We start from the raw sequence: 40,604 nt of genomic DNA, 5'->3' as shown, positions 1-40,604 counted from the left end.
AAATCGGCTCAAACATGAAGAAATGAAATGACTGAGTCAGCCGAGAAGAATTTCCCCGCTTATTCGCACCTTCCCTAAAGATCCTGTACATGAATCGAACCTACATGCAGGCGGGTTCCGACAGACAAAAACCTCAGGATCCCGCCTGTCTGGCTCACCTCGGCTGAAACGCCTTGACGATAAATTCGATAAAGAGCCGCACGTTGCGGGACTGCTCCTTGTGGAAGGGGTAGACGGCGAAGAGGGCGTGGGGGTCGGGTTGCCAGTCGGGGAGCAGTCTGACCAGGGTGCCGTCCGACAGGTCGTTCGACACGAACTCATCCGGTACCAGGATCACCCCGAGCCCCTGCACCGCCGCCTGTTTCAGGGCGATGCCGTTGTTGGCGCAGAAGCTGGCGGGGGGCAGCTCCACCGCCACGCTCTCCGCGTCCCGGGTGAAGAACCACTTGTTGGGGGAGGAGGAGAGGCTGTAGCGCAGGCAGTTGTGGGCCTTGAGATCCGCCGGGTGGGCGGGCTGGCCCGCCTCCTTCAGGTAGTCGGGGGCGGCGCAGAGCACCCGCTGCACCTCGCACAGGGGTTTGGCGCGCAGGGTGGAGTCCTCCAGGGTGCCTGCCCCCCGGATCACCACGTCCAGCCCCTGATCCACCAGATCCATGTAGGCGTCGCTCAGGATCACCTCGATGCCGATTTCCGGATAGCGGCGCTGGAATTCGCAGACGAGGGGGTTGAGGCGGATCAGCCCGTAGGACATGGGCATGCCGATCCTCAGCCTGCCCCTGGGGGTGAAGGAGGCGGCCATGATGGACTGGTCGGCGGCCTCCAGGCTGTCCAGCACGGCGCATATCTGGCCGTAATAGGCCATGCCGGCTTCGGTGACGCTCAGCCGCCGGGTGGTGCGGTTGATCAGCGCAATGCCGAGAAAGGCTTCCAGCTCGTTGATGTTCTTGCTGACCGCCGCCTGGGAGAGGCGCAGGTCGTCCGCCGCCGCCCTGAAGGTGCCCATTTCCACTACCCGGCGAAAGACGTTCAGCGCCGTGATCTTGTTCATCCTGCCCCCGTTAATTCACTACTGGTAAATGATGGCGCCATCATTGCGCACTTTTATCACAATAGTGCGGATCCCCGGGGTGTCCACCCCCCATCCCCCGCCAGACAGAGAGTTGCCCGTGGCAGATCGGCCCGGATCATGGCCCTCCGGGCGTGGCAGAGACGCAGACGAAAGAGAGGCGATGAGCCCCGGGCACCCCGGCCCGTGACGGCAGGCATAGAAGCAGGCGGTAGGGCCCGGGCCCCGCCGCCAGATGGCACGCACCGGCTTACTGCACCTTGCCGGGGGCGGGGGGCAGGGTGATGCCGACATCGGCCCAGGGGTTGGTGCCAAGCAGCTGGGCGTGGGGCACGTCGGCCTGGTAGCGCATGGTGAATGCCCTGGGGCCGTGGGCGAAGGCTACCAACAGCCCCTGTTTTGCGTCCATCAACCCGGCGTGCATGCCGAGCCCGTGATAGCTGATCCGCACCGCCTTGTCCTCCAGGCCCACCTTGTCTATCTGGAAGCGGGCGATGCTGCCGTCTTTGAGGGTAAAGCCCCAGCGGAACGGCCCGCCGCTGACCACCGTCATCACCTCGTCGATGTCGGTGCCGTCCTCGGCGGAGTTGACGTGCATGCGACCATATTTGCCGAGCACGGCGCTGCGGGTGCGCTCGTCCAGCGCCATCAGGTCATAGACCTTGGGGTAGGGGCCGACGCCGGTCTCCTCGGTGGCGACGCCGCCCCCTTGCACCGCGGGCGCGCGGCCTGCGAGCCTGGCCTGCTCCAGCAGCTCCCCCTGACTCAGGTTGAAGGCCGCAATCAGGGCGCCGTGCTCCGCTTTGGTCAGGGCGCGGCGGTGGGAGGCTTCAAGCAGCGGCCTGGCGGCCTCGGGGATGTCGACGGTGACCACGTTGACGCCGATGGGGTTGAGCGCTTTGTTGACCGCTTCGACGCCGGTCACGGCGGGGCGGCCATCGCTGAACTGCACCGAGACGATGTCACCGGCGAAGGTGTTGAAAGAGAAGGCCGAGGCGAGGGTGCCGGCCAGCAACGGGATAGGGGTGAGTTTCATACAAGACTCCTCGTTAAGGTTCGAGAAGCAGTCTAGGGCGGCGATGTGTTCACTGAAATGACACTCGGATGATATGAAAATTCACTGAAAGTAATGAATCGTGGGGGTCAGGGTCGTCGGCCCGCCCTGGGGGAGCGTGCCCTCTGCCAGAGGGTGTGAGCCCGGTTGACGCAACGGGGTCCTGCTTGTGGTATGACTCTGGACGTTACTCATCATAACCTGTCGGAGGACGAGACAATGCTGGCGTTGATCACCACGGCGCACCACACCTGCTACCCCAATCCCATCGCCTTTCGGGCCGGAGAGCGGGTGCGCATCGGCCACGAGGACGACGAGTTCCCGGGCTGGGTGCGCACCTTTACCGCAGACGGCAACGAGGGGTGGGCGCCCCTGTCCCTGCTGACCCTGATCGGCACGGAGGAGGCGCAGGCGCGTCAGGACTATACCGCCCGGGAGCTGGACGTGGCGGCGGGGGAGCGGGTTCGAGTGGAACGGGAGCTGGCAGGCTGGCTCTGGGTACATAACGAAGCGGGGCAATCAGGCTGGATCCCGGCAAGCTGCATCGCCTCGCCCTCATAAGGTGCAGCGGCTCGGAGAAGGAGTAGAGAGGGGAGAGAGAAACCCGGCCAGCGACATGGCGTGCGGCCGGGTGAATTGTTAGGACCAGGGTGGCGGAGCCGGTTTGCGGCTGCCTGGTTGACGGATGGCTAGTCGGACGTTTCCTGCTCGGCTGCGTTTTCGGGCTGTAGCGCCTCTTTCTGCTCCGCCCATTTCAGCAGGGCGTCCAGCGCCGGGCACAGAGCCTGTCCCCAGTCGGTCAGGCGATACTCCACCTTGGGCGGCACCTGCGGGTAGACCTTGCGCACGACGATGCCGTCTGCTTCCAGCTGTCGCAACTGCTGGGCAAGCATCTTCTGGGAAATGGCCGGGATCAGCCGCTCAAAGTCCGAATAACGCTGCACCTTGCCATCAAACAGGTGGAACAGGATGACCAGCTTCCAGCGCCCTTCCAGCAATTTGAGCACCTCTTCGACACCGGTGGCCGCCGTGGACGGGGTATAGATCTTGTTCATGGGTGAGTCACTTACTTTTTTGTGCGTACTTGATTAAACGTAAGCCTATGTGGAAAGTGGCGGTACAGCAATTGTCTTTTAGCGAGGATGACGATGACGACCTTACTCTTTCCATCCATTGCCACCTATTTCGAGGTCAGCAACGGGGGGGATCCTGCCCGCCTGGCCGGATGTTTCACCGAAGATGCGTTTGTGCGGGACGAACGCCATACCCATCAGGGACATAGCGCCATCCAGTCCTGGATGGCGGGTACCCGGGCCGCCTTCGACTACTGCGTGACACCCATGAAGGTGACGCAGGACGGGGCGCGGGTGACCGTGGTTGCCAAGGTGGCGGGCAACTTCCCCGGCAGTCCTGTGATGCTTGATCACCTGTTCCTGATGTCGGGCGACGACATTCACTCTCTGGAGATACGATGATGACAATGGATTTGGCACTGCAAGGCCGGCGTGTATTGATCACCGCGGGGACCAAGGGGGTGGGCAAGGCCGTATTCACCCTGTTTCGTGACAATGGCGCCCGGGTGCTGACCACGGCGCGCAGCCGCCCGGCGGAGGTGCCGGAAGCGCAATTCGTCGCCGCCGATCTGACCAGTGTGGAAGGCTGCAATACGGTGGTGGATGCCGTCAACGCCAGGCTGGGCGGTGTGGACATCATTGTCCACGTGCTGGGGGGCTCATCGGCGCCGGGTGGCGGTTTCGCAGCGCTGGGGGAGGAGGAATGGCAGCGGGAGCTCTGCCTGAATCTGATGCCGGCGGTGCGCCTGGATCGCGCCTTGCTGCCCGCCATGCTGGTACAGGGGGAGGGGGTGATCATCCATGTCACCTCCATCCAGCGTGAGTTGCCCCTGCCTGAGTCGACCACGGCCTATGCCGCCGCCAAGGCTGCATTGTCAACCTACAGCAAGAGCCTGTCGAAAGAGGTGACGCCAAAAGGGGTGCGGGTGGTACGGGTCTCTCCCGGCTGGATAGAGACGGAGGCATCCGTTGCGCTGGCCGAGCGGCTGGCAACCCAGGCTGGCACGGACTACGAGGGAGGTAAGCAGATCATCATGGATTCCCTGGGAGGGATCCCCCTCGGTCGCCCTGCCAAACCGCAGGAGGTTGCGAATCTCATCGCCTTTCTGGCATCTCCCCTGGCCGCCTCCATCAGCGGTACCGAATATGTGATCGACGGAGGCACAGTGCCCACCGCGTAGGCGAGCATCATCTTTTCAAGCAAGTCGCAGCGATGTTGGCAGTCGCTATCAAAACGTGTTGGCGAACACCTGGACAAGGCGTTCGCCGCCCTTCCAGCCAATGGCAAGAACAAGCCCACTGCCCGCGCTGGAATCATATGCAGGCATTCACGCCGCCCTAACCGAAGCCATTGGCGATGGCGTGCTTGATCCCCATGTCACGGGCCGTGACCGGTACCCCGAGCGGCCCTTTGACGCCGAAGCAGATGGAGACATGGCTAGCTGCCATCGAGCATCAATGGGACTAGGGCAATGAGAGATGATGGAGAAACGGGGGACCAGAAACCCGGCCAGCGACGGGCGTGCGGCCGGGTGAATTGTAAAGAGTAGGGTGACGGGAAACGGGATCAGCCTAGTCTAATCAACTCGATGGGGGCGTACTGCTCCCGGGAGTTGGCCAGCAGCACGCACTTTTCATGCTCGGCCTGATAGGGGGTCAGGTTATCGGTGTGAGCCTCTTTCAGAAAGTCGACGGCGCCGGTGGCGGCGATCATCACGCGCTGACCCGCTGTGAGCGCATTGCGGTTTCGGTCATAGATTTTCATGGCACTCTCCTTTTATGGGGCCCGGCGGTATGCCCGGGCTGCGCGAATCAGCCTACGCTCCTGTCAAAGCGTGATGCATGTCACAGATCAATAAAAGGGGAAAGAGGGACTCGGTGCGGCGACGGGGCGCGGCGCTCTGGTCTCGCTGCCCGCCGGTGATCGCCACCGCCTGTCGCAGGGCAGGGAGGACGCCCCCGCTTTTCATCCCCTCGGGCTCGAACTGCAAGGGGGATGCGCTATAGTGGAGCCGCTCGTTTTACTGCCTTCAACCAACCGAGAGTGCATTATGAATCGTGAAATTGCCGCCCAGTTCATCAAGATGCTGACCAACCTGGACCAGTGCCTGGCCAAGGCCGAGGCCCACGCCGAGGCGAAGAAGTTCAACGTGGAGAACTTCTTCAATGAGCGCCTCATCGTCGACATGCTGCCCCTGAGCAAGCAGGTGCTGATCTGCTGTGACAGCGCCCGCGCCGTGGTGGCCACCGCCAGCCTGAGCGAGCCGCCGGTGCTGGGGGATGATCCCAAGACCATGGCGGATCTGCGCGCCCACGTGGCCAAGACCATCGCCTACCTGCAAGGCAAGCTGGACGCCGATTTCAGCCAGTACGCGAGCGGCCACTACTATCCCTACTGGGCCGGTGGCAAGGGGATGGACGGCCACAGCTGCGTCCACGAGTACGGCATCCCGAACTTCTACTTCCACCTCACCATGACCTATGCCCTGCTGCGCCAGGCCGGGGTGGATCTGGGCAAGCGGGATTACCTGGGCGGTCTGAACCTGCAATAAACCGCGCTTCAGCGACAACAAAGCCTGCCCCCTGGCAGGCTTTGTCGTTTTCGGCCCGGCTCAGCGCCCCAGGTTGTCGGCCAGCTGTTTGGCGCGACTTGCGGCCCACTGATCGATCATCTTCTCCATCTCCTCGGCGGTGATGGGGGAATCCTTGTGGGTGGTGTCCGGGCTCTCGCGAGCGTCCATCACCCGCACCAGCAGCTTGCCGCTCTGGGCGTCGAGCAACTGTGCCATGCTGCCCACCTTGAGCAGATAGGGCTCCTTGCCTATTACCTCGCGGGTGACGTTGATGGCGATCTTGGCGGGCAGCAGATCCCGCAGCTTGGGGTCGGGCCGGGTCAGGTCGAAGTTGGTGATGGCCGCCTGCACCCGCATCACGCCGGGACCGGGTTCGGTAGCCATCTTGACGCCCTGGCTCATCAGTTCGCGCTGGAAGGTGGCGTGGTAGTAGCGGCCGATCTCGTTCTGCTCGTTGGCGGTCAGCAGATACCACTGGCCGTTCTCCTGGCGGATGAACTGCAAGGGGTCGAGCAGCACCTGATGGTACTGGCGCAAATCCACGCCGGGTTCCTTGTAGATGCGCTGGTTGGGGTTGCTCTCGCTTTGCTGGAAGGCGGTGAGCGGGATCGCCTGCAGGCTGTGGGTGACCTGGTTCTTCACGGCGCACCCGCCCAGCAGGGCGGCGGCCATGGTCATCATCAAGACTCGTTTCATGGGGGCTCCTGGCGGTGGATGGTCGCTGCAAGAACACAGCCCGCCCTGCCCACAGAGATACCTGATCAGGCCCCTCTCTCACAAGGGGTATCTGTGCGGGGGCCACCGGGGGAGCCCCCGTGTCGGGTCACTCGGCGGGGATCTCGGGCTCCACCAGGGTGGCGAGCTGCATCAGGGACTCCTGCCAGCCGAGGTAGCACATCTCCACCGGGATGACCGCCGGAATACCCGCCTGTTCGATGGCGAGATCGGTGCCGCACAGCACCTGGGTGAGGGTGATGGTGACCTGCATCTCCCCCGGCAGGTTGGGGTCGTCGAAGCGGTCGGTGTAGCGGATGCGCTTGCCCGGCTCCAGCGCGAGATACTCGCCGCCGAAGGCGTGGGTGTGGCCGCTGGCGAAGTGGGTGAACGACATCCTGAACTGGCCGCCGACCCTGGCATCCAGCGCCGCCACCTTGCAGGTGAAGCCATGGGGGGGCAGCCATTTGGCCAGGGCGTCCGGCTCGATAAAGGCCTGGTATACCCGCTGTGGCGGGGCCTTGAGTACGCGATGCAGAGTGACTGTGTTCATGGGGGACTCCTCTTGGTGGCAACAGGGACGGGTCGCAGCAAGGATAGCCGTCATCCCCGTGGCCTGCGGGGGTGCGTCGCTTCCTTTCGCCTGCAGAGAGGATTTTTCGTTTTCTCTTCAAGGAGTTGATCAAGATAGAGGTTATTGTCACCGTTCGCTCATATAATCGCCGCCATGCAAGCGACTCGGAAGGATTCGATGACACAGCTGATGGCGGCCCTGCTGGGGTTGTTTTACGCCAGCCTGATCTGGGCGGCGCCCGTCCCCTTCGTGACGGCCCCCGGCCCCCATGCCACGCAGGGGAGGCTGGAGCCCCTGCTCTCCTGGTTCTCGGGGGAGTTTTCCAGCCAGGAGCAGGCCACCTTCGATGCCCGCTTCACCAGTGCCGAGCTGCGGCTGGTGGAGATCTGGCCCGGGGAGGGCCCCTTTCGCTGGGTCTATGCGGAGCAGTTTCTGACCGAGCGGGCGCAGCGGCCGTTTCGCCAGCGCATCTACCGCTTCTCCTCCCTGCCCGATGGCCGCATCCTGATGGCCGAACTGACCATGCCGAGGGCCACGGATTTTGCCGGCGCCTGGCGTCGGCCCGAGCTGCTTGACTCCCTCACCCCGCAGCAACTCTCCCTGCGCGAAGGGTGCGAGATCTGGCTGACCCGCCAGCCGAGCGGGGAGTACAAGGGACAGACCCGGGTCGGGCATTGCACCACCGATTTTGGCGGTGCCACCACCCTGGTGCAGTACCTCTGGATCGGCCCGGACAGTGTCCGGCTGCTGGACAGGGCCTATGACAACGGCGCCCATCAGCGCTGGGGCAGCCCGGGGGAGGGTTACGTCTACCTGCGCAAGGGGATGCGGCGCGGGGAGTAGTCGCGCCGTCCGTCAAGGCCCCTCCCTGCTTGCCGCCAACAAGGACGTGCCGGTCAGGCCGCTGGCCAGTGCCCCTGCAGATCCACCAGGATGGAGAGGCTGACCGCGCCAAACAGCAGGCCCGTCATCAGGTTGAGCGGGCGCTGGATGCGGCCGAGCAGGTGCTGGGCGCGGGGGGTGGAGAGGCTCCAGGCCAGGGCGCTGAACCAGACGAGGGAGAGCAGGAACAGCTCCAGGATCAGCAATCCCCGGGTCAGGCCATCCACCTGGGGCGTCACCATGGCGGCCAGCAGTCCCATGAAGAACAGCATCGCCTTGGGGTTGAGCAGATTGGTGGCCAGCCCGCTCTTCACCCCCTTGCGCCAGCCCGGCCGCTCGCCTCCGGCGCGCAGCGCCAGATCCCCGCTTCCCTGCCAGGCCGCTTTCAGCGCCCCCCAGCCCAGCCAGCCCAGATAGAGGGCACCCACCAGTTTCACGGCGAGAAAGAGCCAGGGCTGGCTTGCGATCAGCAGGCTGATGCCGGTCAGGCTCAGGGTGGCGTGGAGCAGGATGGCGAGGGCGATGCCAAGGGCCGCTCCGAGGGCGGTGGGCCTGTGCAGGCTGGTGCGCAGGATGAGTGCGAAATCCGGGCCCGGGCTCGCCAGGGCGACGAGGTGGACGAGACCCAGGGTCAGAAACAGGCTGGTGAACATAAAAGACCTCCGACAGCGGTATGGAGGTGACAGCATGGGGCAGGACGGGGGACGGGAGATTGTAAAAGATTGCAGCGGCGACGATTCAGGCGGGCAGCATCTGCTGGCGATACTCCGCCGGGGTGAGCCCGAAGGCCTGACGAAAACCGTGGTGGAAGTGGCTCTGATCGAAGAAGCCCACCGCCAGTGCCACTTCGCTCACCGGCAGACCGCTGCCGAGCAGGCGCTTGCCCTGTTCGAGGCGCAGCCGCTTGAGCCAGGCATAGGGGGTCATGCCGGTCTTCTTCTTGAACTGACGGAGGAAGGCGAAGCGATCCAGCCCGAACAGGGCGGCCAGGTCCTCCAGGGTGTGGCGCTCGTCCAGCCGGGCCAGCAGATGGTCGCGCAGGAACCTGAGCTGGGGATCCGCCAGGGCGTGGCGCTCGGGGGCGAGCCGGAACAGTTCGCCCAGCAGGGCCAGCAACTGGCTCTCCGCCAGCAGGCCGTCGGGGGAAGGGCCGTCCAGGTGCATGTGCAGGCGGGCAAAGCCCTGATAGAGGTCGGGGCGGCTCTGCAATCCCTGGTGGAAAAAGGGCTCGGGGTGCTCCGGCAGCCAGCGGGCCAGCTGCTCGGGGGCGATGGAGAAGACCCGCACCTCGTACCCTTCCGGCAGCAGGCTGAGGCCGTCGTGCATCTCGTCCGGGTTGACGGTGGAGAGTTCGCCGCGCACCAGGTTGTGGCTGTTCCCCTTGTGGATGAACTTCTGGCCGCCCCGCTGCACCAGACCGATGTGGTAGTCCAGATGCACGTGGCGGCCATAGCTGAACTCCCTGTGGTGGGAGTGGGAGAGCTCAACCCCCGGCAGCAGCCGGGATTGCCAGTAGTGGATGCGGGATTGGGGTGCGTTCATCCCCTATTGATACCCCGAAAGCGGCCCCGTGGCTTGTAGATTATTGCGCTGGCGCCTCAGCCGGCCTCCTGGCGCCGCTTGCCGCTGCGCAGGCCATCCAGGCTGAACAGCACCAGGGCGCTCCAGATGCAGCCAAAGGTGATCATCTTGTCCAGCGCCAGCGCCTCGCCATACAGGGTCACCGCCAGGATGAACATCAGGCTGGGGCCTATGTACTGGAAGAAGCCCAGGGTGGAGAGCTTGAGCCGGGTGGCCGCCGCGGTGAAGCAGAGCAGGGGGGCCGTGGTGACGGCGCCCGCGGCGATGAGCAGCAGGTTCAGGTGCCAGTCATTCTGGGTGAGGTGGCTGGTGGGGCTGTCGGCGATGCCCCACAGATAGAAGGCGGCCGGCGGCAGCATGATCAGGGTCTCGATGAGCAGGCCGGTGAGGGCGTCCAGGGCCAGTTTCTTGCGAATGAGGCCGTAAATGGCGAAGCTCGAGGCCAGCACCAGGGCTATCCAGGGCAGGGAGCCGAACGCGATGAGCTGGACGGCGACACCGACAAAGGCGAGCCCTACCGCCCACCACTGCAGGCGGCGCAGCTTCTCGCTCAGAAACACCATGCCGAGCAGCACGTTGAACAGGGGGTTGATGTAGTAGCCCAGGCTCGCATCCAGCATGTGGCCATTGTTGATGGCCCAGATGAACAGCAGCCAGTTGCCGCCGACGGTGACGGAGGTGAAGGCCAGGGTGAGCAGCACCTTGGGCTGGCGCAGCACCGCCTGCACCTTGTGCCACTGGCGTCCGAGCAGCACCAGCACCATCAGCAGGGCGCAGGACCAGATCATGCGGTGGGTCAGGATCTCGGCGGCCGGCACGGCGGAGAGGGACTTGAAGTAGATGGGTGCCAGGCCCCAAAGGGTGTAGGCGCCGAGGGCATAGAGGACGCCCTGGCGCTGGATCTGTTGTTGCATGCGGATAACCTTCACTGGAGTGCGGATGTCGGGAAACATCGCAAAAAGTCAGTGTAGCGATCCTTTTGCAGGGAAAGAAGACAATAAATGGGTCTGACGGGATTTTAACAGCAGGAGCGACTTCAGCGACCGCCCCCGCGGCGGATCTTCTCCACGTCCATCAGCAGCCACAGCATGAGGGCGATGGCGGAGATCCAGGGGCCCCAGGTGACATAGGCTTCCCCCTGACCCAGCACGAAGAACAACAGCGGCAGTCCCACCACCAGAAACAGTACACTTCCCAGAAAAAACAGCATTTTTATCTTTAAATTTAATGGCTTGCTATTTGACGATTATATCGATTGAGCGAGGGGATAAAAGAGTAAAAATGAGAAAGGGGGATTTCTCCCCCTGTTTTGTTGATAAGCGTCATTTATGGCGTTATTCGAGCTGGATCCAGGTGCTTTTCAGCTCGGTGTACTTCTCCAGGGCGTGCAGGGACTTGTCGCGCCCGTTGCCGGACTGCTTGAAGCCGCCAAACGGCATGGTCATGTCGCCGCCATCCCAGTTGTTGACGAAGACGGTGCCGGCGCGCAGGGCGCGCGACCCTTTCACCGCCTGGTTGAGATCCGCCGTCCAGATCGCCGCGGCCAGGCCGTAGTCGGTGTCGTTGCCAAGGGTGATGGCCTCTTCCAGGGTGTCGAAGCCGGTCACCGCCAGCACGGGGCCGAAGATCTCCTCGCGGAAGATGCGCATCTCGGGAGTTACGTCGTCGAAGATGGTGGGTTCGATGTAGTAGCCGCCCTCCTCGGGCTGGGTGCGCTTGCCCCCCAGCAGCAGCTTGGCGCCCTCCTGCTGGCCGATGGCGATGTAGTTGAGCACCTGCTCCATCTGGATGTGGTCCACCATGGCGCCGATGCGGGTGGTGGGGTCGAGCGGGTTGGCCGAGATCCATTCGCGGGCGTGGGCCAGCAGCCGCTCCATGAACTGGGGCTTGATGCTGTTTTGCACCAGCAGGCGGGAGGCGGCGGTGCACACTTCCCCCTGGTTGTAGAAGATGGCGCCGACGGCGCTTCTGGCGGCGGCGTCCAGATCCGGCGCATCCGCCAGCACGATGTTGGGGCTCTTGCCGCCGCACTCCATGAAGGCGCGCTTGAGGTTGGACTTGCCGGAGCACTGTACCAGATGCTTGCCGATTTTGGTGGAGCCGGTGAAGGTGATGCAGTCGACGTCCATGTGCATGGCCAGCGCCTCGCCCACGGTATGGCCGAAGCCTGGCAGCACGTTGAAGACGCCGTCGGGGATGCCCGCCTCCTTCGCCAGACCCGCGATGCGCAGGGCGGTGAGGGGGGATTTCTCGGAGGGTTTGAGGATCACCGAGTTGCCGGTGGCGAGCGCCGGCCCCAGCTTCCAGCATGCCATCACCAGGGGGAAGTTCCAGGGCACGATGGCAGCCACGACACCGAGGGGCTCACGGGTCACCAGGGCCAGGGCGGACTCTTCCACCGGGGCGACCTGATCGTAGATCTTGTCTATCGCCTCGGCGTTCCAGGCGATGCAGTTGGCGGCGGCGGGGGCGTCATACCCCATGGCGTCGCCGATGGGCTTGCCCATATCCAGCGACTCCAGCAGTGCCAGCTCCACCAGGTTCAGGCGCATCAGCTCGGCGAAGCGCTGCATGATGAGCTTGCGCTGCTTGGGGGAGAGGCCGCACCAGCGCTTGTCGTCGAAGGCGGCACGGGCCGCCTTGACCGCCAGCTCGGCATCGGCGGCGTCGCAGGAGGCGACCCTGGTCAGCAGTTGGCCGTTGGCCGGATTGATGCAATCGAAGGTGGCGCCGTTGACGGCATCCCGGTAGGTGCCGTCGATAAAGGCTTGCGAGGGCAGGGTCAGATGGGCGGCCTTGTGTTGCCACTGGGCCAGGGTCAGGTCACTCATGTTCACTCCTTGAACCGGCAGAAAGTCAGTCTCCGCGTATCAATATGCTAAACATCCTGCCGCTTGTAAATCCATCTTGTAACAATTCATTAAACACTGACCCCGAACAACCCGGGCCAACGGCGGGGCAAACTGGGCGCCCTGGCCTGTGGTGTCGGGGGTCGCGCGGCGGGGCGGGAGCCCGTGTCGCTGGCCTGATCCCTGGGCTGGGCAGGGGGGATCCCGGCGGGCTGTTACGGGAGAAGGCCCGTCAGAAGCTGGCGGGCGTGTTGGCCGAGATCAGCACGCACTCCTGATCCCCCACGTTGCGAAAACGGTGGGGAGTGCGGCTGTCGAAGTAGTAGCCATCCCCCGGTGCCAGCAGGTGAACCTGCTCGCCTACCGTGACTTCCACCTGACCCCGGATGACGATGCCGCACTCTTCCCCTTCGTGACTCAGCATGTCGTCACCGGTGTCGGCGCCCGGGGGCAGTATCTCCTGCATCATGCCGATGGCGCGGTTGGCGCGGCTGTGACCCACCAGACGGTAGCTGATGGGGTGGGTGCCGAGATCCGGCATGTCGTCCGCACGGAAGATCACCTCGGAATCCATCTCCGTCTCGTCGGTGAAGAAGCTGGCCAATGACATGGGGATGCCTTCCAGCACCTTGCGCAGGGAGGCCACCGAGGGGCTCACCTGATTTTTCTCGATCTGGGAGATAAAGCCGTTGGTCACACCGGAGCGTTTTGCCAGCTCGCGCTGGGAGAGGGCCGCCTTGGTGCGAACCGCCTTGAGGCGGTGACCGATATCCATCGATAGACACTCCTTGACTGTTTACTATTATTAAAATTGTGTTAAATATCTTATACCACCCCTGAGGGGTGACACCAAGCCGGGCGATAAAAGCCCTTTTTTATGGATTCAGGTGTTTAATTTAATAGGCATGAGCCGGGTGTTACTAAACGCCTTAAGGATGAGGTGACCATGAAACCTGTCAGCGACATCAATACCCCCGACATGTCCGCATTCTGGATGCCGTTCACCGCCAACCAGCAGTTCAAGGCGGCGCCGCGCATCCTGAAGTCGGCAGAGGGGATGTATTATCACTCAGAGGATGGCCGCAAGATACTGGATGGCACTGCCGGACTCTGGTGTTGCAACGCAGGCCATGGTCGGCGCGAGATCGCCGAGGCGGTCTCCCAGCAGATCTCCCACCTCGATTTTGCCCCCACCTTCCAGATGGGCCACCCCCTGCCGTTCGAGCTGGCCAACCAGCTGGTGGAGATCGCCCCCAAGGGATTCGGTCACGTCTTCTATACCAACTCCGGATCGGAGTCCGTGGACACCGCGCTCAAGATTGCGCTGGCCTGGCAGCGGGCTCGCGGCCAGGGGACCCGTACCCGGCTCATCGGCCGCGAGCGCGGCTACCACGGGGTGGGTTTTGGCGGCATCTCGGTGGGGGGCATTCCCGGCAACCGCAAGTGGTTCGGCTCCCTGCTGACCGGGGTGGATCATCTGCCCCACACCCTCAACATAGGGAAAAATGCGTTCACCAAGGGATTGCCAGCAGAAGACCTCACCCTGGCCGATGAACTGGAGAAGATTGTTTTCCTGCACGACGCCAGCAACATCGCGGCGGTCATCGTCGAGCCCATCGCCGGCAGCACCGGGGTCATCATGCCCCCCAAGGGCTATCTCAAGCGGCTGCGGGAGATCTGTACCAAACACGGCATCCTGCTGATTTTTGACGAGGTGATCACCGGTTTCGGCCGCCTCGGCTCCCCCTTCGCCGCCCAGGAGTTCGACGTCATCCCCGACATGATCACCTGCGCCAAGGGGCTCACCAACGGTGCCATCCCCATGGGGGCCGTGCTGGTGCAAAACCATATCTATGACGACATGATGGCGGCGGGCAAGGGGGCCATCGAGCTGTTCCACGGCTACACCTACTCCGGCCACCCGGTGGCGGCGGCGGCGGGTCTGGCCACCCTCGAGATCTACCGGAGCGAAAATCTGCTGACCCGGGCAGCCGAGCTGGCGGGCTACTGGGAGGAGGCTGCCCATTCCCTCAAGGGCTGCAAGCACGTGAAGGACGTGCGCAACTACGGCCTGGTGGCGGGCATCGAACTCGAATCCATGCCGGATGCACCGGGCAAGCGGGCCTACGAGGTGTTCGTGCGCTGTTTCGAGAAGGGGGCGCTTATCCGGGTGACCGGCGACATCATCGCCCTGTCGCCTCCCCTCATCATCGAGCGCAGCCAGATCGACGATCTCTTCACCCTGCTGCAGGACGCCCTGCAGGCCCAGGACTGACCCCCACATCACACAGGATGGCGCTCGTCCCGGGCGTCATCCCCCTGTGCTGCCCCGGCGCGGCGAGGGGAGGACGGATGACCCATCACGGAGGATTTATGAGTTACAGGATCGACAACTTCATCGACGGCGAGACGACCGAGAGTCGCAGCGAGCGTTTCGGTGCCATCTTCAATCCGGCCACCGGCCAGCAGCAGGGCTCCGTCGTTCTCAGCACGGCCGATGAGTGTGCCGAGGCGATTGCCTGCGCCGAGCGCGCCTTTGGGGAGTGGTCCCAGACCCCGCCGCTGGTGCGGGCCCGGGTGCTGTTTCGCTTCAAGGAGCTGATGGAGCAGCACAGGGACGAGCTGGCCCAGCTCATCAGCCGCGAGCACGGCAAGGTCTTCTCCGACGCCCAGGGGGAGCTGACCCGGGGGCTGGAGGTGGTGGAGTTTGCCTGCGGCATTCCCCACCTGCTCAAGGGGGAGCACTCTCTCAACGTGGGCCGCGGGGTGGACAGTCACTCCATGATGCAGCCGGTGGGAGTCTGCGCCGGCATCACCCCGTTCAACTTCCCTGCCATGGTGCCGCTCTGGATGTTCCCGGTGGCCCTGGCCTGCGGCAACACCTTCATCCTCAAGCCCTCGGAGAAGGATCCGTCCCTCTCTCTGCGCATGGCCGAACTGCTCAAGCAGGCGGGCCTGCCGGACGGGGTGCTCAATGTGGTCAACGGCGACAAGGAGGTGGTGGACGTGCTGCTGACCGACCCGAGGGTCGGTGCCGTGTCGTTTGTCGGCTCCACCCCCATCGCCCAGTACATCTATGCCACCGCTTCGGCCCACGGCAAGCGGGTGCAGGCCCTGGGCGGCGCCAAGAACCACATGGTGGTCATGCCGGATGCCAATCTGGATCAGGCGGTTTCCGCCCTGATGGGGGCCGCCTATGGCGCGGCGGGCGAGCGTTGCATGGCGATCTCGGTGGCCGTGGTGGTGGGTGACGAGACCGCCGATGCCCTGGTGGCGAAGCTCTCGCCCCTGGTGGCGGCCCTGCGGGTCGGCCCCGGCCTTGGTCAGAGTCCGGAGAACGAGATGGGGCCCCTCATCAGCCGGGAACACCTGGCCAAGGTGCGCGGCTACGTGGATCAGGGGGTGGCCGAGGGGGCCGAGCTGGTGGTGGATGGCCGGGGCCTGAGCCATGGCGAGGGCTACTTCATCGGGGGCAGCCTGTTCGATCGGGTCGGCCCCGAGATGCGCATCTACCGGGAGGAGATCTTCGGCCCCGTGCTCGCCATCGTGCGGGCCCCGGACTACGAGACGGCCCTGCGCCTCATCAACGAACACGAGTACGGCAACGGCACCGCCATCTTCACCGGTGACGGAGATACCGCAAGGGACTTCACCACGCGGGTTCAGGTCGGTATGGTAGGGGTGAACGTTCCCATTCCGGTGCCCATGGCGTTTCACAGCTTTGGTGGCTGGAAACGGTCCATCTTCGGGCCGCTCAACATGCACGGGCCGGATGGGGTGCGCTTCTACACCCGGATGAAGACGGTGACCGCCCGCTGGCCCCAGAGCCTGCGCTCCGGCGCCGAGTTCTCCATGCCGACCATGAAGTGAGCCACCGGCTCGCTGCCATGGCTTTAATCTCTTGCCCCCGCAGGCCGCCGGTCTGCGGGGGCGCTTCTGTCAAGGAGTAACAGATGCGACTGGGTATTCTCGATTGTGACCGGCTGGACCCCGATTTGGTGGGGGATTTTGGTCCCGTTTACTCCGAGATGTTTATCAAGGGTTTCCGGGCGTTGGCCCCCGAGCTGGAATTTCGGGTCTGGTCCGCCCTCGACGGCGATCTGCCCCTGGATCTGACCGAATGCGATGCCTGGCTCATCACCGGCTCGCGTCACGATGCCTACAGCGACATCCCCTGGATCCTGGCGCTGCGCGACTGGATCCGCCGGGCCCACGATGCCAACGTCAAGCTGGCCGGGGTCTGCTTCGGCCATCAGGTGATCGCCCAGGCGCTGGGAGGGGAGGTGATGAAGTCCACCAAGGGGTGGGGTCTGGGGGTGTCGGTCCATGCCATGCAGACGACAAAACCCTGGATGGCGCCGGGTCTGGACACCATCCGCATCCTGGCAAGCCACCAGGATCAGGTGGAGCAGCTTCCGCCGGGGGCGACCCTGCTCGCGGGCAACGACTTCTGCCCCAACTTCATGTTCCTGCAGGGGGATCACATCGTCGCCATCCAGGGGCACCCGGAATTCTCGGTGGCGTACAACCGGGCCCTGATCGAGCGGCGACGGGACAGGCTGCCCGATGCACATTACCAGAGCAGTCTCTCTTCCCTGGAAGGGGAGGTGGATTCCGCCACCATGATGCAGTGGCTGCTGCAGTTCCTCGGCATCCTGCCGATCGGGGCCGACGCGCGCTGAACCCCGTTTGTCATATCCACCGCGCTGATGCTAGATTTTGTAGCAAAATGAAGGATCAAGCGGCGATATGCCCAGTCCGGATGATACACTGGCCGCCATTTTTGGCGGCCTGGTCCATCGACGAGCGCCGCGTCAGTCTGTGAGGGGGCAACCTTGAAACTACAGCAGTTGAAGTATCTGATCGCGGTGCGGGACCACAATCTCAACGTCTCCGTTGCCTCCGATGCGCTCTATACCAGCCAGCCTGGGGTGAGCAAGCAGATCGGCTTGCTGGAGAGCGAGCTGGGGGTGCGCATCTTCGAGCGCCGCGGCAAGCACCTGCACCGGATCACCCCGGTGGGGGAGGAGATCATCAAGTGTGCCGAGGCCATGCTCAATATCGAGAGCAAGATCAAGGCCATCTCCCGGGAGTACCTGGATCCGACCGTGGGCACCCTCAACATCCACACCACCCACACCATCGCCCGCTACCTGCTGCCGAAAAGCGTCACCTACTTCACCAAAAAGTACCCCAAGATCTCGTTCCACCTGCATCCTGTGATGTCCGCCACCAAGGAACAGATCAGCAAGGGATACTCGGATTTTTCCATCGTGGCCCACGAGATAGGCTTCGACAAGGAGCTGATCGCGCTGCCCGCCTACCTCTGGACCCTCTCCCTGGTGGTGCCCCAGGAGCACCCCCTGGCCAAGGTGAAGAAGCCGACCCTGGAGCAGCTCTGCCAGTATCCCATCCTGAGCTACGAGAGCGGTGCCACCGGGCGTCAGGTGCAGGACAGGGTGTTCCAGGCGGCTGGCCTCACTCCCAACTACTACATGACGGTGATGGATGCCGGCGTCATCAAGCGCTACGTGGAGCTGGGCTTTGGCATCGGCATCATCTCCTCCCTGGTAGCCAACGATAGCGATGCCCCCGGCCTCGTGGCCATCAATCTGGAGCACCTGTTCGAGCCCTGCCCGGCCCAGATCTGCTTCAGCAAGAGCATCCTCTTGCAGAACTACATGTATGACTTCATCAGCTCTTTCTCCCCCCATCTCACCAAGGAGATGATCCAGAACGTGATGCAGCAGCCGACCCAGGCTCGCATCGACGAGCTGCTGTCAGGGGTGGAGCTGCCCGTCTACTGATCCCGCTTCCGTTTCTGTGCCGGCACCCCGGGGTGTCGGCCTCCTCCCGCCGAGGTTTCCATGTCCCGCATCCTGCTGCTCGCCAATCTCAACTGTGATCATGTGCTCTCCCTGGCCGAACCCCTGGTGGCGGGGGCGCGGCTGCAATACGTGGATCAGGGGCGCAGGCTCGGCGGCGGCGCCGCCAATACCGGCATCGGATTGGTGTGGGCGGGGCACGAGGTGATCATCGCCTCCCGGGTCGGGCTGGACGACACCGGTGACTGGCTGCTGGAGCAGGCTGCCTCATATGGCCTGGATTGCAGCCATGTGGAACGCTTTGGTGGCGAGACCGGCGAGCTGCTGGTGCTGGTGGACGCCACCGGTGAGCGCACCATCCTCAGGCGCCCACGTCGTCCGGATCTGCCGGGGGATCTGCCGACCGAAGGGGTGGACTGCCTCTATGTGAACTATCCGGGCACCGCCATCGTGGGCTACATGCGCCAGATGCTCGCCAAGAGTTTCGTGGTGGCCCAGTATCCCAAGGGGGGGCAGGCCCGCCGCCCCTGCCACGTGCTGGTGGCCTCCCGCTCCGATCTCGGCGAGGTGAGCGACCCCTGGCAGCATGCCCGCCAGCTCGCGGGGGAGCAGCTTGAATGGCTGGTGCTGACCGAGGGCAAGGCGGGCGCCGTGGCCATTCACGGGGAGGAGCAGGTCAGGGTGGCGGCGCGACCGGTCTCCGTGGTGGATACCACGGGGGCGGGGGATGCCTTCGCGGGCGGTCTCATCCACGGTCTTGCGCGGGGCATGGCCATGGCCGATGCGCTGCAGTGCGCCGTGGACTGGGGCGCCTTCGCGGTGGCCTCCGAGAGCTCCATCCCCTCCCAGGCGCTGCGCAACTGGCTGAAGCAGCCCCACTGAACTCGCCGGATAACGGCTCCGGCGATGGCAGAGGAGGTGGGGGTTTGTCGACGTAAACCGCCAAAACCCCTCGCTGAGGCGGCAAGTTTGCGATCAATCAAAGAAAGTGTCGATTTATGTACATCTTCGTCGACACCCGCCCGGGCTGCTCTTACCCTTGTGACTTCACGACTCGGTCGAAGAAGCCCATCCCGTGCGCACGCATGTGCAGACCCCCTCTTTGGCCACCGGCTGTCGTCCTGATTTCTGGCTTGTAGTAAGAGGCAAGTGCGACCATGCAACTGACACGATTTACCGACTACGCCCTGCGTACCCTGACCTTCCTGGCCATCCAGCCCGGTGATCGCCTGTCGACCATCACGGAAGTGGCCGACACCTTCGCCATCTCCCGCAATCACGTGGTCAAGATAGTGCATCAGCTCGGCATCAAGGGTTACATCGAGACGGTGCGTGGCAAGCATGGGGGCATCCGCCTCGGCCGTGCCGCCGTCTCCATCAACCTGCGCGATGTGGTGATGGACATGGAGCACGTGCTCTGCCCGGTGGACTGCAAGCGCGAAAACTGCCGTCTCTCCGGGGGCTGCCGCATCCAGGGCATTCTGCGCCGCGCCATGCACGCCTTCCTGGAGGTGCTGGGTGAGTACACTTTGGCGGATGCGGTGCGGGATCCCACTCGTCTGTGCCACCTTCTCGGTATAGAGCAGGATAATATTCTGACCATGGCATGATGCCACGGTGAATGACAGAGGGGCCTGCGGGCCCCTCTGTCATTGCAAGCGGTCAGAGCTGGGGCACAAGGGTGATGGCACCGTGCAGACAGGCGAGGCCGCAAGCGCCGCAGCCATCGCAGGCGGCCATGTTGACGGTTACTCCCTCGTTGCCGACCTTGATCGCCTGCTGGGGGCAGGCATCTTCACACAGCAGGCAGTAGTAGCCCTGACGGGCCTGGCAGCTCGCCTCTATCCTGACCCGGGTCTGCACCTGGCGGCCGAGGCAGAGATCCAGTGCGCCCGTGGGGCAGGCTCTGGCGCAGCTGCCGCAATAGCTGCACTGGCCACAGGCGAGATCCAGCACTGGGGTACCGGCGATGGGGCTGCCGTCATATTCGGGGCGATCGGCGGGCTTGATGAGGCCGTTGGGACATGCCTTGAAGCAGTCGCCACAACGGGTGCAGAGGGTGAGGAACTGGGACTCGTCGATGGCCCAGGGCGGGCGTGCCTCATGGCAGACCACCTCGGGTCTGCGGGGGCTCCCCCATGCGTGTGCCAGCCAGCGACAGAAAAAATGCGTCATGCCCACCCCTATACCTATTAGGGGTTAACTTTATCCAGTTTTAGGCCGGCAAGCCAGAGAATAGCGGCGGGCAGGATCGCAAGCCGGGTTGCCCTTGTGTAAGCTAGGCGGGTCTTTTTGCGGGATTGAATGAACTCATGTGGCTATTTCTGTGGCGTGCTTCTCTGCTCTATGTCTTCCCCCTGCTGATGTGGGTCTACTGCCATCTCAAGGGTATCGAGTTCAGTGAACTGGATACCGGGGTCAACAGCCACAAGTGGGTGGTGCTGGCGGCCTACCTGCTCTATGTGCTGATCTGGTTGCTGCTCAACCGCTATCTCGAACTCTTCCTGCGCCAGCGGGGGCGCCGATGACCCCGCTGCTGACCTGGTGGCCTGCCATGCTGGCTGGCGGGCTGGCGCTGCTGTTCGGCTGGTGGTGGGGGCGGCGCAGCGGCCGTGAAGAGGCGCTGCTGCTGGAGGAGCGTTATCAGGGGTTGCAGGATCGCTGGGACGCGCTGCAGGACGAGAAGATGCTGGCTCAGCAGAAGCTGGATCAGCAGCAGACCCTATTGCTCAAGCTCACCGCCCGTCTCAAGGAAGCCGAGGCGACCCTGCGCAGCGAACGCATCGCCAGCGCCGAGAAGCTGCAGTTGCAGCAAGAGGCTGAGCAGCGCCTCGGCCAACAGTTCGAGAACCTCGCCAATCGTATCTTTGAACAAAATGCTGGAAACTTCCGCGAACTGAATCAGAACAGCATGGATCTCCTGCTGACTCCACTCAAAGAGCAGTTGGAGGGCTTTCGCCGCCAGGTGGGAGAGACCCACGCCCAGGAGACGGCCCAGCGCCACAACCTCAAGTTCGAGCTGGAGCGCCTTGCCGAGCTCAACGCCCGCATGACCGAAGAGGCGGCGGCGCTGACCCGGGCCCTCAAGGGCGACAGCAAGCAGCAGGGCAACTGGGGGGAGGTGGTGCTGGCGCGGATCCTCTCCGAGTGCGGCCTGCGCGAGGGGCATGAGTACCACACCCAGGTCAACATCGAGGTGGACAAGGGCAAGCGCTACCAACCCGACGTCATCGTCCACCTGCCCCAGGACAAAGACATCATCATCGACGCCAAGGTGTCGCTGACCGCCTATGAGCGCTGGTACAACGCCGCTGATGATCTGGAGAAGGCGGTGGCGCTCAAGGAGCACATCGCCTCGGTGCGCAACCATATCCGCGAGCTGGGCCGCAAGGATTACCAGCAGTTGCCCGGGGTGCGCACCCTGGACTATGTGCTGATGTTCGTGGCGGTGGAGCCTGCCTTTCTCGCTGCCCTGGAAGCGGACCCTTCCCTGGTGCGCTACGGGCTGGAACACAACATCCTGCTGGTGAGCCCTACCAACCTGATGGTGGCGCTGCGCACCATAGAGAACCTGTGGCGCTACGAGCGGCAGAACCAGAACTCGCGCCAGATAGCGGAGCGGGCCTGCCGCCTCTACGAGAAGCTGCGGCTGTTCGTGGAGGAGATGCAGCAGATGGGGGGCAGCTTGCACAAGGCGCAGGAGAGCTACGACAAGGCGATGGGCCGGCTGGTCAACGGTCGTGGCAACCTGATCGCCCAGGCCGAGCGCTTTCGCGAGCTGGGGGTCGAGGTGACCAAGCCCTTGCCGGACGCGCTGGTGGACAGGGCGCTGGAGCGGGAGGAGTCGGCGGACTGAGGGGAGTCGTCATTCGCCGGGACAACGAAAAGGGCAGCCATTGGCTGCCCTTTTCGTTTCATGCAACAACCTGGACGGCTGTCTATTGCTTCCAGAAGGAGGGGAAGAAGAGCACCGCCACCGTCAGGATCTCGAGGCGTCCCAGCAGCATGCCGAACGACAGTATCCACTTGGCCGCATCCGGCAGACTGGCGAAGTTGGTGCTGGGACCGATGACAGGCCCCATGCCCGGACCCACGTTGGCCACGGCGGTGATGGAGCCCGAGATGGCGGTCAGGGGGTCCAGCCCGATGGCGGCGAGCAGAGCGGCGATGAGCAGGATGATGGCGAAGTAGACCAGCACGAAGGAGATCAGGGAGCGGATGATGGCGTCGTTGACCGGACGGCCGTTGTACTTCTGGGGAAACACGGCGGAGGGGTGCATCAGCTGGCGCATCTGTTTCTTGAACAGGGCGAAGGCCACCTGGACCCGAAAGATCTTGAGCCCGCCCGAGGTGGAGCCGGAGCAGGCGCCGAGTGCCAGCAGGATGATGAAGATAATGGTGGTGAGCGGGCCCCAGGTGCCGAAGTCGCCGAGTCCGAAACCCGTGGTGGTGAGCACGGAGACGATATTGAAGCTGCTGATGCGCAGGGCATCCATGAAGCCGTAGATGTCTCTCACCCAGAGATAGAAGGTAACGACCAGGGTCACCCAGACGATCAGCCAGAAGAAGCCCTGCACCTGGGCATCCTTGAACAGGCTGTTGTCACGGCGGGAGAGAGCCTGCACATAGAGCAGGAAGGGCAGGCCACCGAGGAACATGAAGAGGGTGCCTATCCAGTGCGCCGCGTGGGAGAAGTGGGACATGGATTGGTCCGAGGTGGAGTAGCCGCCGGTGCTGAGGGTCGTCATGGCGTGGTTGACCGCTTCGAACAGGTTCATGCCACTCACCCAGTAGGCGAGGAAGCAGAGCATGGAGAGTACCAGATAGACCAGCACTATGTTGTTGGCCACCGTTTTGGCGCGGGGGGCGCTCTTGTCGGACCAATCGGAGCTCTCGGTCTGGAACAGCTTCATGCCACCGACGTTGAGGTAGGGCAGCACCGCCACCGCCATCACGATGAAGCCGACCCCGCCCAGCCACTGCAGGATGGATCGCCACAGCAGGATGCTGTGGGCCATGCCGTCGAGCCCCGACAGCACGGTGGATCCCGTGGTGGTGACCCCCGACATGGTCTCGAAGTAGGCGTCGGCAAAATCGATATGGGTGATGAAGACGAAGGGCAGGGCCCCGAAGACGCAGGCGACCACCCAGACCGAGGTGGTGAGCAGGAACATCTCCCGCACGCCGAGGTGAAACTCTGCCTTGCGACCGTAATGGAGGCAGAGCAGGGCGGCACCATGGGTGATCAAGACCGACTTGAGAAATTCGACGAAACCTTCCGAACCGGTCAGCAGGGCCAGCAGGGTGGGCAGCCACATGAAGAGCGCCAGCTTGGAGAGTACCAGCCCGAGCGTGAAGACGATGGGATGCAGCTTGATCATGCAAGATAACCTGGTCGTTGATTGAAAAAAGACCCGGACCTTTTCTGAGAAAAAGGGCCGGGTCCGGATACCGTTGCCAGAGACATGGCCGGCTTACAGGAAGAAGGGACTGGGCTGGAACAGACGCTCCACTTCCGGGATGTACTTCTTGTCCACCAGGAACATCACCACGTGGTCATCCTGCTGTATCTGGGTACGATCGTGGGCGATCAGCACCTCATCACCCCGCACCACTGCGCCTATGGTAGTGCCCGGGGGCAGCTTGAGCTCGCCCACTGTCTTGCCCACCACCTTGGAGGTGTTCTCGTCCCCGTGGGCGATCGCCTCGATGGCTTCGGCCGCCCCGCGGCGCAGGCTGTAGACGTTGGCGATGTCGGCGCGACGCACATGGGTCAGCAGGGCCGAGATGGTGGCCTGCTGGGGGGAAATGGCGATGTCGATGGAGCCGCCCTGTACCAGGTCCACGTAGGCGCCGCGCTGGATCAGCACCATGGTCTTCTTGGCCCCCATCTTCTTGGCGAGCAGGGCCGACATGATGTTGGCCTCATCCTCGTTGGTCACCGCGATGAAGACGTCGATCTGGTCGATGTGCTCCTCCGCCAGCAGCTCCTGATCCGCCGCATCGCCGCAGAAGACGATGGTGTGTTCCAGGTGTTCGGAGAGCTGCTCCGCCCGCTTCTGGTTGCGCTCGATGAGCTTGACGCTGTAGCGCTTCTCTAGCTGGCGGGCGAGACCGGCGCCTATGTTGCCGCCGCCGACGATCATGATGCGCCGATAGGGGCTCTCGAGGCGTTGCAGCTCCGACATCACGGCGCGGATATGGCCCGCCGCGGCCACGAAGAACACCTCGTCATCGGCTTCGATGATGGTGGTGCCCTGGGGGCGGATGGAGCGCCCCTGGCGGAAGATGGCGGCGACCCGGGTTTCGATGTTGGGCATGTGTTCCCGCAGAGTGGAGAGCGCATTGCCCACCAGGGGGCCGCCGTAATAGGCCTTGACCGCCACCAGGCCCACCTTGCCGTCGGCAAAATCCACCACCTGCAACGCCCCCGGATACTCGATCAGGCGACGCACATAGTCGGTCACCAACTGCTCGGGGGCGATCAGGTGATCCACGGGGACGGATTCGGGCAGGAACAGGCGATCCCGCTCCACCAGATAGGCGGGGGAGCGAATGCGCGCCACCTTGTTCGGGGTGTTGAACAGGGAGTAGGCGACCTGGCAGGCGACCATGTTGGTCTCGTCGCTGTTGGTGACGGCGACCAGCATGTCGGCATCCTGGGCGCCGGCTTCGCGCAGCACCCTGGGATGGGCGCCGTGGCCATTCACCACCCGCAGGTCGAATTTGTCCTGCAGTTCGCGCAGGCGCTCGCTGTCGGTGTCGACGATGGTGATGTCGTTGTTCTCGCCGGCGAGGTTCTCGGCCAGGGTGCCACCCACCTGACCTGCGCCCAGAATGATGATTTTCATAAGGCCATCTTACTCAAGGTTGTTGCTTCGTAATGAGGCGGCCCGTCACCGGGCCTGCCATCCGCCGGTTCGGCCTACAGCTTGATGAGCTTGGCATAGTAGAAGCCGTCCATCTCCGCCTCGCCGGGCAGGAACTGGCGACCCGGACAGGCCGGGGTGTCTTCTGCATGCAACGGCACCAGGCGGGCATCCGGGGTATCGGCCAGGAAGGCGCGGATCTGCTCCCGGTTCTCTTCCGGCAACACGGAGCAGGTGGCGTAGAGCAGAGTGCCGCCCTGCTTCAGCTTGCGCCAGAGGGCGTCGAGAATGCGGCGTTGCAGCTCGGCCAGTTCGCGGATGTCCTGATCCCGGCGCAACCACTTGATGTCGGGGTGACGACGGATGACGCCGGTGGCGGAGCAGGGGGCATCCAGCAGGATGCGGTCGAACTGCCCCTGTGGCCACCACAGATCCGGCGTGCTGGCATCACCGTGGATCACTTGGGCCTGAAGGCCGATGCGATCCAGGTTCTCCTGCACCCGCTTGAGGCGGTTGTCATCGGCGTCGACGGCAACCACGCCGGCAAGGGCCGGCTGGCGTTCCAGCAGGTGGGCGGTTTTGCCGCCGGGGGCGGCGCAGGCGTCCAGCACCCACTCGCCCGGCTGGGGATCGAGCAGGGCGGCGGCCTGCTGGGCGGCACCGTCCTGCACCGAGCAGTCACCCTGCTCGAAGCCGGGCAGCTTGGTCACGTCGCAGGGGTGCTCCAGCAGGATGCAATCTTCCCCTTCCACACCGGCCATGGCCGGGATGCCCGCCTCGCTCATGCGGGCCAGCATGGCCTCGCGGCTCTGGCGCTGGCTGTTGTTGCGGATCCACATGGGCGGGCGCTGGTTGTTGGCCTCCATGATGAACTCCCAGTCATCGGGATAGGCCTGACGCAGGCGCTTGGTGAGCCATTCGGGGTGGCCGAGGCGGACGCTGGGGACGCGGTCGATGCGCAGCAGGATCACTTCGGCGCTGCGCTGGAAGTTGCGCAGTACGCCGTTGATGAGGCCGCGCAGGGAAGAACCCTTGAGCAGCTTGACGGCGTTGACGGTCTCGGCCACGGCGGCGTGAGCCGGAATGCGGGTATAGATGAGCTGGTAAAGGCCGACCAGAATGAGGTAGTGGAAGATGCGGCTCTTGTTCTTGAGCGGCTTGTCCATCATCTCGCTGACCGCCGCATCGAGGCGGGGCAGCCAGCGCAGGGTGCCGTAGCAGAGTTCTTGCAGGAGGGCGCGATCGCGAGGGGCGACCTTCTCCTGGGCAGCAGGCAGAACGGCGGAGAGAGATTGACCCTGATCCAGCACCTGTTGAATGACGAGAGCGGCCTGTGCGCGTGTTTTCATAGCGTTACCTTAGATGCACAAGTCGGGGCCAGGGCCCCGCTTGTGTCAATTCAATCCAGATCAAATCAGTTGCGTGCCAGGTTCAAACCAGTCGCGGCGAGAGTTGAGCAGATCCGAAACGGACATGGCCTTCTTGCCGGGAGGTTGCAGGGTCAGCAGGCGCAGCACGCCCTGACCGGTGGCAACCTCGATCCCCTGCTTGTCGGCCTTGAGCAGGGTGCCGGCTGCCTGGCCGTGATCCTGTGCGACGACCTCGGCCTGCCACACCTTGACGGTCTGTCCGGCGACGTCGAACCAGCTGATGGGCCAGGGGTTGAAGGCGCGGATGCAGCGTTCGATGGCAACGGCGTCCATCGACCAGTCGATGCGGGCCTCTTCCTTGGAGAGCTTCTCGGCGTAGTTGGCCAGCGCATCGTCCTGGGGCTCGGCGGCGGTGCCGCCGGCAGCCATGGCGTCCAGGGTATCGACCAGTGCCTGCGGGCCCAGACCGGCCAGCTTGTCATAGAGGCTGGCAGAGGTCTCATCACTGGCGATGGGGCAGGTTACCTTGCGGATCATGGCGCCGGTATCCAGCCCCACATCCATCTGCATGATGGTGACGCCGGTTTCGGCATCCCCCGCCCAGATGGAGCGTTGAATCGGGGCGGCACCACGCCAGCGTGGCAGCAGAGAGCCGTGGACGTTGATGCAGCCCAGACGCGGCGTATCGAGCACCGCCTTGGGGAGGATGAGGCCATAAGCCACGACGACCATCAGATCGGCACCCAGAGCGGCCAGTTCGGCTTGCGCCGCTTCATTGCGCAGGGAGGCAGGTTGATAGACCGGCAGATCGTGGGCCAGCGCCAGCTCCTTGACCGGGCTGGCAGTGAGCTTCTGGCCGCGACCGGCGGGCTTGTCCGGCTGGGTATAAACGGCGACGACCTCGTGGCCGGAAGACAACAACGCCGCCAGATGACGGGCGGCGAAGTCGGGGGTACCGGCAAAAATCAGTTTCAGCTTGTTCAATGGAGCGGATCCTCAGAGGACTTTGCGATCTTCACGGGCCATCTTTTCCAGCTTCTGACGAATGCGCTGGCGCTTGAGTGGGGACAAGTAATCCACAAACAGCTTGCCGACCAGATGATCCATCTCATGTTGTATGCAGATGGCGAGCAGATCGTCCGCTTCCAGCTCGAAGGTGTTGCCGTGGCGATCTTGCGCCCTGACCTTGACCCACTCGGCGCGCGGAACCAGAGCACGGTTGCCGGGCACGGAGAGGCAGCCCTCTTCGATGCCGGTGCTGCCGGACTGTTCCAGGATCTCCGGGTTGATCAACACCAGCTGTTCTTCGCGGTTCTCGGAGACATCGATGACGATGATGCGCTGATGAATGTCGACCTGGGTCGCGGCCAGGCCGATGCCTTCCTCCGCGTACATGGTTTCGAACATATCATCTACAATGTGTTGTAACTCGGGTGTAAAGGCTTCGACAGGGGCCGCGACTGTGCGCAGACGCTCATCGGGGAAACGCAATACATCTAGAATGGCCATAATTTTTTCTTTAGTTTCATATAAACGCAGTCAATATTGACGTAATTCTAGTCATTTACGCCGACAAAAAACAGCAACACTTTGCGTGCAGAAGTAACAGGGAGTGTTATGTATCTGAAGCAAATCGTCGTCGCCTGCCTGGCGACAGCCCTGGCCGGTGGCGCCATGGCACAGCAGTTGACGCTCAAATCCGGTTACCCCGAGACTTATGTGGTGCAAAAAGGGGACACCCTCTGGGATATCTCGGGCCAGTATCTGGCCGAACCCTGGCTCTGGCCACGCCTCTGGAACATCAATCCGCAGATCGCCAATCCCCACTGGATCTATCCCGGTGACGTGCTGCACCTGAGCTGGGTCAATGGTGAGCCTCGGCTCGGCAAAGCCAGTCAGGGGGGCAAGCAGGTCATCCGTCTCTCGCCCAAGAACCGCTATGAAAACAAGGCCAATCCCATACCGACCCTGCCTCTGAGCGAGATAGCGCCCTTCCTGCAGACCGACCACATTCTAGCCAACAGCCAGCAGAGCAAGGACCTGCCCTATGTGCTCGGCAACAATGACAAGCATGTCGGGATGCTGGAGGGTGACATTCTCTATGTGAAAGGAGCCTTGAACCCGGGCCAGAGTTATGGCCTCTATCGCCCGGGGGTGGCATACAAGGACAAGCATACTGGCGAGTCGCTCGGTCAGGAGGCGATTTTTGTCGGCACGGTGCGGGCAGAGGAGTACCTTGCCCACGACACCACCAAAGTAACGCTGACCCATAACCGGCGTGAGGTGTATCAGGGCGACAAGGTGATGCCGCTGCCGTCGCAGGAGAGCATTTCTGCCGTGTTCATGCCAAAGGCGGCGCCCTCCATTTCCCCCGGCTATGTGATCGAGCTGCCGAGCAAGGTACATGGTGGGGGCAAATTTGATGTGGTACTCATCAACAAGGGGGAGCGTGATCAGGTGGCCCCGGGCGATGTGCTCGAGATCCTGCGCCCGGGAGCCGAGATGGTGGACAAGAATGGCAAGGTGTCATACCGGGAATATTCATCCGTCTATGACAAGGCGTTCTATTCTGCCGGCAAGTCATCGCTGCCTGCCGAGGCCGTTGCCAGAGTCATGCTGTTCAAGGTCTACGACAAATTGAGTTACGGTCTTATCCTGCAGAGCCAGGATCTGGTCGGCTCTGGTTATCAGGTCAGTAATTTCTGACGTGTCCTTGCCACTGGAGCGGTTGTCGCTATGGCTGACGCTGGATGCCGTTACAGGCATAGGTCCGGTCACCGCCGCTCGCCTGTTGGCTCATGTGGGTGGTGACATCACAACTCTGTTTGACTCAGACGATGGCGCCCTCCGAGCTCTTGGTCTGCAGAGTGCCCAGATTCAGCAGATGAGATGGCCTCTTCCTGTCGTGGAGCAGGGATTGAGCTGGGCCGCCGAGCCCGGCAATCACCTCCTCTGTCCCGATGACCCCGCATATCCTGCCCTGCTCAAAGAGATCCCCGGCGCCCCGCTCTTGCTCTACTGCCGCGGGAACGTCTCATCCCTCTCCCTTCCACAGTTGGCGATGGTGGGTACCCGCCACCCCACCTATGCCGGCAAAGACAATGCGACACGTTTGTGTGCCGAGTTGGTGGGCTGTGGTCTGGCGATCACCTCCGGCCTCGCGTTGGGCATCGATGGCGTTTGCCATCAGCAGGCGCTGGCATCGGGCGGAATCACCCTGGCGGTGCTCGGGTCCGGTCTGGATTGTCTCTACCCCAAGCGTCATCAGGGGTTGGCGATGCAGATCCTCGAGCAGGAAGGTCTGCTTGTTTCCGAGTTGGCGCCCCAGCAAGGCCCCCTGGCTGAACACTTCCCTCGCCGCAACCGTATCATCAGTGGCCTGTCGCTGGGGACACTGGTGGTGGAAGCGGCAGAACAGAGTGGTTCGCTCATCACGGCCCGTTATGCGCTGGAGCAGGGCCGCGAGGTCTTTGCCGTTCCCGGCGCCCCGCAAAATGCACAGGCAGCAGGGTGCAACCGTCTGCTTCAACAGGGTGCCAAGCTGGTCTTGAATGCCGCCGATATCCTGGAAGAGTTTCCAAGGCTGGTCTTGCCCCCCGGACCCGCCAACGGTTCTTCCGAGGCGCAGCATAATAGCGAATTGCCTTATGCCGATTTGTTGGATAACGTAGATTATGAGACCACGAGCGTGGATACCGTTGCCGAACGGGCCCGGCTTCCTGTCGATGTCGTACTGGGCAGGTTGGTAGAGCTGGAGCTGGTTGGTGCAGTGATGGCGGTAGCCGGTGGATACGTCAGAGCGAGGAGGGCGAATCATGTTTGATGTATTGATGTACCTTTTCGAGACCTACATCCACAGCGATGCAGATGTGATGGTCGAGCAGGATGAACTCACCGACGAACTGAGCCGGGCCGGTTTCGACAAGGACGAGATCGAGAAAGCGCTCAACTGGCTGGAGCGACTGGCCAACCTGCACGACAGCGAGCGGGAAGTCTATGTCACCGCAAGCCAGCAGGGCTCTATGCGGATCTATGCGCCGCAGGAGCTGGTTCGCCTCAGTACTGAATGTCGCGGTTTCCTGCTGTTCCTGGAGCAGGCGCAAGTGCTGAATGCCGAAACCCGTGAAATCTGCATCGAACGGTTGCTCGAGCTGGACAAGCCGGACATCGAGCTGGACGATCTGAAGTGGGTCGTCATGATGGTGCTGTTCAATGTGCCAGGCAGTGAAAACGCCTACCAGCAGATGGAAGAGCTGGTGTTTGACGAGTCGGACGGCGTCATCCACTGACAGCCCGGTGCCGCGCTGGTAGAATTCAGGCCATCTGGATTTCAAGGCGCGGCCATGTCAAAGATCGATCACCACCTCTTCTCTGCCCACGAACATGCCTTCGAGCGCGAGCCGTGCCCGCAGTGTGGTGCTGAACTGGTGATCCGCCAGGGCAAGCACGGTCCCTTCCTTGGTTGTTCAGCCTATCCCGCTTGCGATTACATTCGCTCCCTCACCCCCTCTGGCCGCGATATAGAGAAAGTGCTCGAGGGGTCGTCCTGTCCGGATTGTGGCCATCCACTGGCCATCAAGAAGGGTCGTTACGGTCTGTTTGTGGGATGTACCCAGTACCCGGCCTGTCAGCATATCGAATCCCTTCAGGAGAGTGACGATACCCAAATCCTCTGCCCGGAGTGTGGCAAAGGTCATCTGGTGAGCCGCACGTCCCGTTATGGCAAACAGTTCTACTCGTGTGACGCCTATCCTCACTGTAAGTATGTGGTGAATGACAAGCCGGTTCCCATACCCTGTCCCGAGTGTGGCTGGGGCATCATGATCGAGAAGAAGGTGCGGGGAAACCTGCGCTGGGTCTGCCCGCAAAAGAAATGCTCCCACCAGATTGAGCGGGTATAATCTCGCCGCCCATGATCAGGCAGGCGGATTGCTGGTCAGCGTGAGGTTGTGAGCTGATGCACATCGCCCAACTTGCCCTGCTCCTGATCGCCATCTCAAGCTCCCTGCGGTTGCTCGGTTCACTGATGCACTCAAGCGTCTGAGCCGAAATGCATGACTGAAGAGGAGCAGAGATATAGCCCATATCGCAGCAGTGATGGCCCCGATGCCGTCATGTCGGTTCAACATACAATCCAGTGATGAGAGGCGGCAGCGTGGCTGTCGCATGTGCTTATGCCAAATGAATTTGAACAAGCGGTTGCCGCCCTTCAAGGAGAAGGGGTTATCGCCTATGCCACCGAAGCCGTGTTTGGTCTGGGGTGTGATCCTGATTCCGAAGCCGCCGTGCAGCGGCTGCTGGCCATCAAACAGCGGCCGGTGGAGAAGGGATTGATCCTGATTGCGGCAGATCTGGCGCAATTGCAGGACTACATCGACCTGAGCCAGCTCAGCGATGAGCAGCTTGCTTGCGTGCAGGCGAGCTGGCCTGGTCCCTTCACCTGGATCATGCCCGCTCGCGCGACGACGCCGTCCTGGTTGACCGGTCAGTTCGAGACCCTGGCGGTGCGGGTCACAGGCCATCCCCAGGTGCAAGGGCTTTGCCGGGCATTTGGCAAACCGCTGGTGTCCACCAGTGCCAATCTAACCGGTGAGGAACCCGCTCGCCGGGTGGCTGATATTGGCGATCTGCTGGCAAGCCAGCTGGCTTACATTCTGCCCGGCGAAGTCGGGGGGCAAGCCAACCCGTCCGAAATCAAGGACGCCCGCACCGGGGCCATCATTCGCCCATCCTGAGTTGGGCACGGCCCTGTTTCATGCAGGTTGTGCGATGAGGTCATGACAATACGAGAAGTGCAGGCAGAGCATGCATGATGCCTGTCTGACAGGAGATAAAATGAGCAAACCGGATGTGGCCCAGGTAAAAGCCTTCCTGCTGCAATTGCAGGATGATATCTGCCGTGGCCTGGAGCAGGCCGATGGATGCGGGCGCTTTGTGGAAGATGCCTGGAGTCGCGAAGGTGGTGGTGGCGGTAGAACACGGGTGCTGCGCCAGGGGGCGGTGATCGAGCAAGGTGGGGTCAACTTCTCCCATGTCTATGGCGATGCCATGCCGGCATCCGCGACCGCACATCGTCCCGAACTGGCTGGCCGCAGGTTTGAGGCCATGGGGGTGTCGCTGGTGATCCACCCGCATAATCCCTATGTACCGACCAGCCATGCGAATGTGCGGTTCTTCATCGCCGAGAAAGAGGGGGAGGAGCCGATCTGGTGGTTTGGTGGCGGCTTCGACCTGACGCCCTTCTATCCGTTCGAAGAGGACGTGAGGCATTGGCACCAGGTCTCCCATGAGCTCTGTCAGCCGTTCGGCACCGACATTTATCCCGAGTTCAAATCCTGGTGCGATCGTTACTTCTTCCTCAAGCATCGGGGCGAAACGCGCGGGGTGGGTGGCCTGTTCTTCGATGACCTTAACCGCTGGCCCTTTGCCGACTGCTTTGCCTTCATGCGTGCAGTGGGTGAGGGTTATCTGGCGGCCTACTTGCCGATTGTCGAGCGACGCAAGGATCTTGCTTATGGGGAGCGGGAACGGGCGTTCCAGCTTTATCGCCGTGGCCGCTACGTGGAGTTCAATCTGGTCTACGACCGCGGGACCCTGTTCGGACTGCAGACGGGGGGGCGCACCGAATCCATTCTGATGTCGATGCCGCCGCTGGCGCGCTGGGAGTACGACTGGCAGCCGGAGGCCGGCAGCCCGGAGGCATTGCTCTACAGCGACTACCTCAAACCGCGCGAGTGGTTGTGACCAGAGGGGCCATGATGGCCCCTTCTTATTGGCCGATATTCGGCTTGTTCCTTCATGAGAAAACCCGTTAAATCGGGATATTGCCTTCAAAAGGAACGCCTTGATGGATCGTTATCTGGTTTTTGGCCACCCCGTGCGCCACAGCAAATCTCCCTTCATTCATACCCTGTTTGCCAGGCAGACCCAGCAAGAGTTGGAGTATGGTCTGGCAGAACCTGCTGTCGATGAGTTTGCCAGCGCTCTGAACCACTTCTTCGCCGAAGGAGGGAAGGGGTGCAACGTGACCGTACCTTTCAAGGAGCAAGCCTTCGGGCTGGTGGAGCGGCTGAGCCCCAGGGCCAAGCGGGCGGGAGCGGTCAACACCATCAAACTGACTGATGATGGTGTGCTGCTGGGTGACAATACCGACGGCGCCGGGCTGGTCGCCGATCTCAAGGCTCACGGAGTGAACCTTGCCGGTAGCAGGATCCTACTTCTGGGGGCCGGTGGCGCAGCTCGTGGTGCCCTGGCCCCCCTGCTGGCGGAAGCGCCGGGCGAGATCGTCGTGGTCAACCGTACCCATGCCAAGGCGGAACAGCTGGCTGTGGAGTTCAGGGATCTGGGCAGCATCACTGCTCAGTCCTATGAACAGCTGGTGGGGCCGTTCGATCTCATCATCAATTCCACCTCAGCGAGTCTGCAAGGAGAGTTGCCACCTTTGGCGCCAACCCTCATCCACCCGGACATCGCGATCTACGACATGATGTATGGCGCAACGGACACAGCCTTCATCGGCTGGGCCAAACAACATGGCGCGCGCCATACCATGGATGGATTGGGCATGCTGGTCGAGCAGGCTGCTGAGGCCTTTACCGTATGGCGAGGGATCCGGCCCGGCACCAAGCAGGTATTGAGAGAGTTGCAGCGCAATCTGGGCGTCGTGTGAACCAGCTTGTGCGTTCTATTGGGCTGTCGGCAGGTCTGATGTAGAGATTCTGCATCTCTGGATAAGGGCTCCCTCGTGATGCGGCACGGCACGTGTGATGTGAAACGGTCGTTCTGCGGTGGGTGTGTGGCAGAACAGGTGCCATTTTTATAAAACCATTTCATAACAATAAGTTACTTTTACTTTGCCGTCACTCGCAGAATTTTTTTGAGTTTTTTCTCAAAGCAGCGGAACTTCTGTAACGGACTGCTGACTAACTGGATAGTTGAGGAAGTGCTAGCTAGTCACCTTTATAACTCCCCGGTATTCGTACTGGGGATTTTTTTATCTGCATGAAAATTATGAATATTTTTTTCCTTCCCTATCTTTGAAACTAAATTACATAAATTACTTTCACTTTCTGCTGCTTTGCTGTACAGTTGTCGGCGTAGGGTACAGAGGTAAGATGTTCTATCTTTCAGACCTTTTATTTCACGTAATTGAATGTGGCTGAATAGCAGCCCCGATGAGTCATCGTCGGGGCGTTTTTTTATGAGCAACATTTAGAGTAAATGCTTTAATTGTTGCCGTTCTTTGTTAGAATGAAGGCGTTTCTTGAGGAAAACCAATCGTCTTTGTTCTCGAGAACTCGCTTTTTCCCAAATTTTTGAACTCTTTTCTTCAGGCCGGTTTGCAATGGCAAGACCGGCCTCATTTTTATCCCTATATTGCCTCATCGTGTAATTAAATTTCAGTTTCGTTTGTTACAGCCTTCAATTTTGATTTTTTACTCGATATCCATGAAAACGGTGTCATGTTGATGATTAGTTAATTCTTTTCGCGTCGAAATATGCTATCAGTATGATTTAAATATATTTTTTGAGGTTATTCTTCAGAGATGGCGAAGGCGGGGAGGAAGGGCTCGGAGATGGGGGGATCATGAAAGCCTTTCAATCAGCGGAGGTCCAACTCCGCCAATTGCAGCCAGGGAGAGGAGTCGTTTACTCCTCGTTCTGATGATCTTCGTCGTCTGCCTGGGCGTTGTCTGCTTCGGATAGATACCAGCCGCTTAGGGTCTGGGCCAGCTTCTCGACGCCGATATTGGTCAGAGAAGAGAATGCTTCAACCTGGATCTGCGGGCCCAGTTCTGCCACCGCCTGACGAACCTTGATCACCTGGTTGTTGCGGGGCCCCGGGCTTAATTTGTCCGCCTTGGTCAGCAACAGCATCACCGGCAGTTCACGGTGTGAACTCCATTCCAGCATGTTCATGTCGGTTTCCTTGAGCGGATGGCGGATGTCCATCAGGATCACCAGACCTTTCAGGGACTCCCGTCGCTGCAGGTATTCAGCCAGTGACTTTTGCCACTTGAGCTTCATTTCCAGCGGAACCTGGGCATATCCATAGCCAGGCAAGTCAACCAGGCGTTTGCCCGGTTCCAGCTCAAACAGGTTGATCAGCTGAGTACGGCCAGGGGTCTTACTGGTACGCGCCAGGTTCTTGTGTTTGGTCAAGGTATTCAATGCAGACGATTTGCCAGCGTTGGAACGACCGGCAAACGCAATCTCGACACCCCCATCATTTGGCAGGTGGCGGATGTCGGGTGCGCTGGTCACAAAATGCACCTTATTGAAATTCAGAGTTTGTGTATCCAACGTAAATTCCCCATAGAGATAGAGGGTTATAGAGTTACTTTTTTGTGAAATAGTGTAAAATGGCGTCGCTTGAACGCGTTTATTTTAACATGCCTTCAGCGGCATGGGATCTGGAAGCCTAATAACGAGAAAGTTGGAACGCCATGAAGAACCTAGTCATTACACTTGCTCTGATGGTTGGCGTAACTGGGATGGCACAAGCCAAGGGCGATGCCGCTGCGGGACAAACCAAGGCTGCCGTCTGTGCGGCCTGTCATGGACCGGACGGCAACAGCCCAGTCGACATGTATCCCAAGATTGCTGGTCAGCACGCATCATATATCAAAAAACAATTAGTTGAACTGAAGGCTGCAGCTTCTGGCCAAACTGGTCGGGTTGCGCCCGTCATGGGACCCATGGCGTTGCCGTTGTCCGAGCAGGATATGGACGATCTTGCCGCCTATTTCTCCAGCCAGAAGGTGACGCCGGTTGCCGTGCCCGATGATGTGGTTGCCGCAGGCAAGGCGCTTTATATGGGGGGAGACATGGAGCGAGGCCTGGCCGCCTGTACCGCCTGTCATGGCCCACGGGGTTCCGGCGTCGAGCAAGCGAAGTACCCCAGCCTGTCAGGGCAGCATCCCGCCTATATCAAGGCCCAGCTCACCGCTTTTCGTTCGGCGACCCGCGACAACGATCCCAATGGCATGATGCGGGATGTGGCCAAGAAGCTGACGGATCAGGACATCGAGGCGCTCTCCAAGTATGTGGCGGGGCTTCACTGATATAGCCTGTTAGTTATCTTGTTGAAAAGAACAGGGAACCATTGTGTTCCCTGTTCTTTTTTGAGGTTGTAGCGATCGCCCGTAAACAGCCTGCATTGCTGTAAGAGATCTTCTATATACGGGGCTGGTCGTGTCTGAAAGATTGCTCACATATATTTTTTTATGTTTTGTTTTTCAATGAATTAAGAAATATAACATCACTTTGTACCAGTTCGAAATGTGCTTTGGTTGATTGAGTCATCCAGCGAAGAAGTTACAGTAGGCAATCAGGATTGGCCGGAGAGAGGGTGCAAGACCCGTCTTCGGTTTGACAGGATGTCGGCTCGGAGCATGCGATGAGCAATAGATGCAAAAAGCCAGGATGGTGACCGCCAGGGATGAGCGGGGCTGCGGGAGGCAACCACCCCGATGGGAGGCAGGATGTCGCCGGTTTGGGTTAGACAAACAAACACACGCACACTCAGGACTGGTCAATAAGGATCAGGATGATCCAACGAAATGATGCGCCGTGGTTCGCCCAGGGATAAGGCGATTGGCTACCAGGGAATGGCACTCGCATGATGGAAAAAGGCAGCTTCGGCTGCCTTTTTTCTATTGGGTCATTAACCCGCCAAGACATTCTGTGTCAAAATACCAGCAACATGCCCAGAGGATGCCGATCCTGCGGTGTTCAGCGGCCCAAAGTGGTCGAATTGGTGCGGGATCCCACTCTTGTTCCATATTTACTGTTCCCCGCTTCAGCATCCTCCCCGGACGACACGCTCCGGGGGTTTCCATTCAGTTATTTGTCGGAGTCATTCATGTCGGCCAAACAACCCAACCGCAAGCCTACCGGCAAGCGCAAAGAATCAGATGCCAGTGCTCAGGAAGGTCGTGAGCGCAAGCGCGCCGCCAAGCGCAAGGGCCTGAAGGCGGGCTCCCGCCAACAGGTCGAGCAGGCGGGCAAAAAGAGCGGCTCCAAGCAGGCCAAGGATCCACGCATCGGCTCTCGCAAGCCCATCGCGCTGATTGCCGACGAGAAGGGCAGCAAGCCGGTGGCGACCAAGCCTGCGAAAGAGAAGCGGGTGGTGATGACCCCCGAGCAGGAGCTGGCGTCCATCGAGAATGATGATCGCCTCAATGCCTTGCTGGATCGTCTGGATGCCGGTGAAACCCTGGAGGCCGCAGAGCAGGCATGGGTCGATCAGCGGGTTGACCGTTATCAGGAGCTGATGGACGAGCTCGGTATCATCGACAACGACGATGACGAAGATGGCGACATGGATTTTGATGATGCCGATTTTGACGAGCCGAGTCAGCCTGCCTCCGAAGAGGAGCTGTGGGAACGTTTCTCTCAGGCAGACTACCAGCCTGAAGCCAAACCCGAGCCGAAGAAAAAGTGATGAGTGGATGGATGCTGGCCGCCCTGCTGGGTGGCCTGATTTTGCTGGGGCTGGCCGTCTATGCCGGCACCCTGATGGCGCGTCTCAAACGCCAGCAAGAGATGCAGCAGCACGCCATTACGGCCCGCAACGAGCGGATCCTGGAGAGTGTCAGGGTGATCGCCCACGCGGTACGAGATGGTCAGTGCGACTACTCGGAAGGTGCCATCCGGCTGACCAATCTGCTGGATGCCTTGCAAATAAAGGGGGGCCGCGCCTTTGCCACCGAGTTCCCGGGGCTCTACGGCCTCTATGAGAAGGTGAAAGAGATGCCGACCCATGAGGCGAGGCGGGCACTCAAGCGCAATGAAGTGATGAAGATGGATCTCGAACGCAGTGGCTACGAGGCCGAGCTGGAGGCGCAGATCCTTGAGGATGTCGCCAGACTGAAGGATTTTCAGTTAAGCCGGTGAGCCCATGACAAAGACAGAGGAAGCAAGCGTGCAAGCAGAACAGATTGTGTGGGATCAGGCCCTGATCGAAAAATACAACTACAGTGGTCCGCGTTACACATCCTATCCCACTGCGCTGGAGTTCAACGAGGGGTTCGGCTATCCGGACTTCGTCCAGGCAGCGGGCCAGTATCCTGCACGCAATCTGTCGCTCTACGTGCATATCCCCTTCTGTCACAAGCTCTGCTACTACTGCGGCTGCAACAAGGTCATCACCCGGCACCAGCACAAGGCAGATCAATACCTCGACTACCTCGAACAGGAGATCAAGGCCCAGGCCCCCCTGTTCAAGGAGAGACTGGTCACCCAGCTGCACTGGGGTGGCGGCACACCCACCTATCTGAGCGAACCCCAGACTCGTCGCCTGATGGCCATGTTGCGGGAGCACTTCCACTTCGCCGAGGAGGGGGAGATCAGCATCGAGGTGGATCCCCGCGAGATCGAATTGTCCATGCTGGATGTGCTGCGGGAGCTCGGTTTCAACCGCATCAGCCTTGGCGTTCAGGACTTCAACAAGGCGGTCCAGGTTGCGGTCAATCGGGAGCAGGACAACGACTTCATCCGCGCCATGCTGGTCCGTGCCCGCGAGCTGGGGTTCCGCTCCACCAATCTGGATCTCATCTACGGTCTGCCGCACCAGAACCGGGAGAGCTTCCATCACACCCTGGAAGAGGTGCTCAAGACCGACCCGGCCCGTCTCTCCATCTTCAACTATGCCCACCTGCCGAGCCGTTTTGCCGCCCAGCACAAGCTGAAAGAAGCGGACATGCCGGCGCCGCAGGAGAAGCTGGCCATGCTGCAGGACACCATTGCCTTCCTGACCGGCCAGGGTTATCAGTTCATCGGCATGGACCACTTTGCCAAGCCCGATGACGAGCTGGCCGTCGCCCAGCGCGAGGGCAAGCTGCATCGCAACTTCCAGGGCTATACCACCCAGGGGGATTGCGATCTGCTGGGGCTGGGGGTCTCTTCCATCAGCATGATGGGGGATGCCTATTCCCAGAACCAGAAGGATCTCAAAACCTACTACGCCCAGGTCGAGTCACTGGGCCATGCCCAGTGGAAGGGGTGCTCCCTCAATCGGGACGATCTGATCCGTCGTGAGGTGATCAAGCGCCTCATCTGCGATTTTTCCCTGAACTTCGCCGCTGTGGAGCAGGCCCACGGCCTGGTGTTCAAGGAGTATTTTGCCGAGGATCTCAAGCTGTTGCAGACCTTCATCGACGACGGTCTGGTGCGCATGACCGAAGAGGGGCTGGAGGTGGTCTCCACCGGTCAGCTGCTGATCCGCAACATCTGCATGTGCTTCGATGTCTACCTGCGCAACAAGGCGCGCCAGCAGCAGTTCTCCCGGGTGATCTAGGCCGGGCAATATCGTTGGACAATAAAAAACCGCCTTTCGGCGGTTTTTTATTGGGTTTTACCCCTGCTCAGCGTTGAGCCGCACGGGCACTCAGCTCGGCCTTCTCGGCTTCGCTCAGGAAGGCCAGGGTCAGGCCGTTCTGCTGGGCGGTGCGGATCTCGCTCACCGTCATGCCGGCAGCCGGGGCCGCCACCTCGTATTCGTGAGGCAGGTCGATCCCCTCCACCGCCGGATCGTCGGTATTGAGGCAGGCCAGCACGCCGGCTGCCAGGAACTGGCGGATCGGGTGATCGGCCAGACTCGCCACCGTGGTGGTCTGGAGGTTGGAGGTGAGGCAGGACTCGATGCCGATGCGGTGTTCGGCCAGATAGGCCATCAGGGCCGGATCCTGGATGGCCTTGACCCCGTGGCCGATGCGCTCGGCTCCCAGCTCGCGAATGGCCTGCCACATGCTCTCGGGGCCGGCGGCTTCACCGGCGTGCACGGTGACCCGCATGCCTGCATCCCGCACCCGGCGGAAGTGGTCGGTGAAGAGATCGCCCGGGAAGCCCAGCTCGTCGCCGGCCAGATCGATGGCGACCAGGCGATCGCGATGAGCCAGACAGGCATCCAGCTCCTGCTTGCACTGCTCGGTGCCGAAGGTACGGCTCATGATGCCGATGAGATTGGTCTTGATACCGAAGTCACGGCTGCCTGCGGCCACGCCGTCGATGATGGCTTCGACCACGCCCTGCGGGTGCAGTTTGTGGGTCATCGCCATGTAGGCCGGGCTGAAGCGCAGCTCGGCATAGTCGATCCCGGCACGCAGCAGATCTTCCACGTTTTCGTAGGCGACCCGGCGGCAGGCATCGTAGTCGGCCAGCACGGCCACACC

The 40,604-nt window shown here is 61.7% G+C and carries 44 protein-coding genes (1 of these 44 cut by a window edge); 24 read left to right on the top strand and 20 right to left on the bottom strand.

The window, feature by feature from the left end:
- Nucleotides 1-154 precede the first annotated feature (154 nt).
- Both PG896_RS04305 and PG896_RS04300 read right to left on the bottom strand, forming a co-directional pair.
- Nucleotides 155-1,048: a LysR family transcriptional regulator gene (locus tag PG896_RS04305; RefSeq protein WP_270835391.1), complete on the bottom strand. Its 894-nt coding sequence runs from the start codon at nt 1,046-1,048 to the stop codon at nt 155-157.
- Nucleotides 1,049-1,316: 268 nt separating this feature from the next.
- Nucleotides 1,317-2,102, bottom strand: coding sequence for a hypothetical protein (locus PG896_RS04300; protein ID WP_109422447.1), 786 nt, complete (start codon nt 2,100-2,102; stop codon nt 1,317-1,319).
- Between the two features lie 237 nt (nt 2,103-2,339).
- Between PG896_RS04300 and PG896_RS04295 the strand changes: the two genes are divergently transcribed.
- A complete protein-coding gene (locus PG896_RS04295) occupies nt 2,340-2,681 on the top strand; it encodes an SH3 domain-containing protein (protein WP_268425254.1) in 342 nt (113 codons plus the stop codon).
- A gap of 128 nt (nt 2,682-2,809) precedes the next feature.
- Here the strand turns inward: PG896_RS04295 and PG896_RS04290 are convergent, their stop codons facing one another.
- Nucleotides 2,810-3,175 carry a winged helix-turn-helix transcriptional regulator gene (locus PG896_RS04290; protein WP_103244058.1) on the bottom strand — a complete coding sequence of 122 codons (366 nt, stop codon included), beginning with the start codon at nt 3,173-3,175 and terminating at the stop codon, nt 2,810-2,812.
- 93 nt (nt 3,176-3,268) lie between these two features.
- Between PG896_RS04290 and PG896_RS04285 the strand changes: the two genes are divergently transcribed.
- The gene (locus tag PG896_RS04285; protein ID WP_052814920.1) at nt 3,269-3,595 is read left to right on the top strand and encodes a nuclear transport factor 2 family protein; all 327 of its coding nucleotides are present in this window, start codon (nt 3,269-3,271) and stop codon (nt 3,593-3,595) included.
- Complete coding sequence (locus tag PG896_RS04280) at nt 3,592-4,374, top strand: SDR family oxidoreductase (RefSeq protein ID WP_199767283.1); 783 nt, start codon at nt 3,592-3,594, stop codon at nt 4,372-4,374. The genes PG896_RS04285 and PG896_RS04280 overlap by 4 nt, the downstream gene beginning before the upstream one ends.
- A gap of 386 nt (nt 4,375-4,760) precedes the next feature.
- Here PG896_RS04280 and ydfZ read toward each other — a convergent pair whose 3' ends face one another.
- Entirely contained in the window at nt 4,761-4,958 is a 198-nt protein-coding gene (gene ydfZ / locus PG896_RS04275; protein WP_041217242.1) for a putative selenium delivery protein YdfZ, read from the bottom strand.
- A gap of 286 nt (nt 4,959-5,244) precedes the next feature.
- On the opposite strand from ydfZ, the gene PG896_RS04270 reads away from it, so the two are divergent.
- Nucleotides 5,245-5,745 (top strand): DUF1993 domain-containing protein, encoded by a 501-nt coding sequence (locus PG896_RS04270; protein WP_103244059.1) that lies wholly within the window; start codon nt 5,245-5,247, stop codon nt 5,743-5,745.
- Nucleotides 5,746-5,805: 60 nt separating this feature from the next.
- On the opposite strand, the gene PG896_RS04265 is transcribed toward PG896_RS04270, so the two are convergent.
- On the bottom strand, nt 5,806-6,462 hold the full coding sequence (locus PG896_RS04265) for a DUF3313 domain-containing protein (RefSeq protein WP_200163853.1): 657 nt from the start codon (nt 6,460-6,462) through the stop codon (nt 5,806-5,808).
- A 127-nt stretch (nt 6,463-6,589) separates the two neighbouring features.
- A complete protein-coding gene (locus PG896_RS04260; RefSeq protein ID WP_042882233.1) occupies nt 6,590-7,033 on the bottom strand; it encodes an SRPBCC family protein in 444 nt (147 codons plus the stop codon).
- A gap of 198 nt (nt 7,034-7,231) precedes the next feature.
- On the opposite strand from PG896_RS04260, the gene PG896_RS04255 reads away from it, so the two are divergent.
- Nucleotides 7,232-7,897 (top strand): chromophore lyase CpcT/CpeT, encoded by a 666-nt coding sequence (locus tag PG896_RS04255; protein ID WP_210538368.1) that lies wholly within the window; start codon nt 7,232-7,234, stop codon nt 7,895-7,897.
- 53 nt (nt 7,898-7,950) lie between these two features.
- Here PG896_RS04255 and PG896_RS04250 read toward each other — a convergent pair whose 3' ends face one another.
- From PG896_RS04250 to PG896_RS04225, 6 genes are all read right to left on the bottom strand, one after another.
- The gene (locus PG896_RS04250) at nt 7,951-8,589 is read right to left on the bottom strand and encodes a LysE family translocator (RefSeq protein ID WP_010672488.1); all 639 of its coding nucleotides are present in this window, start codon (nt 8,587-8,589) and stop codon (nt 7,951-7,953) included.
- An 85-nt stretch (nt 8,590-8,674) separates the two neighbouring features.
- Nucleotides 8,675-9,478, bottom strand: a complete 804-nt coding sequence (locus PG896_RS04245; protein WP_049636721.1) for an AraC family transcriptional regulator — start codon at nt 9,476-9,478, stop codon at nt 8,675-8,677.
- A gap of 56 nt (nt 9,479-9,534) precedes the next feature.
- Nucleotides 9,535-10,431 (bottom strand): EamA family transporter RarD, encoded by an 897-nt coding sequence (gene rarD, locus PG896_RS04240; RefSeq protein ID WP_010672490.1) that lies wholly within the window; start codon nt 10,429-10,431, stop codon nt 9,535-9,537.
- A 122-nt stretch (nt 10,432-10,553) separates the two neighbouring features.
- Nucleotides 10,554-10,727 carry a hypothetical protein gene (locus PG896_RS04235; protein WP_010672491.1) on the bottom strand — a complete coding sequence of 58 codons (174 nt, stop codon included), beginning with the start codon at nt 10,725-10,727 and terminating at the stop codon, nt 10,554-10,556.
- A 124-nt stretch (nt 10,728-10,851) separates the two neighbouring features.
- Nucleotides 10,852-12,348 carry an aldehyde dehydrogenase gene (locus PG896_RS04230; protein ID WP_043153564.1) on the bottom strand — a complete coding sequence of 499 codons (1,497 nt, stop codon included), beginning with the start codon at nt 12,346-12,348 and terminating at the stop codon, nt 10,852-10,854.
- Nucleotides 12,349-12,598: 250 nt separating this feature from the next.
- Complete coding sequence (locus PG896_RS04225) at nt 12,599-13,141, bottom strand: cupin domain-containing protein (RefSeq protein ID WP_010672493.1); 543 nt, start codon at nt 13,139-13,141, stop codon at nt 12,599-12,601.
- A gap of 171 nt (nt 13,142-13,312) precedes the next feature.
- On the opposite strand from PG896_RS04225, the gene PG896_RS04220 reads away from it, so the two are divergent.
- From PG896_RS04220 to PG896_RS04195, 6 genes are all read left to right on the top strand, one after another.
- The gene (locus PG896_RS04220; RefSeq protein WP_043153563.1) at nt 13,313-14,641 is read left to right on the top strand and encodes an aspartate aminotransferase family protein; all 1,329 of its coding nucleotides are present in this window, start codon (nt 13,313-13,315) and stop codon (nt 14,639-14,641) included.
- 98 nt (nt 14,642-14,739) lie between these two features.
- Complete coding sequence (locus PG896_RS04215; RefSeq protein WP_161470140.1) at nt 14,740-16,236, top strand: CoA-acylating methylmalonate-semialdehyde dehydrogenase; 1,497 nt, start codon at nt 14,740-14,742, stop codon at nt 16,234-16,236.
- Nucleotides 16,237-16,319: 83 nt separating this feature from the next.
- Nucleotides 16,320-17,048 carry a glutamine amidotransferase-related protein gene (locus PG896_RS04210; RefSeq protein WP_043153559.1) on the top strand — a complete coding sequence of 243 codons (729 nt, stop codon included), beginning with the start codon at nt 16,320-16,322 and terminating at the stop codon, nt 17,046-17,048.
- Nucleotides 17,049-17,201: 153 nt separating this feature from the next.
- Nucleotides 17,202-18,173: a LysR substrate-binding domain-containing protein gene (locus PG896_RS04205; protein ID WP_041212153.1), complete on the top strand. Its 972-nt coding sequence runs from the start codon at nt 17,202-17,204 to the stop codon at nt 18,171-18,173.
- A 60-nt stretch (nt 18,174-18,233) separates the two neighbouring features.
- Nucleotides 18,234-19,073, top strand: coding sequence for a PfkB family carbohydrate kinase (locus PG896_RS04200; protein WP_041212154.1), 840 nt, complete (start codon nt 18,234-18,236; stop codon nt 19,071-19,073).
- 275 nt (nt 19,074-19,348) lie between these two features.
- Nucleotides 19,349-19,801 carry an Rrf2 family transcriptional regulator gene (locus tag PG896_RS04195; protein WP_010672499.1) on the top strand — a complete coding sequence of 151 codons (453 nt, stop codon included), beginning with the start codon at nt 19,349-19,351 and terminating at the stop codon, nt 19,799-19,801.
- A 52-nt stretch (nt 19,802-19,853) separates the two neighbouring features.
- Here PG896_RS04195 and PG896_RS04190 read toward each other — a convergent pair whose 3' ends face one another.
- The gene (locus PG896_RS04190; protein WP_041214095.1) at nt 19,854-20,366 is read right to left on the bottom strand and encodes a ferredoxin-type protein NapF; all 513 of its coding nucleotides are present in this window, start codon (nt 20,364-20,366) and stop codon (nt 19,854-19,856) included.
- A 137-nt stretch (nt 20,367-20,503) separates the two neighbouring features.
- Here PG896_RS04190 and PG896_RS04185 point away from each other — a divergent pair, with 137 nt between their 5' ends.
- Both PG896_RS04185 and rmuC read left to right on the top strand, forming a co-directional pair.
- A complete protein-coding gene (locus PG896_RS04185; protein WP_201956029.1) occupies nt 20,504-20,719 on the top strand; it encodes a hypothetical protein in 216 nt (71 codons plus the stop codon).
- Nucleotides 20,716-22,047 carry a DNA recombination protein RmuC gene (rmuC, locus tag PG896_RS04180; RefSeq protein ID WP_223945717.1) on the top strand — a complete coding sequence of 444 codons (1,332 nt, stop codon included), beginning with the start codon at nt 20,716-20,718 and terminating at the stop codon, nt 22,045-22,047. Before PG896_RS04185 ends, rmuC begins: the two co-directional genes overlap by 4 nt.
- Nucleotides 22,048-22,129: 82 nt before the next feature.
- Here the strand turns inward: rmuC and PG896_RS04175 are convergent, their stop codons facing one another.
- The 5 genes from PG896_RS04175 to def all read right to left on the bottom strand — a co-directional run bounded on the left by PG896_RS04175 (nt 22,130) and on the right by def (nt 27,939).
- Nucleotides 22,130-23,572, bottom strand: coding sequence for a TrkH family potassium uptake protein (locus PG896_RS04175; RefSeq protein WP_010672503.1), 1,443 nt, complete (start codon nt 23,570-23,572; stop codon nt 22,130-22,132).
- Between the two features lie 93 nt (nt 23,573-23,665).
- Entirely contained in the window at nt 23,666-25,042 is a 1,377-nt protein-coding gene (gene trkA, locus PG896_RS04170) for a Trk system potassium transporter TrkA (protein WP_010672504.1), read from the bottom strand.
- 74 nt (nt 25,043-25,116) lie between these two features.
- Complete coding sequence (rsmB, locus tag PG896_RS04165) at nt 25,117-26,409, bottom strand: 16S rRNA (cytosine(967)-C(5))-methyltransferase RsmB (protein ID WP_270835390.1); 1,293 nt, start codon at nt 26,407-26,409, stop codon at nt 25,117-25,119.
- 60 nt (nt 26,410-26,469) lie between these two features.
- Nucleotides 26,470-27,414 (bottom strand): methionyl-tRNA formyltransferase, encoded by a 945-nt coding sequence (fmt, locus tag PG896_RS04160; RefSeq protein ID WP_069652932.1) that lies wholly within the window; start codon nt 27,412-27,414, stop codon nt 26,470-26,472.
- 12 nt (nt 27,415-27,426) lie between these two features.
- Nucleotides 27,427-27,939, bottom strand: coding sequence for a peptide deformylase (gene def, locus PG896_RS04155; RefSeq protein ID WP_010672507.1), 513 nt, complete (start codon nt 27,937-27,939; stop codon nt 27,427-27,429).
- A 108-nt stretch (nt 27,940-28,047) separates the two neighbouring features.
- On the opposite strand from def, the gene PG896_RS04150 reads away from it, so the two are divergent.
- From PG896_RS04150 to aroE, 7 genes are all read left to right on the top strand, one after another.
- On the top strand, nt 28,048-29,136 hold the full coding sequence (locus PG896_RS04150; protein WP_041214093.1) for a LysM peptidoglycan-binding domain-containing protein: 1,089 nt from the start codon (nt 28,048-28,050) through the stop codon (nt 29,134-29,136).
- Between the two features lies 1 nt (nt 29,137).
- A complete protein-coding gene (gene dprA, locus PG896_RS04145; protein WP_042882248.1) occupies nt 29,138-30,253 on the top strand; it encodes a DNA-processing protein DprA in 1,116 nt (371 codons plus the stop codon).
- The gene (locus PG896_RS04140) at nt 30,246-30,719 is read left to right on the top strand and encodes a DUF494 family protein (RefSeq protein ID WP_010672510.1); all 474 of its coding nucleotides are present in this window, start codon (nt 30,246-30,248) and stop codon (nt 30,717-30,719) included. The genes dprA and PG896_RS04140 overlap by 8 nt, the downstream gene beginning before the upstream one ends.
- Before the next feature lie 54 nt (nt 30,720-30,773).
- Nucleotides 30,774-31,331: a DNA topoisomerase family protein gene (locus PG896_RS04135; protein WP_045522424.1), complete on the top strand. Its 558-nt coding sequence runs from the start codon at nt 30,774-30,776 to the stop codon at nt 31,329-31,331.
- A gap of 273 nt (nt 31,332-31,604) precedes the next feature.
- A complete protein-coding gene (locus PG896_RS04130; RefSeq protein WP_043153548.1) occupies nt 31,605-32,165 on the top strand; it encodes a Sua5/YciO/YrdC/YwlC family protein in 561 nt (186 codons plus the stop codon).
- 100 nt (nt 32,166-32,265) lie between these two features.
- Complete coding sequence (hemF, locus tag PG896_RS04125; RefSeq protein ID WP_043153546.1) at nt 32,266-33,174, top strand: oxygen-dependent coproporphyrinogen oxidase; 909 nt, start codon at nt 32,266-32,268, stop codon at nt 33,172-33,174.
- Nucleotides 33,175-33,277: 103 nt separating this feature from the next.
- Nucleotides 33,278-34,099 carry a shikimate dehydrogenase gene (gene aroE / locus PG896_RS04120; RefSeq protein WP_043153544.1) on the top strand — a complete coding sequence of 274 codons (822 nt, stop codon included), beginning with the start codon at nt 33,278-33,280 and terminating at the stop codon, nt 34,097-34,099.
- Between the two features lie 980 nt (nt 34,100-35,079).
- Here aroE and yihA read toward each other — a convergent pair.
- Nucleotides 35,080-35,733 (bottom strand): ribosome biogenesis GTP-binding protein YihA/YsxC, encoded by a 654-nt coding sequence (yihA, locus tag PG896_RS04115; RefSeq protein ID WP_041212162.1) that lies wholly within the window; start codon nt 35,731-35,733, stop codon nt 35,080-35,082.
- Between the two features lie 143 nt (nt 35,734-35,876).
- On the opposite strand from yihA, the gene PG896_RS04110 reads away from it, so the two are divergent.
- The 4 genes from PG896_RS04110 (at nt 35,877) to hemN (ending at nt 39,730) form a co-directional block, all read left to right on the top strand.
- A complete protein-coding gene (locus tag PG896_RS04110; RefSeq protein WP_042882257.1) occupies nt 35,877-36,494 on the top strand; it encodes a c-type cytochrome in 618 nt (205 codons plus the stop codon).
- Between the two features lie 800 nt (nt 36,495-37,294).
- Nucleotides 37,295-37,876, top strand: a complete 582-nt coding sequence (gene yihI / locus PG896_RS04105) for a Der GTPase-activating protein YihI (protein ID WP_039039515.1) — start codon at nt 37,295-37,297, stop codon at nt 37,874-37,876.
- 11 nt (nt 37,877-37,887) lie between these two features.
- Nucleotides 37,888-38,328, top strand: a complete 441-nt coding sequence (locus tag PG896_RS04100) for a DUF2489 domain-containing protein (protein WP_043153541.1) — start codon at nt 37,888-37,890, stop codon at nt 38,326-38,328.
- A 28-nt stretch (nt 38,329-38,356) separates the two neighbouring features.
- On the top strand, nt 38,357-39,730 hold the full coding sequence (gene hemN, locus PG896_RS04095) for an oxygen-independent coproporphyrinogen III oxidase (protein WP_041212163.1): 1,374 nt from the start codon (nt 38,357-38,359) through the stop codon (nt 39,728-39,730).
- A 67-nt stretch (nt 39,731-39,797) separates the two neighbouring features.
- On the opposite strand, the gene add is transcribed toward hemN, so the two are convergent.
- Nucleotides 39,798-40,604: the 3' portion of an adenosine deaminase gene (add, locus tag PG896_RS04090; RefSeq protein WP_041212164.1), read on the bottom strand. Its footprint extends 195 nt past the window's final position; 807 of the gene's 1,002 nt are visible here — the last part of the coding sequence; the start codon falls outside the window, past its right edge — the gene reads right to left on this strand; the stop codon is at nt 39,798-39,800.

This window comes from Aeromonas sp. QDB30 (assembly GCF_027707645.1).
GTDB classification, from domain to species: domain Bacteria; phylum Pseudomonadota; class Gammaproteobacteria; order Enterobacterales; family Aeromonadaceae; genus Aeromonas; species Aeromonas caviae.
Note: the sequence above shows the minus strand (reverse complement) of the source record. Positions and strands in the feature narration are given on the sequence as shown.

What these genes read in the sequence shown, in the direction of transcription:
- PG896_RS04305 (WP_270835391.1), bottom strand. Translation starts at nt 1,048, where the DNA reads ATGAACAAGATCACGGCGCTGAACGTCTTTCGCCGGGTAGTGGAAATG.
- PG896_RS04300 (WP_109422447.1), bottom strand. Translation starts at nt 2,102, where the DNA reads ATGAAACTCACCCCTATCCCGTTGCTGGCCGGCACCCTCGCCTCGGCC.
- PG896_RS04295 (WP_268425254.1), top strand. Translation starts at nt 2,340, where the DNA reads ATGCTGGCGTTGATCACCACGGCGCACCACACCTGCTACCCCAATCCC.
- PG896_RS04290 (WP_103244058.1), bottom strand. Translation starts at nt 3,175, where the DNA reads ATGAACAAGATCTATACCCCGTCCACGGCGGCCACCGGTGTCGAAGAG.
- PG896_RS04285 (WP_052814920.1), top strand. Translation starts at nt 3,269, where the DNA reads ATGACGACCTTACTCTTTCCATCCATTGCCACCTATTTCGAGGTCAGC.
- PG896_RS04280 (WP_199767283.1), top strand. Translation starts at nt 3,592, where the DNA reads ATGATGACAATGGATTTGGCACTGCAAGGCCGGCGTGTATTGATCACC.
- ydfZ (WP_041217242.1), bottom strand. Translation starts at nt 4,958, where the DNA reads ATGAAAATCTATGACCGAAACCGCAATGCGCTCACAGCGGGTCAGCGC.
- PG896_RS04270 (WP_103244059.1), top strand. Translation starts at nt 5,245, where the DNA reads ATGAATCGTGAAATTGCCGCCCAGTTCATCAAGATGCTGACCAACCTG.
- PG896_RS04265 (WP_200163853.1), bottom strand. Translation starts at nt 6,462, where the DNA reads ATGAAACGAGTCTTGATGATGACCATGGCCGCCGCCCTGCTGGGCGGG.
- PG896_RS04260 (WP_042882233.1), bottom strand. Translation starts at nt 7,033, where the DNA reads ATGAACACAGTCACTCTGCATCGCGTACTCAAGGCCCCGCCACAGCGG.
- PG896_RS04255 (WP_210538368.1), top strand. Translation starts at nt 7,232, where the DNA reads ATGACACAGCTGATGGCGGCCCTGCTGGGGTTGTTTTACGCCAGCCTG.
- PG896_RS04250 (WP_010672488.1), bottom strand. Translation starts at nt 8,589, where the DNA reads ATGTTCACCAGCCTGTTTCTGACCCTGGGTCTCGTCCACCTCGTCGCC.
- PG896_RS04245 (WP_049636721.1), bottom strand. Translation starts at nt 9,478, where the DNA reads ATGAACGCACCCCAATCCCGCATCCACTACTGGCAATCCCGGCTGCTG.
- rarD (WP_010672490.1), bottom strand. Translation starts at nt 10,431, where the DNA reads ATGCAACAACAGATCCAGCGCCAGGGCGTCCTCTATGCCCTCGGCGCC.
- PG896_RS04235 (WP_010672491.1), bottom strand. Translation starts at nt 10,727, where the DNA reads ATGCTGTTTTTTCTGGGAAGTGTACTGTTTCTGGTGGTGGGACTGCCG.
- PG896_RS04230 (WP_043153564.1), bottom strand. Translation starts at nt 12,348, where the DNA reads ATGAGTGACCTGACCCTGGCCCAGTGGCAACACAAGGCCGCCCATCTG.
- PG896_RS04225 (WP_010672493.1), bottom strand. Translation starts at nt 13,141, where the DNA reads ATGGATATCGGTCACCGCCTCAAGGCGGTTCGCACCAAGGCGGCCCTC.
- PG896_RS04220 (WP_043153563.1), top strand. Translation starts at nt 13,313, where the DNA reads ATGAAACCTGTCAGCGACATCAATACCCCCGACATGTCCGCATTCTGG.
- PG896_RS04215 (WP_161470140.1), top strand. Translation starts at nt 14,740, where the DNA reads ATGAGTTACAGGATCGACAACTTCATCGACGGCGAGACGACCGAGAGT.
- PG896_RS04210 (WP_043153559.1), top strand. Translation starts at nt 16,320, where the DNA reads ATGCGACTGGGTATTCTCGATTGTGACCGGCTGGACCCCGATTTGGTG.
- PG896_RS04200 (WP_041212154.1), top strand. Translation starts at nt 18,234, where the DNA reads ATGTCCCGCATCCTGCTGCTCGCCAATCTCAACTGTGATCATGTGCTC.
- PG896_RS04195 (WP_010672499.1), top strand. Translation starts at nt 19,349, where the DNA reads ATGCAACTGACACGATTTACCGACTACGCCCTGCGTACCCTGACCTTC.
- PG896_RS04190 (WP_041214095.1), bottom strand. Translation starts at nt 20,366, where the DNA reads ATGACGCATTTTTTCTGTCGCTGGCTGGCACACGCATGGGGGAGCCCC.
- PG896_RS04185 (WP_201956029.1), top strand. Translation starts at nt 20,504, where the DNA reads ATGTGGCTATTTCTGTGGCGTGCTTCTCTGCTCTATGTCTTCCCCCTG.
- rmuC (WP_223945717.1), top strand. Translation starts at nt 20,716, where the DNA reads ATGACCCCGCTGCTGACCTGGTGGCCTGCCATGCTGGCTGGCGGGCTG.
- PG896_RS04175 (WP_010672503.1), bottom strand. Translation starts at nt 23,572, where the DNA reads ATGATCAAGCTGCATCCCATCGTCTTCACGCTCGGGCTGGTACTCTCC.
- trkA (WP_010672504.1), bottom strand. Translation starts at nt 25,042, where the DNA reads ATGAAAATCATCATTCTGGGCGCAGGTCAGGTGGGTGGCACCCTGGCC.
- rsmB (WP_270835390.1), bottom strand. Translation starts at nt 26,409, where the DNA reads ATGAAAACACGCGCACAGGCCGCTCTCGTCATTCAACAGGTGCTGGAT.
- def (WP_010672507.1), bottom strand. Translation starts at nt 27,939, where the DNA reads ATGGCCATTCTAGATGTATTGCGTTTCCCCGATGAGCGTCTGCGCACA.
- PG896_RS04150 (WP_041214093.1), top strand. Translation starts at nt 28,048, where the DNA reads ATGTATCTGAAGCAAATCGTCGTCGCCTGCCTGGCGACAGCCCTGGCC.
- PG896_RS04140 (WP_010672510.1), top strand. Translation starts at nt 30,246, where the DNA reads ATGTTTGATGTATTGATGTACCTTTTCGAGACCTACATCCACAGCGAT.
- PG896_RS04135 (WP_045522424.1), top strand. Translation starts at nt 30,774, where the DNA reads ATGTCAAAGATCGATCACCACCTCTTCTCTGCCCACGAACATGCCTTC.
- PG896_RS04130 (WP_043153548.1), top strand. Translation starts at nt 31,605, where the DNA reads ATGCCAAATGAATTTGAACAAGCGGTTGCCGCCCTTCAAGGAGAAGGG.
- hemF (WP_043153546.1), top strand. Translation starts at nt 32,266, where the DNA reads ATGAGCAAACCGGATGTGGCCCAGGTAAAAGCCTTCCTGCTGCAATTG.
- aroE (WP_043153544.1), top strand. Translation starts at nt 33,278, where the DNA reads ATGGATCGTTATCTGGTTTTTGGCCACCCCGTGCGCCACAGCAAATCT.
- PG896_RS04110 (WP_042882257.1), top strand. Translation starts at nt 35,877, where the DNA reads ATGAAGAACCTAGTCATTACACTTGCTCTGATGGTTGGCGTAACTGGG.
- yihI (WP_039039515.1), top strand. Translation starts at nt 37,295, where the DNA reads ATGTCGGCCAAACAACCCAACCGCAAGCCTACCGGCAAGCGCAAAGAA.
- PG896_RS04100 (WP_043153541.1), top strand. Translation starts at nt 37,888, where the DNA reads ATGCTGGCCGCCCTGCTGGGTGGCCTGATTTTGCTGGGGCTGGCCGTC.